The 56,348-nt window shown below is 67.0% G+C and carries 51 protein-coding genes and 1 pseudogene (1 of these 52 running past the window's edge); 24 read left to right on the forward strand and 28 right to left on the reverse strand.

Features of this window, described 5'->3' with window-relative positions; translation table 11 throughout:
- Positions 1-387: pseudogene (locus tag QPK29_RS24040) on the forward strand (hypothetical protein); the annotation flags it as partial.
- Between the two features lie 5 nt (positions 388-392).
- On the opposite strand, the gene QPK29_RS24045 reads toward QPK29_RS24040, so the two are convergent.
- Both QPK29_RS24045 and QPK29_RS24050 read right to left on the reverse strand, forming a co-directional pair.
- On the reverse strand, positions 393-656 hold the full coding sequence (locus QPK29_RS24045) for a hypothetical protein (protein WP_371768440.1): 264 nt from the start codon (positions 654-656) through the stop codon (positions 393-395).
- A gap of 147 nt (positions 657-803) precedes the next feature.
- Positions 804-1,685, reverse strand: a complete 882-nt coding sequence (locus tag QPK29_RS24050; RefSeq protein WP_371768441.1) for an NAD-dependent epimerase/dehydratase family protein — start codon at positions 1,683-1,685, stop codon at positions 804-806.
- A gap of 11 nt (positions 1,686-1,696) precedes the next feature.
- Here QPK29_RS24050 and QPK29_RS24055 point away from each other — a divergent pair, with 11 nt between their 5' ends.
- From QPK29_RS24055 to QPK29_RS24080, 6 genes are all read left to right on the forward strand, one after another.
- On the forward strand, positions 1,697-2,725 hold the full coding sequence (locus QPK29_RS24055) for a CDP-6-deoxy-delta-3,4-glucoseen reductase (protein WP_371768442.1): 1,029 nt from the start codon (positions 1,697-1,699) through the stop codon (positions 2,723-2,725).
- A gap of 120 nt (positions 2,726-2,845) precedes the next feature.
- On the forward strand, positions 2,846-3,604 hold the full coding sequence (locus QPK29_RS24060; protein ID WP_056126445.1) for a class I SAM-dependent methyltransferase: 759 nt from the start codon (positions 2,846-2,848) through the stop codon (positions 3,602-3,604).
- A gap of 78 nt (positions 3,605-3,682) precedes the next feature.
- The gene (locus QPK29_RS24065; protein ID WP_371768443.1) at positions 3,683-4,945 is read left to right on the forward strand and encodes an MFS transporter; all 1,263 of its coding nucleotides are present in this window, start codon (positions 3,683-3,685) and stop codon (positions 4,943-4,945) included.
- The gene (locus QPK29_RS24070) at positions 4,945-5,613 is read left to right on the forward strand and encodes a DUF1345 domain-containing protein (protein ID WP_056126441.1); all 669 of its coding nucleotides are present in this window, start codon (positions 4,945-4,947) and stop codon (positions 5,611-5,613) included. The genes QPK29_RS24065 and QPK29_RS24070 overlap by 1 nt, the downstream gene beginning before the upstream one ends.
- Positions 5,614-5,688: 75 nt before the next feature.
- A complete protein-coding gene (locus QPK29_RS24075; RefSeq protein ID WP_371768444.1) occupies positions 5,689-6,063 on the forward strand; it encodes an HPF/RaiA family ribosome-associated protein in 375 nt (124 codons plus the stop codon).
- 120 nt (positions 6,064-6,183) lie between these two features.
- Positions 6,184-7,278, forward strand: a complete 1,095-nt coding sequence (locus tag QPK29_RS24080) for an acyltransferase family protein (protein ID WP_371768445.1) — start codon at positions 6,184-6,186, stop codon at positions 7,276-7,278.
- Here QPK29_RS24080 and QPK29_RS24085 read toward each other — a convergent pair.
- Positions 7,271-8,059, reverse strand: coding sequence for a helical backbone metal receptor (locus tag QPK29_RS24085; RefSeq protein WP_371768446.1), 789 nt, complete (start codon positions 8,057-8,059; stop codon positions 7,271-7,273). The two genes, QPK29_RS24080 and QPK29_RS24085, sit on opposite strands and share 8 nt — an antisense overlap.
- A gap of 108 nt (positions 8,060-8,167) precedes the next feature.
- Here QPK29_RS24085 and QPK29_RS24090 point away from each other — a divergent pair, with 108 nt between their 5' ends.
- The 3 genes from QPK29_RS24090 to QPK29_RS24100 all read left to right on the forward strand — a co-directional run bounded on the left by QPK29_RS24090 (position 8,168) and on the right by QPK29_RS24100 (position 11,901).
- Positions 8,168-9,121, forward strand: coding sequence for a GGDEF domain-containing protein (locus tag QPK29_RS24090; RefSeq protein WP_371768447.1), 954 nt, complete (start codon positions 8,168-8,170; stop codon positions 9,119-9,121).
- A gap of 66 nt (positions 9,122-9,187) precedes the next feature.
- A complete protein-coding gene (sbcB, locus tag QPK29_RS24095) occupies positions 9,188-10,636 on the forward strand; it encodes an exodeoxyribonuclease I (RefSeq protein WP_160410566.1) in 1,449 nt (482 codons plus the stop codon).
- A 41-nt stretch (positions 10,637-10,677) separates the two neighbouring features.
- Entirely contained in the window at positions 10,678-11,901 is a 1,224-nt protein-coding gene (locus QPK29_RS24100) for an MFS transporter (protein ID WP_371768448.1), read from the forward strand.
- An 84-nt stretch (positions 11,902-11,985) separates the two neighbouring features.
- On the opposite strand, the gene pyrF is transcribed toward QPK29_RS24100, so the two are convergent.
- Positions 11,986-12,807: an orotidine-5'-phosphate decarboxylase gene (gene pyrF / locus QPK29_RS24105; protein WP_371768449.1), complete on the reverse strand. Its 822-nt coding sequence runs from the start codon at positions 12,805-12,807 to the stop codon at positions 11,986-11,988.
- A 153-nt stretch (positions 12,808-12,960) separates the two neighbouring features.
- On the opposite strand from pyrF, the gene QPK29_RS24110 reads away from it, so the two are divergent.
- The 7 genes from QPK29_RS24110 to QPK29_RS24140 all read left to right on the forward strand — a co-directional run bounded on the left by QPK29_RS24110 (position 12,961) and on the right by QPK29_RS24140 (position 17,898).
- Positions 12,961-13,539, forward strand: a complete 579-nt coding sequence (locus tag QPK29_RS24110; protein ID WP_056126473.1) for a LemA family protein — start codon at positions 12,961-12,963, stop codon at positions 13,537-13,539.
- Between the two features lie 9 nt (positions 13,540-13,548).
- The gene (locus tag QPK29_RS24115) at positions 13,549-14,403 is read left to right on the forward strand and encodes a TPM domain-containing protein (RefSeq protein WP_371768450.1); all 855 of its coding nucleotides are present in this window, start codon (positions 13,549-13,551) and stop codon (positions 14,401-14,403) included.
- Positions 14,403-14,912 (forward strand): TPM domain-containing protein, encoded by a 510-nt coding sequence (locus tag QPK29_RS24120; RefSeq protein WP_371768451.1) that lies wholly within the window; start codon positions 14,403-14,405, stop codon positions 14,910-14,912. Before QPK29_RS24115 ends, QPK29_RS24120 begins: the two co-directional genes overlap by 1 nt.
- A 72-nt stretch (positions 14,913-14,984) precedes the next feature.
- Positions 14,985-15,752 (forward strand): SDR family NAD(P)-dependent oxidoreductase, encoded by a 768-nt coding sequence (locus QPK29_RS24125; RefSeq protein WP_371768452.1) that lies wholly within the window; start codon positions 14,985-14,987, stop codon positions 15,750-15,752.
- Between the two features lie 533 nt (positions 15,753-16,285).
- A complete protein-coding gene (locus QPK29_RS24130) occupies positions 16,286-16,609 on the forward strand; it encodes a hypothetical protein (protein WP_082577584.1) in 324 nt (107 codons plus the stop codon).
- A 74-nt stretch (positions 16,610-16,683) separates the two neighbouring features.
- Entirely contained in the window at positions 16,684-17,085 is a 402-nt protein-coding gene (locus tag QPK29_RS24135; RefSeq protein ID WP_229412275.1) for a VanZ family protein, read from the forward strand.
- Positions 17,086-17,226: 141 nt separating this feature from the next.
- Positions 17,227-17,898 (forward strand): hypothetical protein, encoded by a 672-nt coding sequence (locus QPK29_RS24140; RefSeq protein ID WP_371768453.1) that lies wholly within the window; start codon positions 17,227-17,229, stop codon positions 17,896-17,898.
- Between the two features lie 22 nt (positions 17,899-17,920).
- Here QPK29_RS24140 and QPK29_RS24145 read toward each other — a convergent pair whose 3' ends face one another.
- The 6 genes from QPK29_RS24145 to QPK29_RS24170 form a co-directional block, all read right to left on the reverse strand.
- A complete protein-coding gene (locus tag QPK29_RS24145) occupies positions 17,921-20,524 on the reverse strand; it encodes an NAD(P)-binding protein (protein ID WP_371768454.1) in 2,604 nt (867 codons plus the stop codon).
- A gap of 222 nt (positions 20,525-20,746) precedes the next feature.
- A complete protein-coding gene (locus QPK29_RS24150; protein WP_371768455.1) occupies positions 20,747-22,549 on the reverse strand; it encodes a glycoside hydrolase family 2 protein in 1,803 nt (600 codons plus the stop codon).
- On the reverse strand, positions 22,536-23,636 hold the full coding sequence (galK, locus tag QPK29_RS24155; RefSeq protein WP_371768456.1) for a galactokinase: 1,101 nt from the start codon (positions 23,634-23,636) through the stop codon (positions 22,536-22,538). Before galK ends, QPK29_RS24150 begins: the two co-directional genes overlap by 14 nt.
- Before the next feature lies 1 nt (position 23,637).
- Positions 23,638-24,753 (reverse strand): M24 family metallopeptidase, encoded by a 1,116-nt coding sequence (locus QPK29_RS24160; RefSeq protein WP_371768457.1) that lies wholly within the window; start codon positions 24,751-24,753, stop codon positions 23,638-23,640.
- A complete protein-coding gene (gene galT, locus QPK29_RS24165) occupies positions 24,750-25,844 on the reverse strand; it encodes a galactose-1-phosphate uridylyltransferase (protein WP_371768458.1) in 1,095 nt (364 codons plus the stop codon). The genes QPK29_RS24160 and galT overlap by 4 nt, the downstream gene beginning before the upstream one ends.
- A 322-nt stretch (positions 25,845-26,166) precedes the next feature.
- Entirely contained in the window at positions 26,167-27,696 is a 1,530-nt protein-coding gene (locus tag QPK29_RS24170) for a dipeptidase (RefSeq protein WP_371768459.1), read from the reverse strand.
- 120 nt (positions 27,697-27,816) lie between these two features.
- Here QPK29_RS24170 and QPK29_RS24175 point away from each other — a divergent pair, with 120 nt between their 5' ends.
- Positions 27,817-28,671, forward strand: a complete 855-nt coding sequence (locus QPK29_RS24175) for a pirin family protein (protein ID WP_371768460.1) — start codon at positions 27,817-27,819, stop codon at positions 28,669-28,671.
- Between the two features lie 64 nt (positions 28,672-28,735).
- Here QPK29_RS24175 and QPK29_RS24180 read toward each other — a convergent pair whose 3' ends face one another.
- Positions 28,736-29,104 (reverse strand): hypothetical protein, encoded by a 369-nt coding sequence (locus QPK29_RS24180; RefSeq protein WP_056126400.1) that lies wholly within the window; start codon positions 29,102-29,104, stop codon positions 28,736-28,738.
- A 332-nt stretch (positions 29,105-29,436) separates the two neighbouring features.
- Between QPK29_RS24180 and QPK29_RS24185 the strand changes: the two genes are divergently transcribed.
- The 5 genes from QPK29_RS24185 to QPK29_RS24205 all read left to right on the forward strand — a co-directional run bounded on the left by QPK29_RS24185 (position 29,437) and on the right by QPK29_RS24205 (position 35,161).
- Positions 29,437-30,516 carry an asparaginase gene (locus tag QPK29_RS24185; protein ID WP_371768461.1) on the forward strand — a complete coding sequence of 360 codons (1,080 nt, stop codon included), beginning with the start codon at positions 29,437-29,439 and terminating at the stop codon, positions 30,514-30,516.
- 75 nt (positions 30,517-30,591) lie between these two features.
- The gene (locus QPK29_RS24190; protein WP_056126467.1) at positions 30,592-31,038 is read left to right on the forward strand and encodes a MarR family winged helix-turn-helix transcriptional regulator; all 447 of its coding nucleotides are present in this window, start codon (positions 30,592-30,594) and stop codon (positions 31,036-31,038) included.
- A gap of 26 nt (positions 31,039-31,064) precedes the next feature.
- Positions 31,065-32,567 carry an MDR family MFS transporter gene (locus tag QPK29_RS24195; RefSeq protein WP_160410626.1) on the forward strand — a complete coding sequence of 501 codons (1,503 nt, stop codon included), beginning with the start codon at positions 31,065-31,067 and terminating at the stop codon, positions 32,565-32,567.
- Positions 32,551-34,008 carry an efflux transporter outer membrane subunit gene (locus QPK29_RS24200; protein WP_400189845.1) on the forward strand — a complete coding sequence of 486 codons (1,458 nt, stop codon included), beginning with the start codon at positions 32,551-32,553 and terminating at the stop codon, positions 34,006-34,008. Before QPK29_RS24195 ends, QPK29_RS24200 begins: the two co-directional genes overlap by 17 nt.
- Positions 34,009-34,012: 4 nt before the next feature.
- Positions 34,013-35,161 carry an HlyD family secretion protein gene (locus QPK29_RS24205; protein WP_371768463.1) on the forward strand — a complete coding sequence of 383 codons (1,149 nt, stop codon included), beginning with the start codon at positions 34,013-34,015 and terminating at the stop codon, positions 35,159-35,161.
- 1 nt (position 35,162) lies between these two features.
- On the opposite strand, the gene QPK29_RS24210 is transcribed toward QPK29_RS24205, so the two are convergent.
- The 11 genes from QPK29_RS24210 to QPK29_RS24260 all read right to left on the reverse strand — a co-directional run bounded on the left by QPK29_RS24210 (position 35,163) and on the right by QPK29_RS24260 (position 46,686).
- Positions 35,163-35,453 (reverse strand): protealysin inhibitor emfourin, encoded by a 291-nt coding sequence (locus QPK29_RS24210; RefSeq protein ID WP_371768464.1) that lies wholly within the window; start codon positions 35,451-35,453, stop codon positions 35,163-35,165.
- Positions 35,453-36,481 (reverse strand): M4 family metallopeptidase, encoded by a 1,029-nt coding sequence (locus tag QPK29_RS24215; protein WP_371768465.1) that lies wholly within the window; start codon positions 36,479-36,481, stop codon positions 35,453-35,455. Before QPK29_RS24215 ends, QPK29_RS24210 begins: the two co-directional genes overlap by 1 nt.
- A gap of 79 nt (positions 36,482-36,560) precedes the next feature.
- Entirely contained in the window at positions 36,561-37,490 is a 930-nt protein-coding gene (locus QPK29_RS24220; protein WP_371768466.1) for a 2-hydroxyacid dehydrogenase, read from the reverse strand.
- Positions 37,491-37,495: 5 nt separating this feature from the next.
- Positions 37,496-38,194: a fumarylacetoacetate hydrolase family protein gene (locus QPK29_RS24225; protein WP_160410574.1), complete on the reverse strand. Its 699-nt coding sequence runs from the start codon at positions 38,192-38,194 to the stop codon at positions 37,496-37,498.
- A gap of 97 nt (positions 38,195-38,291) precedes the next feature.
- On the reverse strand, positions 38,292-39,977 hold the full coding sequence (locus tag QPK29_RS24230; protein WP_371768467.1) for a methyl-accepting chemotaxis protein: 1,686 nt from the start codon (positions 39,975-39,977) through the stop codon (positions 38,292-38,294).
- Between the two features lie 151 nt (positions 39,978-40,128).
- Positions 40,129-41,070, reverse strand: a complete 942-nt coding sequence (locus tag QPK29_RS24235) for a LysR family transcriptional regulator (RefSeq protein ID WP_036238599.1) — start codon at positions 41,068-41,070, stop codon at positions 40,129-40,131.
- Between the two features lie 53 nt (positions 41,071-41,123).
- Positions 41,124-42,077: a glycoside hydrolase family 43 protein gene (locus QPK29_RS24240; RefSeq protein WP_056126384.1), complete on the reverse strand. Its 954-nt coding sequence runs from the start codon at positions 42,075-42,077 to the stop codon at positions 41,124-41,126.
- Positions 42,078-42,174: 97 nt separating this feature from the next.
- Positions 42,175-43,167: a galactofuranose ABC transporter, permease protein YjfF gene (yjfF, locus tag QPK29_RS24245; RefSeq protein ID WP_371768468.1), complete on the reverse strand. Its 993-nt coding sequence runs from the start codon at positions 43,165-43,167 to the stop codon at positions 42,175-42,177.
- Positions 43,164-44,198 (reverse strand): ABC transporter permease, encoded by a 1,035-nt coding sequence (locus QPK29_RS24250; protein ID WP_056126380.1) that lies wholly within the window; start codon positions 44,196-44,198, stop codon positions 43,164-43,166. The genes yjfF and QPK29_RS24250 overlap by 4 nt, the downstream gene beginning before the upstream one ends.
- A complete protein-coding gene (locus tag QPK29_RS24255; protein ID WP_056126378.1) occupies positions 44,195-45,712 on the reverse strand; it encodes a sugar ABC transporter ATP-binding protein in 1,518 nt (505 codons plus the stop codon). Before QPK29_RS24255 ends, QPK29_RS24250 begins: the two co-directional genes overlap by 4 nt.
- A gap of 11 nt (positions 45,713-45,723) precedes the next feature.
- Positions 45,724-46,686 (reverse strand): ABC transporter substrate-binding protein, encoded by a 963-nt coding sequence (locus QPK29_RS24260; RefSeq protein ID WP_056126376.1) that lies wholly within the window; start codon positions 46,684-46,686, stop codon positions 45,724-45,726.
- Between the two features lie 371 nt (positions 46,687-47,057).
- On the opposite strand from QPK29_RS24260, the gene rsgA reads away from it, so the two are divergent.
- Complete coding sequence (gene rsgA, locus QPK29_RS24265) at positions 47,058-48,086, forward strand: ribosome small subunit-dependent GTPase A (protein ID WP_371768469.1); 1,029 nt, start codon at positions 47,058-47,060, stop codon at positions 48,084-48,086.
- Positions 48,087-48,219: 133 nt separating this feature from the next.
- On the opposite strand, the gene QPK29_RS24270 is transcribed toward rsgA, so the two are convergent.
- The 6 genes from QPK29_RS24270 to araD1 all read right to left on the reverse strand — a co-directional run.
- A complete protein-coding gene (locus QPK29_RS24270; protein ID WP_371768470.1) occupies positions 48,220-50,598 on the reverse strand; it encodes a beta-L-arabinofuranosidase domain-containing protein in 2,379 nt (792 codons plus the stop codon).
- Positions 50,595-51,599 carry an arabinan endo-1,5-alpha-L-arabinosidase gene (locus QPK29_RS24275; protein WP_371768471.1) on the reverse strand — a complete coding sequence of 335 codons (1,005 nt, stop codon included), beginning with the start codon at positions 51,597-51,599 and terminating at the stop codon, positions 50,595-50,597. Before QPK29_RS24275 ends, QPK29_RS24270 begins: the two co-directional genes overlap by 4 nt.
- 3 nt (positions 51,600-51,602) lie before the next feature.
- Complete coding sequence (locus QPK29_RS24280) at positions 51,603-53,156, reverse strand: alpha-N-arabinofuranosidase (protein ID WP_056126370.1); 1,554 nt, start codon at positions 53,154-53,156, stop codon at positions 51,603-51,605.
- Between the two features lie 170 nt (positions 53,157-53,326).
- The gene (locus QPK29_RS24285; protein WP_371768472.1) at positions 53,327-54,094 is read right to left on the reverse strand and encodes an SDR family NAD(P)-dependent oxidoreductase; all 768 of its coding nucleotides are present in this window, start codon (positions 54,092-54,094) and stop codon (positions 53,327-53,329) included.
- A 65-nt stretch (positions 54,095-54,159) separates the two neighbouring features.
- Entirely contained in the window at positions 54,160-55,740 is a 1,581-nt protein-coding gene (locus QPK29_RS24290; protein WP_056126365.1) for an aldehyde dehydrogenase (NADP(+)), read from the reverse strand.
- Positions 55,737-56,348, reverse strand: partial view of an AraD1 family protein gene (gene araD1 / locus QPK29_RS24295; RefSeq protein ID WP_056126363.1) — the 3' portion only. It continues 381 nt past the right edge of the window; the window shows 612 of its 993 coding nt (coding positions 382-993); its start codon lies beyond the right edge, outside the window — the gene reads right to left on this strand; it ends in the stop codon at positions 55,737-55,739. The genes QPK29_RS24290 and araD1 overlap by 4 nt, the downstream gene beginning before the upstream one ends.

Consider the following 56,348-nt stretch of genomic DNA (forward strand, 5'->3'; position numbering starts at 1 on the left):
GACCGCATGAAAGAGCTGTACGAAGCCACGTTCGGCGACACCTACCCGGGCGCCGTCGCCCAGGCCGCGGACGGCGCGGCCGCATGGTGCGCAAGCCCGCACATCGAGCCGGGCCAGGCGACGGACAGCGCGACCGCATGGTGCGCGAGCCCGCATACCGCGGGCAAGCGCGCTGCCGCCACCGCGTGGTGCGCGAGCCCGCACATCGACAAGCTGACCCGGCGCGCGATCGACACCGCCTGGTGCGCCAGCCCGCACATCGGCAAGCTGACCCACGACGGCGGCGCCACCGCCTGGTGCGCGAGCCCGCACATCGGCAAGCTGACCCAGGGCGGCGGCGCCACCGCCTGGTGCGCCAGCCCGCACACCGCCAACAAGGCCGCCTGAGCGGGTCAGGCCGCGCTGGCCTCCGCGTGGGGCCGCACCATCAGCGCGCGCAACTCGCGGATGCTGTAGTCGGACACCTCGTGCATACGCAGCAGGAGGGTGGCGCCGATCGGCAGGGTGTTGTGGCGGATCTTGCTGATCACGGGAGGCGCCACTTCCAGCAGCCGCGACAGCGCGGCGTCGTTCTTGAGCTTGAGTTTATTGATGATGGCGTCGAGGACCCGGTTCGGGTCATACTCGGCGCCGTCAGGTATGCGTCTGATGGGCATGTTCGTCTTTCGCTTTGTGACATCCATGGGAAATTTTCCACAACCCATAGCGGGTTATGGAAAATCAGCCAGTTTCGGGAAATATAAGTTCTTTGTGTGGTCGCTCTACGGCGTACCCGAATGATACATGGATTAGTTGCGAAATGCTTAAGACGCCCTTATGCCGTCGCCGACATGGGGATAGCGCAGGCGGGCCCGCAGCTCCGTGCCGAGGCGGCGGTTGTCCAGCCGGCGCGATTCCGACATGAAGGACAGCAGCATCGGCGACACCGCCTTCTCCAGCTCGGCGCGCGCGAGACGCGGCGGCCGCGCCAGGCCGAATGCATCGGCCACGAGATCGAAATAATCCCCCATCTTCATGCGCGTGTCGTCGGACGCGTTGTAGACACGCCCCGGCCATGCGCGGAACAGCGCCAGCGCGCACAGCCGCGCCAGGTCGTCGGCGTGGATGTGGTTCGTGTACACGTCGTCCGCGCTCGCCAGCGCCGGCGTGCCCCGCTGCAGCCGTTCGATGGGCAGCCGGTCCGCCGCATAGATGCCGGGCGCGCGCAGGATCCCCACCTTGCCCCCGCTCGCCACGGCCCATGCGCGCAGCACGCGTTCGGCGTCCACGCGGCGCCGCGCCCTGGCGTTGCGCGGGGCGACGGGCGTCGTCTCGGGGGTCGCCGCGCCGCTACGGTCGCCGTAGACGCCCGAGGTGCTGACATAAACCACCCGCGCGCCCTCGGGTAGAATGGCGATCAAATTGCGCGTGCGCAAATCGAGCGCGCCGTCCTGCTGTGGCGGCGCAAGATGAACGACCCGCTGCGCCAGTCCTGCCAATCGCTTCAGCGTCGCTGGCCGGTCGAGGTCGGCCACGACGGGGACGGCGCCCGCCGCACGCAGTGCCGCGCACCGGGCCGGCTGGCTCGTCACGGCGAACACGCGAAAACGCTCGCGCACCAGCGGCAGCAAACGCATGCCGACGTCGCCGCAGCCCACGATCAGGAGGCGCGGCTTGTTGAACCTGACTTTGTTTTTTGTATCCATTCGAGGATTGTATGACGTTTCAGATCACTGTCCAGCCCAGCGGCCACCACTACGACTGCGACGCGGACGAAACCGTGCTCGCGGCCGCGATCCGCTCCGGCATCGGCCTGCCGTACGGCTGCAAGAACGGCGCCTGCGGTTCCTGCAAGGGCAAGGTCGTCGAAGGCACGATCCATCACAAGCCGCACCAGGCACGCGCGCTGACCGACCAGGAAAAGCTGCAGGGTCTCGCCCTGATGTGCTGCGCCGTGCCCGAGAGCGACGTCGTGATCGAAGCGCGCGAAGTGGGCGGCAGCAGCGAGTACCCGGTGCGCAAGATGCCGACCCGCGTCACCGCCATCCGCCGCGCCGCGCCGGACGTCGCCATCCTCACCTTGCAGCTGCCGGCCAACGAAGCCCTCGCCTACCGCGCCGGCCAGTACATCGAATTCATGCTCAAGGACGGCAAGCGCCGCGCCTACAGCATCGCCAGCGCGCCGTCGCTGGGCGGCCCGGTCGAACTGCACATCCGCCACCTCCCCGGCGGCGTGTTCACGGACCATGTCTTCGGGGCGATGAAGGAACGCGACATCCTGCGCTTCGAGGGTCCGTTGGGCACGTTCTTCCTGCGCGAAGACTCGGACAAGCCGATCGTGCTGCTGGCCTCCGGCACCGGCTTCGCGCCGGTCAAGGCGCTCGTCGAGCACATGATCCACCTGAAGTCGGAACGTCCCGTCGCCCTGTACTGGGGCGGACGCCGGCCGCAGGACCTGTACATGCACGCGTTGTGCGAGCAGTGGGCGCGCGAGCTGCCCCACTTCACGTACGTGCCCGTCATCTCGGACGCGCTGCCGGAAGACGGCTGGACGGGCCGCACGGGCTTCGTGCACGCGGCGGTGATGCAGGACATCCCCGACCTGTCGAACCACCAGGTGTATGCGTGCGGCGCGCCGGTCATGGTCGATTCCGCACGGCGCGACTACGTCGAGCAATGCGGCCTGCCGGCCGACGAGTTCTACGCCGACGCCTTCACGACGGAAGCGGACCTGGCCCAGCCCTGACGTGCCCGGCGGGGCGCACATGCAGACACGATTCCTGTATATCTCGACAAGAATTTGGAGTATGTTCCCGTTTGCCCCGGCCGCACCGGCCGGTTACCAAACAAGAAAGGGTCCATTAACATGCACAAGACGCTCCGCCGTGCCCCTGTCCTGCTCGCCCTGTCGGCCGCCCTCGTGTCGACAGCCCTCCTTTCGGGCGCCCTCCCCGCCCACGCCGCCGACCAGGCGAGCAACAGCTGGCAAACCGTCCTCGCCAGCCCGCTCCGCACGGACGACGACCGCAAGGGCGACGCACACCGCAAATCCGCCGAATTCCTCACGTTCGCCCAGGTGAAGCCGGGCATGAAGGTGCTCGACGTGGCGTCCGGCGGCGGCGCCACCGCGGCCCTGCTGACGGCGGCCGTGGGGCCCAAGGGCGAAGTCTGGGCCCAGAACGCCAAGCCGAACGCCAAGCTGGACGCGCGCCTGGGCCAGGCCACGCTGCCGAACCTGCACGCCGTCGTGGCGGACTTCAACGATCCGGTCCCGAAAGGCACGCCGCCGCTGGACCTCGTCACGATCAACATGTCGTACCATGACATCGTCAACACGCCGGCCGACCGCGCCGCGCTGAACAAGCGCCTGTACGACGCCCTCAAGCCGGGCGGCCACCTCGTCATCATCGACAACGCGGCCAAGAAGGGCAGCGGCCTCACGGCCACGAAGACCCTGCACCGCATCGACGAGGACACGGTCGTCGACGAGGTGACGAAGGCCGGCTTCAAGGTCGACGCGAAGAGCGACTACCTGCGCGCGCCGTCCGACCCGCGCGATCTGCCGTTCTTCGAAATGAAGGGCGCGCCGGACGACAAGTTCGCGATCCGGTTCGTCAAGAAGTAAAGCCGCTGTCAAGACAGCACATCGCGCGGACATCAGGCACAATGAGGGTTGCATTCCCGCCATTCCCTCTCCCAACCTATGTCCGTGCTTTCTCCGACAGGGCGCCTTGCCGTCCTGCGCAACCGTAACGTTTCGTTCTACCTGTCCTCGCGCTTCCTCGGCACGCTCGCCGTCCAGATGCAGAGCGTGGCCGTCGGCTGGCAGGTCTACCAGATCACGCACAGCCTGTTCGACCTCGGCCTCATCGGCCTCGCCCAGTTCGCGCCATTCCTTGTCCTGATCCTGTGGGCCGGCCACGTGGCCGACACGCACAACCGCCGCAACATCGTCCTCGCCTGCATGGCCACGCAGTTGCTGTGCAGCCTGCTGCTCGTCGCGTTCACGCTGTCCGGCAGCCAGACCGTGTGGCCCGTGTACGCCGTGCTCGTGCTGTTCGGCAGCGCGCGCGCCTTCATGCAGCCGGCGTCGCAAGCGGTGCTGCGCAACCTCGTCGCCACGAAGGATTTCTCGCAGGCCGTCGCGCTGAGCTCCTCGACGTTCCAGGTGGCCGTGATCGTCGGCCCGGTGCTGGGCGGCCTGCTGTACGTGTTCGGGCCGAACGTCGTGTATGGCGTGTCGAGCACGCTGCTCGTCATCGCGGTGCTGCTGATGTCCGGCACGAAAAGCGCACCGCAGGCGATGAACAAAGCGCCCGTCAGCTGGCACACCCTGCTGGAAGGCCTGCGCTTCGTGTGGTCGCGGCCAATCGTGCTGGGCGCCATTTCGCTCGACCTGTTCGCCGTGCTGTTCGGCGGCGCCACCGCCCTGCTGCCCGCGTATGCGCACGACGTGCTGCACGCCGGCCCCACGAGCCTGGGCCTGTTGCGGACCGCGCCCGGCGCTGGCGCCACCTTGTGCTCGATCGCGCTCGCGTTCTGGCCGATCACGCGCAAGGTCGGCCCGTGGATGTTCGGCGGCGTCGCCCTGTTCGGCGCGGCCACCGTGACGATGGGCCTCACGCACAGTTTTTATGTGGCCCTCGTCGCGCTGTTCCTGCTGGGCGCGGGCGACATGGTCAGCGTCTACATCCGCCACCTGCTCGTGCAGTACGAGACGCCGGACGAGATCCGCGGCCGTGTCAGCGCCGTGAACGCCGTGTTCATCGGCGCCTCCAATGAACTGGGCGAATTCGAATCGGGCCTCACCGCGAGCTGGTTCGGCCTCGTGCGCGCGATTGTGTTCGGCGGCGTCGCCACGCTCGTCGTCACGGGCACGTGGATGAAGCTGTTCCCCGTGCTGTCGCGCATGGACCGCTTCCCGCACCACGAGGCGGAACAGGCCGCCAAGGCCGGGGCCGCGTGATGGAACGGCAGCCAGGCTTCCTGTTGCGCTTCATCCGCAGCCGCCCGTACCTGCTCGGCGCGCTGATGCTCGGCGTGGCGGTCGCAATGCTCGTGCCGGCGCACTACAGCGACCTGCGGCGCGCCCTGATCGGCTGGAACAGCGGCGTCTGGTCCTATCTGCTGATCATGGCGTGGACGATGTTCCGCGCCGATCACAGCCGCGTGCGCGCGATCGCCGAAAGGCAGGACGAAAGCGGGGGCGCCGTGCTGGGCGCCGTCGTCGTCGGCGCGATCCTGAGCGTGTACGCGATCGTGACGGAACTGGCGAACATGAAGGAGGCGACGGAGCACGTCAAGGCGCTGCACTACGGCTTCACGGCGCTGACCGTGATCGGTTCCTGGCTGCTGGTCGGCGTCATGTACTGTTTCCATTACGCGCACATCTACTACACGGCCAGCAAGCACGCGCTGCCGCTGGAATTCCCCGACCGGCACACGCAGCCGAATTACTGGGACTTCCTGTACTTCTCGTTCACGCTGTCGGTCGCCGTGCAGACGTCGGACGTGACCGTCAAGACGCGCGCCATGCGCAAGCTCGTGCTGGGCCATTGCGTGCTCGCGTTCTTCTTCAACCTCGTCATCCTCGGCCTGTCCGTGAACATCGCGGCAAGCCTCGTGAACACCTGAGTGCGCGTGCGGAACGGCGGGTTTTCTCCGGAGCGGGTAATATCGATGCAAATGTGACCACTTTTGGAGGAGTTTATGGAAGTTAATGTCAACACCGATAACACCATCCAGCGCCATTCCGGCCTCGACGAACGCGTCCGCACCATGGTCGAAGAAGCGATCGGCCGCTTCGGTGACCACGTGCGCCGCGTGGACGTGCACCTCTCCAACGAGAACAAGGAAAAGCACGAAGACGGCAGCAACTACTGCATGATGGAAGCGCTCGTCTCGGGTTATGCGCCCGTCGTCGTGCATGCGCATGCGGAAAACCTGCAACAGTCGATCACGAGCGCCGTCGGCAAGCTCAAGCGCGCCCTGGACAGCGCCATCGGCCGCCTGAACGACAAGAACAAGCGCGAACCGCTGCCCGTGGACGCCGAGTCCGATAAAGACCCGGCCAGCAATTCCTGATCGCGGTCGCGGCAACGGACTGCCGCCAGTCCGTTGTCCGCCAAAAGTGTTGCAAAAATTAAAATATGCTTGCGTCATCCGGAGCGTCCATATACGCTTGTACGGACAACAGCAAGCACCATGACCACGACTGCACAACCCACACCCGCCGCCCGGACCGACAAGCTCCTGACCATCGAAGCGGCCCGCGGCATCGCCGCCCTGCTCGTCGCCTTCTTCCACGGATCGCACGTCGTCGAACTGGCCCAGCCGGAACGCGGCGCGCCGTTCGGCGGCTTGTTCACCTTCGGCCATGCGGGCGTGCCCTTCTTCTTCGTCCTGTCCGGCTACATCATCTATTACATCCACCATGCCGACCTCGACCGTCCCGGCAGGCTGGGTTCGTTCGCGTGGAAGCGCGCGACGCGCATCTATCCGCTGTACCTGGTCGTGATGGTCCTGATCACCGCGAAATACGGGTTCGCGGGGAATTTTGCGTGGGATTACTGGATAAAATCCGTGCTGCTGCTGCCGCAGAGCCAGTTGCCGATGCTGATCCAGTCCTGGACCCTGGTCCACGAAGTCCTGTTCTACGCCCTGTTCGGCCTGGCCATCTGGCGCGTGCGCGTGAGCCGCTGGGTGCTGCTTTCCTGGGCGATCCTGTTCTGCACGGCGCGCGTGGCCGATCTCCAGCTGCCGGCCGGGCTGTTCGGCGACACCGTCCGGACGCTCGCCTCCCCGTACAACCTGCTGTTCCTCCTCGGCATGGGCGTCGCGTGGGTGCTGCGCCACCGCACGATCGCCTTCCCGCGGCTGCTCGCGCTGGCGGGCACCCTCGCCTTCCTGGCCACGGGCCTCGTGGAAAACACCGGTCTCTACAAGAGCATGGCCGAGCACGGCCTGTTGCCGGTCGTGCTGTACGGCGTGAGTTCCGCCTGCATCATCATTGGCCTCGTCGCAGCCGAGACCGCCGGCAATCTGCGCGTGGGCCGCATCGGCGGCCTGCTGGGCGCGCTGTCCTATCCGCTGTACCTCACGCACGGCATCGCGATCAGCATCGCCGTCGAGGCCGCGCGCAAGCTGCACTACGCCGGATCGGGCGCCCTGCTGCTGACCGGTGCCGTGGCCGTGGCCTGCGTGGCGGCGCTGGTCGTGCACCGCTGCGTGGAAAAGCCGGTGGCCAGGTGGCTGCGCAACGTGTGGGCCCGCCGCGGCGCGGCGCCGGCCTTTACTTGAGCGTCTGCAGATAGCGCAGCCCGGCCAGCGCCCGGCTGCCGTACCACGACATCATCTCGCCGTCGACGAGATAAACGGGAATCCCCAGCTGCTTTTCCAGTGCGTCCGCATGGTCTTCCGTGAAGCGGTAGGGCTCGGTCGACAGCAGCACGGCATCGAGCCCGTCGACGAGCGCCTGCGACCAGGCGAAGCGCGGATACCGGTCCGTGCCCAGGTCCGGCACGCGCCAGCCCAGTTCGGCCAGCATGTTCGCGATATACGTGTCCTTCGACACCGTCATCCACGGATCCTGCCAGATGCAGTAGAGCACCGTGCGCGCCGGTCCCTTCGGCGCCGCGTGCAGCGCCGCGTACTCGGCCTCGAATGCAAGGCACCAGCGCGCGGCGGCCTCTTCCGCGCCGAAGATCCCGCCCATCAGCCGCGCCAGGGGCACATTGTCGCGCGGCGTGTTCGGATGCGTGACGACGACGTGCGGCACGAACCCGGCGAGTTTCTCGACGGTCGGCTTGGCGTTCTCGTCGATGTTGACGACGACGTGCGTGGGCGCGAGCTTGCGGATCTTCTCGATGTTGACGTCCTTCGTGCCGCCCACCTTGGGGATGGCCGCGACCACGTCGCGCGGATGGATGCAGAAACCGGTGCGGCCGACGAGCTTGCCCGCGAGGCCAAGGTCGCACAGCAGCTCGGTGATCGAGGGCACGAGGCAGACGATGCGCGCATCGGGCGCGGGTGCGTGGTGGTGGCCGAGGGCGTCGGCCAGAAAATCGGGGGCGGTAGTCATGCCGCCATTGAAACACTGTTGTTTATCGGCGCCAAGCATCGGCGCTGGTGTTTCGTTAAGGTATCATGCGAGGTTGTCAATATAAGTTGTCGCCTGGCAGTCAATCCGATGATCGTGACCGGCACTTTCGGTGCATCCCCCTACCGCATTCGCGACTTGCAGCTCTTTCGCGACATCGACGATCCCGCCGTCGCGCAAGCGCTCGCCGATTCCCGGCTCGTGCGGCTGCCGCGGGGCGAAGCGCTCGAGGACGGCCTGCGCGCCCGCCTTTACATCCTGCTCGCGGGCAGCCTCGCCGTGGAGGGCGCGCTGGGCGAAGGCAATGTCGAGCGCATCCTCCCGGGTGAAAGCGTGGGCGAGCAGTCCGTGCTGGACGATGCCGCCAACCTCGACGCCATCGTCGCGCTGGAAGACAGCGAGCTGCTCGTCATCGAACCCGACCGCGTGTGGCAATTGATCGACGGGCACAATGGCGTGGCGCGCAACCTGCTGCGGCTGCTGTCGTTCCGCATCCGCGCGACCAACGCCCGCCTGCGCCGGCGCCAGAAGCTGGGCGAGTTCTACCGCCAGCTGTCGTTCAACGACGGCCTCACGGGCCTGTACAACCGCGCCTGGCTGAACGACGCGCTGCCCAAGCTCGTCACGCGCGCGCGCCAGGACGGCGGGCCGCTGTCGCTCGTGATGATCGACCTCGACCACTTCAAGCGCTTCAACGACACGCATGGCCACATCGCGGGCGACGCCGCCCTGTGCGCGGCCGCGGGCGTGATCCGCGCGGGCCTGCGTCCGACCGATTTCGCCGTGCGCTACGGCGGCGAAGAAATGATGGCGATCCTGCCCGCCACCCCGCGGGCGCAGGCGCTGACGGTCGCCGAGCGCCTGTGCGTGCGCATGCGCGAGGCCGTCGTGTTCGACGACATGCGCCTGCCGCTGCCGCACGTCACCGGGTCGTTCGGCGTCGCCACGCTGCTGCCCGGCCAGGACGAACGGGGCCTGATCGAGGCCGCCGACGCCGCGCTGTACCGCGCCAAGGAAGCAGGCCGCGACCGCATCGGCACGTGAAGTTCCCAAAACCGGATTGAGCCGGTGCTAGGCCGTGCGAATCATGCACGTTAGAATGGCGCCACGATGAGCAACCACACCTTCCTCTGGCACGACTACGAGACCTTCGGCGCGGAACCGCGGCGCGATCGTCCCGCACAGTTCGCCGCGATCCGCACCGACGCCGACCTCAACGAGATCGGCGAACCGATCATGCTGTATTGCCAGCCGGCGCCCGACTACCTGCCCGACCCGCAAGCCTGCCTGATCACCGGCATCACGCCGCAGCACTGCCTGGAACACGGCGTGCCCGAACACGAATTCGCGGCCCGCATCTGCGCCGCGTTTTCCGAGCCGGGCACGATCGGCGTCGGCTACAACACCATCCGCTTCGACGACGAGGTCACGCGCTTCCTGCTGTGGCGCAACCTGATGGACCCGTATGCGCGCGAATGGCAGAACGGCTGCGGCCGCTGGGACATGCTCGACGTCGTGCGCATGGCCTATGCGCTCCGTCCCGACGGCATTACCTGGCCGCGCCATGACGACGGCCGTCCCAGCTTCAAGCTCGAACACCTCACGCGCGACAACGGCCTCGTGCACGACGCCGCGCACGACGCGCTGTCCGACGTGCGCGCCACCATCGCGCTCGCGCGCCTGCTGCGCAGCAAGCAGCCGAAGCTGTTCGACTTCTGCCTCGAACTGCGCCGCAAGGACAAGGTCGCGGAACAGATGGGCCTGCACCTGGACCGCGCACTGCGCCAGCCGTTCCTGCACGTCTCCGGCATGTTCCCGGCCGAGCGCGGCTGCCTGGGTGTCGTCTGGCCGCTCGCGACGCATCCCACGAACAAGAACGAAGTCCTCGTGTGGGACTGCCGCCACGACCCGTCCGAGCTGTTCAACCTGAACGTCGAGACGATCCGCCAGCGGATGTTCACCCGCGCCGCCGAGATGCCCGAGGGCATGACGCGCCTCCCGATCAAGAGCGTGCACCTGAACAAGTCGCCGATGCTGGTCGGGAACCTGAAAACGCTCAGCACACAGATGGCGGCGCGTTGGGAACTGGACGTCGAGCAATGCCTCGCCCACGCCCGCAGCGCCGCGGCCGGGCCGGACATGACGGCGATCTGGCAGAAGGTGTACCAGCGCGATGCGGTCACCGCGAGCGTCGACGTCGACGAAGACCTGTACGGCGGCTTCGTCTCGAACGGCGACCGGCGCCGGCTGGAATCGTTGCGGGCGGAAGCCGCGCCGAAGCTGGCGACCTTGCGCCCGTCGTTCGAGGACGAGCGCCTGTCGCACCTGCTGTTCCGCTACCGCGCCCGCAACTTCCCGCACACGCTGGGCGAGGACGAGCAGCAGGCCTGGGAAGACCACCGCGCCGCGCGCCTGTTCGACGGCGCGGGCGCTGCGCGCACGATTGATCAATTGTTTGCCGAGATAGACGCGCTGTCCGAGACGGCGGACGAGCGCGCTGAGGAAATCCTCGGGGCCCTGTATGATTACGCGGAGATGATCGCCCCCAGCCGGTATTGACCGGCGCGACGGTGGGCACCCTGTGTCCACGATTCACACCGATGTCCCGTGCATTCCGTTCGCTAAGCAATTTTAATTACCGCCTCTGGGCCGCCGGCGCCCTGGTCTCGAACATTGGCACGTGGATGCAACGCACGGCCCAGGACTGGCTCGTGCTGACGGAACTGACGCACCACAACGCGTCGGCCGTCGGCACCGTGATGGCCCTGCAGTTCGGCCCGCAATTGCTTCTGCTGCCGTGGACGGGCTGGGCCGCCGACCACGTCGACCAGCGCAAGCTGATGATGATCACCCAGACCGCGATGGGCACGCTCGCCCTCGCGCTCGGTGCGATGACGCTGACCGGCGTCGTCGCGCTGTGGCACGTGTACGTGTTCGCCTTCCTGTTCGGCTGCGCATCGGCCTTCGACGCGCCCGTGCGCCAGACGTTCGTCGCGCACCTCGTCGGGGATGCCGACTTGCCCAACGCGGTCGCGCTGAACTCGACGTCGTTCAACGCCGCGCGAATGATCGGCCCCGCGGCCGCCGGCCTCCTGATCGCCGGCGTCGGCACCGGCTGGGCATTCGTCGTCAACGGGCTGTCGTACGTCGGGATCCTGTGCTCGCTGGCCTGGCTGCGCAAGGACGAGCTGCACCCGCGCGCGCCCGGGAGCGCAGGCGGGCGCGGCATGCTGGACGGCGTGCGCTACGTATGGAAGCGGCCGGACCTGATGGCGCTGCTGGGCATGCTGTTCCTGATCGCCACGTTCGGCCTGAACTTCCCGATCTTCATCGGCACGATGGCCGTCTCGGTGTTCCACACGGATGCGCGGGGCTACAGCCTGCTGTCGTCGACGATGGCCGTCGGCAGCGTCGTCGGCGCGCTCCTGGCCGCGCGCCGCGAGCATACCCGGTTCCGCGCACTCGTCGTCGGTGCCGGCGTGTTCGGCGCCGGCTGCGCGCTGGCGGCCGTGTCACCCGGCTACCTGTGGTTCGCGGCCGCGCTGGCGCTGACGGGCGTGGCCGCCCTCACCTTCACGAATACCTCGAACAGCCTGCTGCAACTGTCCACGGAACCCGCGATGCGCGGCCGCGTGATGGCCTTACGGCTCGGCATCGCATTGGGCACGACGCCGATCGGCGCGCCCATCGTCGGCTGGGTGGCCGACCATGCGGGGCCGCGCTGGGCGCTGGGCGTCGCCGCCGCATCGGGCTTCGCGGCGCTGGCGGTCGGGATGCGCTACCTGGCTGTCGCCCGGCAGCGCGGGGACGGCCTGATACGGTAGGGTGGGCGGCCCTCCGCCCACCAAACGTATGCGTCGCGCTAACGCATGGTGGGCACAGGGGTGCCACCCTGCTGGGACGGATTCTTAACCGCGGTGCGCGTTGATGGCGTCACGCGTTTCGGTCGCCACGCGGCGCGCGGCCGCGGCGAAGTCCTCGCCGCCCTGCGGCTGCGCGTAGATGATGGCGCGCGAGGAATTGATCATCATGCCCGCGCCGGCGGCCGTGCGGCCCGACTTGACGGTCGCCTCGATGTCGCCGCCCTGCGCGCCGATGCCGGGCACGAGCAGCGGCATGTCGCCGACGATGGCGCGCACCTGCGCCAGTTCTTCCGGGAACGTGGCGCCCACGACGAGGGCGCACTGGCCGTTCCTGTTCCACTTTTCCGCGACGAGACGCGCCACGTGCTGGTACAGCGGCTGGCCGCCCACGTCGAGGAATTGCAGGTCGGAACCGCCCGCGTTCGACGTGCGGCACAGGACAATCACGCCGCGGTCCTTCCACGCCATGTACGGTTCGACCGAGTCGAAGCCCATGTACGGGTTCACGGTGACGGCATCGGCGCCATAGCGGTCGAACGCTTCGCGCGCGTACTGGTGCGCGGTCGCGCCGATGTCGCCGCGCTTGGCGTCCAGGATCAGCGGGATATGGGGGTAGGTCTCGCGCAGATAGTTGCAGATGGCTTCCAGCTGGTCTTCCGCGCCGAGCGCGGCGAAATAGGCGATCTGCGGCTTGAAGGAGCAGGCCAGGTCGGCGGTCGCGTCGATGATGGCCTTGCAGAACTCCACGATGCCGTCCGGGCGATCGCGCAGGTGTGCGGGGAAGCGGGCCGTGTCCGGGTCGAGTCCCACGCACAGCAGGGAATCGTTGCGCTTCCAGGCGGCGTTCAGTTTGTCGATGAAGTTCATGGGCGGCCTCTCTGATCTGATTGCAAACCCTCTATTGTAGCCTTGCGCCCGTTTGTCTCGCCATCACTGTGGCATTTCGGTTATATTTTGGCCATTCGACAACTAGTTACGGGACGTCAGATGAAACCTTCCCTGTTCACGCGCTGGGCCGGCATGGTGCTGGCCGCCGTACTGGCCGCCACGCTGCTGTCGGGCTGCGGCTACAACCAGTTCCAGGCCAAGGACGAGGCCACCAAGGCTGCCTGGGCCGAGGTCGTCAACCAGTATCAGCGCCGCGCCGACCTGATCCCCAACCTGGTGAACACGGTCAAGGGCTATGCGACGCACGAGAAGGATACGCTGGAAGCCGTCACGCGCGCGCGCGCGGCCGCGACCAGTTTCCAGATCACGCCGGAAGTCTTGAACAACCCGGAAGCCTTCCAGAAATTCCAGCAGGTGCAGGGTGAGCTGTCGAGCGCGCTGTCGCGCCTGATGGCCGTGTCCGAGAACTATCCGCAGCTCAAGGCCGACGCCAGCTTCCGCGACTTGCAATCGCAGCTGGAAGGCACCGAGAACCGCATCACGGTGGCCCGCCAGCGCTATATCGCAGCCGTGCAGGACTATAACGTCACCGTCCGCAGCTTCCCGACCAACCTGACCGCCATGATGTTCGGCTACCAGGCCAAGCCGTCGTTCACGGTCGAGAACGAGAAGGCCATTTCGACGGCGCCGACCGTCAACTTCGGCAAATAAGGCCATGCCATGAACGCCCTGCCGCGGTTGCTGTGGGCCTGGATGCTGACCTTGCTGCTGGCTTCCCAGGCGCACGCCCAGCAGTTCAAGCCGGTGCCGGCGCTGCGCGCGCGCGTCACCGACGAGATCGGCATGTTGACGCCGGACCAGCGCCAGAAACTGGAAGGCGTACTGGCCGACTACGAGGCCAAGACGGGCAGCCAGATCGCCGTGCTGCTGATCTCCTCGACGGAACCGGAAGCCATCGAGCAGTACAGCATCCGCGTGGCCGACGAATGGAAGCTCGGACGCAAGGGCGTCGACGACGGCGTGCTGCTGGTCGTCGCGAAAGACAATCCGAAGGCGCTGCGCCGCCTGCGCATCGAGGCCGGGCGCGGCGTGCAGGGCGTCCTCACGGATGCGCAATCGAAGCGCATTCTGGAAGACACGATCGCCCCGCACTTCCGCCAGCAGGACTGGTACGGCGGCCTCGTCGCGGGCGCGGGCGCCATCGCCACCCTGCTGAACCAGGAAAAGTTCCCGGCACCGCAGGCGCAGCCGACCGCGCAACAACAGGAGGATGACGGCCCCAACGTCGTCGTCAGCATCTTCCTGATCCTCGTCGGCATCACCGTCCTGCGCTCGGTGTTCCGCCCGCGCCGCACGCGCCTCGCGCAGCCGGGCCGCTATGGCGCCGGCTGGGGCAGCGGCACCACCGGCTTCATCCTCGGCAACATCCTCGCCAACGCGGCCAACCAGCACGACAACGACCGCTGGCGCGGCGGCGGCGGTTTTTCTGGCGGCTTTTCGGATGGCGGCGGCGGCGGCTTTTCGGGCGGTGGTGGCGGCAGCTTCGACGGCGGCGGCGCCTCGGGAGACTGGTGATGGAAGAACCGAACCGCCTGCGGCGCGCCCTGCGCCACCTGCTCAGCACGCGCAACGAAGCCGAGCGCGCGTTCCCGCCGGAAGCGCTCACGGCGATGACGGAAGCCATCACGGCGGGCGAACAGACGCACCGCGGCGAAGTGCGGCTGATCGTCGAAAAAGGCATGCCGCTGTCGCTCGCGTGGGCCGGCGTGACGACCCGCCAGCGCGCCATCGCCCTCTTCGCCGACTACGGCATCTGGGATACCGAAGACAACTGCGGAGTGTTGATCTACGTAAATCTTGCGGACCGGAAGGTCGATATCATTGCCGACCGGGGCATCGACCGCAAGATCGACGCGGCCACGTGGCAAGGCGTGTGCGACACGATGACGCGCGGCTTTGCCCGCGGCGAGTTCCACGCGGCGACCCTGGCCGCGATCGCCCAGGTGAACCAGCTGCTGCGCCAGCATTTCCCGTCCGGGGGTGCGCGGCCGAATGAATTGCCGGATCGGCCCGTGATGCTTTGATCGACTGCATAGTTCAACAGAGGGCCGCTACAATGGCGGCCTTTTCTTTTTATTGCAGCAGCGAGGACATCCATGAAACTCACCCGGAAAACCGCCATCGTCACCGGCGCCAGCCAGGGCATCGGCCTGGCGTGCGCCGAACGCCTCGTGCGCGAGGGCGCGCGCGTGATGCTCGTCGACGTGCGGCCCGAAGGCACGGCCGCGGCCGCGGCGCTGGGCGACACTGCCCGCTTCTTCCAGGCGGACGTGAGCATCAAATCCGAAGTCGACGCGATGGTCGCCGCCACGCTGGCCGCGTTCGGCCACGTCGACATCCTCGTCAACAATGCCGGCGTCACGCATGCCGCCGATTTCCTCGACCTCGACGAGGAGGATTTCGACCGCGTCCTGCGCATCAACCTGAAGTCCATGTTCCTGTGCAGCCAGGCCGTCGCGCGCGACATGGTCAAACGGCAGTCGGGTTGCATCATCAACATGTCGAGCGTGAACGCGGAACTGACGATTCCCAACCAGATCCCGTACGTCGTGTCCAAGGGCGGCGTCAACCAGCTCACGCGCGTGATGGCCATCAGCCTGGCCCAGCACGGCATCCGGGTCAATGCGATCGGCCCGGGCACGATCCTGACGGAACTGGCGAAGCAGGCCGTGCTGGGCAGCCCGGAGGCGCGCCACACGATCCTGTCGCGCACGCCGCTGGGCCGCTGTGGCGAGCCGGAAGAAATCGCCGCCATCGCCGCGTTCCTCGCCAGCGACGATGCGTCGTACATGACGGGCCAGACGCTGTATGCGGACGGCGGCCGCATGGCGCTGAATTACACGGTGCCCGTCAAGAATGAATAGCGAGATGAACCATTATCACCCGGGGTAATGACAGGTATCCGAATTCATCATTGGACACATATATCGCACCGCAACATAATGGCACCTGTCTCCACTATTCTCCTCCAAGAAAATAGTTTGAAGCCCGCTAACAGCGGGCTTTTTTTTTTAGCGTCACGCGACGTGACCAGCCCCATCCGAAAACGTTCCGGCACAAACCGGCGCACTCTTGAGATGTGTCATGGTCCTTTCACATTGTGTCTTTATACTGAGTTCATCTGCATACACGCAACCGATATGCGTGATCGCAGAAGGTGTGCCGCTCGCGGCACACCGCACCGGATTCTGCGTCTCTTGGCCCGATCTTGGGTTGTGCCCGTCCTTCGTTGGCGGGCATTTTTTTTGTTCCGTATCCTTGTTGTTGTGTTCGCCACGCACTGCACAATTCTTTTGTTGTCGTACTTGAACCATCTCAGGTTTCCGCTATGATGAAATTCGCGCCTCGCGATTTTTCCAGTCGCGTGGGGACAAGACTATTCCAAGGAGCCGGTCCAATGACTTTACCTGTACCTGAGACGATGTCGCCACCCCAGCAGGACCCCGAACCATCGCGCCGCCGCCATGCGGAACCGGAAGACTGTCTGGTTCTCAGCGAGCTCAATCCGCGCATGGTCATCGACCACCTCGACGATGAAGGGCAACCTCTTGACGTACTGACTTTCGGCAGCGTCCGGGAGATTTGTCCGAAATGCCAGAGCGGCCACCTGAAACTGGTCCTGCGCCAATCCTCGGTGCGCGTGGCCCACCTGTTCTGCGCCGACTGCGCCAGCTGTTTCGACGCCCACTACCCGAACGGCGCGCCCGCCCTCACGATCTGAGGCCTGCACACGTGTCATGTGCACGTGCACAACGAGCATGGTAAGGTGAGCGTTTTTTTTCGAGCTGCCTTGCCATGACGATGCCTCTATTCACCTTCCTGCAGAATCCGCGCGTGCGCCTGCTGTGCCTTGCAGGAGCCGTCCTGGTGTACGTGACCATCATTACGGTCGGTAACGTTCCAGGCGCCCGCGCCGACATCGCTGCCTACGCACCGGGAGCGGTCCTGCACTCGATCGCCTATGCCGTGCTGGCCGCGCTGTGGTTCAGCGGCAGCCGCGGCACGCCGCTCGCACGCGCCTGCAAGGCCGTGCTGGCGGTCGCGGCGATGGGCGCGGGCGACGAGTACGTGCAGAGTTTCTTTCCCTACCGCGGCGCCAGCGTGCGCGACTGGGCCGTCGACGTCAGCGCCGCCATCGTGGCGGGCAGCGTGATGGCCCTGCTGGCAGCGCGCGCCACGGTCGACGCCGGACGCTGAGCCGGCACGCCACGACTTTGACGTGGCTCATGTTCAACGACAGGCAGTTTGAACGCCGATACCGAACACGCCTCTTACCAAAGTGGCACGCGGCATCGTCACTCATCTAACCTGACACTATCCCATCAGAAGGAGTTGATCATGAAGCAAAAACACCAGAGCGTCTTCCTGGCGGGCTTGCTGGCGCTGGCAGTCGGGCTGTCCGCGTGCAGTTCCTGGCGCGGCGGCATGGGCAGCAGCGGCAGCAGCGGCGGCGCCGGCGAGACAGGCAGCAGCGGCACGGCCACAGGCACGTCGACCAGCGGCGGCATGTCGGGCACCGGCGGCGGCACCGGATCGCAAGGATCGGGCAGCTGGGGTGGCGGCAGCGGTTCCTCCGGTTCGTCCGGTTCCTCCGGCAGCGCCGGCGCCGCGGGCAGCTCGAGCGGGTACGACACGTCCGGCTCGCAAGGCACTTCCGGCATGATGCAGGACCAGGGCGCCACCACCGGCAGCGGCATGACCGGCGGCAGCCAGAGCAGCTACGGCGCGTCGGGCGGCGGCACGTCCGCGTCCAGCATGAGCCCGAACGCCACCGTCGCCGCCATCGAAGTCATGCCCCGGTCGAGCAGCGCCGCCACCGAAGGCGATACCAGCGCCAGCGCCGCCATGGGCAGCAGCTCCGGCGGCACGACGGGTTCCTCGCCCGACCGCGTCTACCGCGTCACCCTTCGCATGGACGATGGCAGCACGCAGGTCGTGACCCAGCAGACGACGCCGGATTTCCGCACCGGCGACCGGGTCAGCCTGTCCGGCGGCGCCATACAGCACTAAGCAGCACCAGGCGGGCGGGCGCCTATTCCGAACTGGCTTTCTGCGCCCGCGCGCGCTTGGCATGCACGATGTCGGCGCCGCGCTTGCCGGCCAGCAGGGCGTGGTCGGAATTGTAGTATTCCCACTCGCTGTAGCGGCCGACGAGCGTGATGTCGTACTGCTTCAGCCATGCCTTGCACGTCTCGACGTTGCGGGCACGCGCGTGGTCGTACAGCACGTAGGCATATGGCATGTCGACCTGGTTCGCGGCGAGGATCGTGTCGCCGTCCCGGATCATGCCGACCTTGCGGCAATCCTCGATGGCACGCGCGACCAGCGCCTCGCCGTCGACTGGCAGCGGTTTATACGGTGAGTACGATATCTCGCAGGTGAAACCGAAGCCGCCCGGCGGATTGCAGCCGGGGCTCGCATTGCCTTGCACGAAGATGCGGTGGAAGACCGTGTCTTCCGGATAGTAGATCCAGTGCTTGTCGGTGGCGACGCGGTCGATGCCGATGTTCACGCAGCGGATCGACACATGGCGCAGCCCCTTCGCCGCCGCCCTCACCTCTTCCGGCGCCTCGTTGCCGATCGCCTTGACCAGCTCCGGCAGCGGCATCGTGGAAATCAGGTCGTCGTAGCGGAAGCGGCGCCCGTCGCGCAGGGCGACGATGTGCTCGCGCGGCAGCACTTGCACGACGTCGGCATTCAGTTCGATCTTGCCCTTGATATGCGGCAGGAAGCCATTCATCAATGCCTGGAAGCCGCCCTTCAGCGGATAGCCGAAACGGGCGTTCGGGCCCAGCGGCTTCGGCGACGGTTCCAGCGCGCCCTGGATGATCTCTTCCAGGTTCGGCAGCGGCACGCGGCCGCCCAGCCACGACGTCTCCATCTCGGACAGCGGCACGGTCCAGATCTTGCGGTTGTACGGGATCGCGAAGTGTTTCGCGATGCCCTTGCCCCACACCTTGTAGATGAACTGTTCGAAGTTCTTCACTTCGCCTTTCACCGAGCGATCGGTGTTGCACACATCCGTCGTGCCGTCGGCGCAGCAGTCGTCGACGGCTTGCGCGGCCGCCGTCCTGCTCTCCGCGCTTTCGTAGCGGGCGTCGATGGCGCCCATGATGCACTCCGTGACGACCTTCGGCGGCAAGCCGTACAGCGCGCCCTGGAACGGGTAGCGGGTGTAGACGCCCTTGCTGTAGATCCAGGCTTCGCGGTTCTGCCAGTGCACGTTATCGCCCAGCAGCACCTCGTACATCTTGAGGACGTAGGGGTCGTTCGAGAACATGATGTGGCCCGCGTGATCGAACGTGAAGCCGTTGTCCTCGATGGAGCGGCACCAGCCGCCGACGGATTCGTTGCGGTCCAGCAGCAAGGTATCGGCGCCGAGGTGGTACGCGGCCGACAGGCCCGTCGGCCCGCCGCCGATGACGACCGTACCCACGTGCGGCTCGTGCGCGCGCAGCGGGTTCACTTTCGATCCGCGCAAGGACGCGGCGGCCGGATCGTTGGCCGCATCCGGGCTGCGCGGCGTGGCACGCCGGTCCGTGTGCGGCGGGGCCGTGTCGATCAGCTCGCGCATGCGCGCGGCCGTGTTGTCCCACGACGTGGCGGCGACGACGGTCTGCATCGCGTCGACCATGTGGCGGCGCTGTTCCGGTGTCTGCGCGAGCGCCGCTTCGCAGGCCGCGACGAATTCGTCGGCGGTGGACGCAATGGCGACCACGTGGCCGTACGGATTGGCCACGTCGGCGATCGGCGTGCTGACGATCGGCAGTTGGGCCGCCATGTATTCGAGCACCTTGGTGGGGCTGATGAACCTGGTCGCCTCGTTGATGGCGAACGGCATCAGGCACACGTCCCAGCCGGCCAGCAGGTCGGGTAACGCCGCGTACGGCTGCTGGCCGAGGTAGTGGATGTTGGGGCGGCGTGGAAGACGCTCCGGATCGATCTTGACGACCGGTCCGGCCAGCACAATCTGCCACTCGGGGTGCGCGTCGGCGACGACGCCGGCGAGGCCCGGGTCGAAGCGCTCGTCCAGCACGCCGTAGAAGCCGAGGCGCGGGTGCGGGATGGCATCCTGCTGAGCATGCGCGCGCGTGCGGTCCAGCGCCTGCTGGAAGTGCACGACGTCGACGCTGCTGGAAAAGCAGTGCACGTTCGGGTGGCGGTGGCGCTTGGCCTCGTACAGGCTGGGGCCGCCGGCGAACACGAGGTCGGCGATGGAGAGCAGCGCGCTTTCACGCTGCAGCAATTGTTTGGGAGGATTGCGAAACGAGGCCAGTTCATCCATGCAGTCGTACACGACGAGCGCGGGCCGCAGCGATTGCAGCAGCGGCAGGGCCATCGGCGTGTAGAACCATGCGACGACCTCCTCACCTGGCGGTGCCAGCTGCGCGACCATGGGCTGGAGCAGCCGCAGCTGGTCGTCGTGGAAACCGTTGGCGTGGATCGGGGTGTGGGCGCGGCACACCGTCACGTTCGGCGCGGGGCTGGTTCGCTCCATGAACGGGGCGCCGTCATCGTACACCGGTTCCTCGACGAACAGGACCGGGTAATGCTGTGCCAGGCGCGACAGCAAATGCTGCGGCCGCTGGAACACGAAATCCCAGCGCAGGTGGCTGAAAACGACGATCGTGGACATGATGGCTCCTTCTCGCCCGCGCGGGGCGTTCAATTGATCGGTGGCGTGGGCCGACCGACCGCGCCGCGGCGGCGAACGCTCTGCACGCGGCACGGACGAGCGAACCCGTCCACAGCGCGGTCAAGGGTGAGCTAGTCAACCGTGGCCGCGCTGCGATGGGGCGGGCGCCCAAAGGGTGCCGTGCTCGCGTCGGGGTTCGGAGCGCGCCGGGCGGCGCTTGCGTCAGCCCGGCTTGTCCCCCTCCTCTTCCACGTCCTTGGGTTCGAGGGTAATGTTGCGCGTCGCCGCGCTGATCAACTCGAACGGCAGCTTGGGTGTACGGTCCGCATTGAGCAGGCCGTTCGCTTCCTGGAACGTGTCGGCGAACTGGGTATAGCAGAAACCGCTGAACATGAAGGTCTCGTTGACCACCTTCAGCAGATCTCGGTACAGCGCGTGATAACTCTCGGCCGTGTGGGCACGGGTATAGCCCCACGTGCCGTCCTCGGGCGTCGCGTTCGGATCGAATGCGATGCCGCCGAATTCGGTAAGCACGATGGGCTGGCCGCGGTGCGGGAAGCCGTCCAAAGTAAGGATGCGTCCGCCGGGGCGGCGCTGGTCGAACAGCGTACGCACGGGGTCGGAGACCTCGTAGCGCGCCTTCACCTTGTCCGGATTGCAGTCGTAGTCATGAATGCCCAGGATGTCGGTGGCCGAGGCTTCCCAGCCGTCGTTACCGATCACCGGGCGGGTCGCGTCGAGGGTGCGCGTCAGGTGGTACAGCGCCTCGACCGCATTGCGGTGCGCCTGGGTCAGCGTCAGGTTCGGCACGCCCCAGGATTCGTTGAACGGCACCCACACGATGATGCACGGGTGGCTGTAGTCGCGCTCGATCGCTTCCGTCCATTCCTTGACGATGCGCGTGATCGCGCGCGGCGAGAACCGGTAGGCCGATGGCATCTCTTCCCACACGAGCAGGCCCAGCCTGTCGGCCCAGTACAGGTAGCGCGGGTCTTCGATCTTCTGGTGCTTGCGCACGCCGTTGAAGCCCATCAGCTTGGCCAGTTCGACGTCGCGTTTCAAATGCTCGTCGGACGGCGCCGTCAGGAAGGACTCGGTCCAGTAGCCCTGGTCCAGCACGAGGCGCAGCGGATACGGGCGGCCGTTCAGCAGCAGGCGGTCGCGGTTGATGTGGAACGCGCGCAGCGCCGTGTACGACCTGACCGTGTCGACCACCTTGTCGCCGCAGCGCAGGATCACCTCCGCGTCCAGCAACGTGGGCCGCTCGGGGCTCCACAGCAGCTCGTTGCGGGAATCGTCGATGCCGGGGTCGGACAGCGCGATCTTGCGGTTCGCCTCGCCCTGGAGCAGCTTGTAGTTGTCGTCCGCGAGCAGCTGTTCGCCGTGCCAGATCTTGACCTCGACGAACATGTCTTCCTGGATGTCGCCACCGGCAAATACTTCGCAACCGATCTCGAACGTTTCGAAGATCGGCGTCCAGCGCAGCGAACGGATGAAGGTGCGCGCCACCTTCTCGATCCACACGGTCTGCCAGATGCCGGTCGTGCGCGGATACCAGATCGAGTGCGGTTCCAGCAGCCAGTCCTGCTTGCCGCGCGGCTTGGCGAGGTCGGCCGGATCATCCTCGACGAACACGGTCACGATCTGCCTGCCGTTGCCGTTCAGCGCGGACGTGATGTCGGCACTGAACGGCGTGTGGCCGCCTTCGTGCTCGGCCACGAGCTGGCCGTTGACCCACACGCGGGCAAAATAATCGACGGCGCCGAAGTGCAGGATGACGCGCTCCTCGGACGGCATCAGCTCGAAGTCGCGCTCGTACCAGCAGAAGCGGTGGAAGCCGGTGTCCTGGATGCCGGACATCTCCGTCTCGGGCGCGAACGGCACGTTGATCTCGTGGGTCCAGCCGGTGACGCCGGCCGGCATCTTGTTGACCAGCTCATCGTCGAAACGGAAGCGCCATTTACCGTTCAGGTTGATCCAATTGTCGCGGACCAGCTGCGGGCGGGGATACTCAAACTGGCTCATTGTTTTCCTTTCCTTGGGTCGGGACCGGGATCAGGATACGACCCCGACGTCCTGCTTTGTTGTAGGTGGAGAGTGCAGTTTCCGCTGCCTGTCGTGCTTGGCCTGCCCGGCACAACGCGACGGTCGCGCCGCCGAATCCCGCGCCGGTCAGGCGTGCTCCGAGCACGCCCGGGGCGGCGCGCAACGCGGCCACCAGCTGGTCGAGCTCGGGAATCGAAACTTCGTAGTCGGCGCGCAGGCTCTCGTGCGACGCGTTCATCAGTTCGCCGAAGCGTTCGGCCGACACGCCCTTCGCCGCTTCGAGCACGCGCAGGTCTTCCAGCACGACGTGGCGCGCGCGCCGGCGCAGCGGCTCGGGCAGCGACTCCACGGCCGCCGGATCGGTCACGTCGCGCAGCGCCTTCACGCCCAGCTTGCGCGACGCCTCTTCGCATTCGGCACGGCGTTCGTTGTACTTGCTGGCCGCGAGCGTGCGCGGCACGCCGGAGTCGACGACGATCAGCTCCGCGCCTTCCGGCAGCGGCACGAGGTGATGTTCCAGCGTGCGCGCATCGATGAACAGCATGCTCCGTTCGTCGCACAGGCTGGCCGCCATCTGGTCCATGATGCCGCAGTTGACGCGGGCGAATTCGATCTCCGCGCGCTGCGCTGTTCTAGCAAGGTTCACGTCGTCGAGGTCGAACCCGAGCAGGTTGCGCATGGCGCGCAGCATCGCCACTTCGAGCGCCGCCGACGACGACAGGCCCGAGCCGACGGGCAGGGTCGTGGTCACGAACACGCGCAGCGGCGGCACGGTGACGCCCGTCGCTTCCACGAGGCGGATGCAGCCTTCGATATAGCTGCCGAAGCCCTGCGGCGCACTGCCCCCTTGCGCCGCGAACGTGACGTTGCCGTCCAGCGTGCCGGAGTACAGGTGGTGCTGGTCGTCGTGGCTGCGCGCGAGGGCGATCTCGGTACGCTGCGGCGTCGCCACGGGCAGCATGTAGCCGTCGTTGTAGTCCGTGTGCTCGCCCAGCAGGTTGACGCGACCGGGGGCCGACGCGAACGCTTCCGGAGCGCCGCCGAAGAAGGTCTCGGGATTGTTCATGTCATGTCACCTCCAGCCAGACGGGCCGCGTGCGGCCCTGGATTGTCGTCGCCGGCCAGTCCGGATCCAGCGTCAGGTTGTCCAGCCCATGCGCGCCGAGCAGGAACGTGTCTTCCACCAAGGCATAGCCAAAGCGGCCGGCGAAGCTGGGGTTGAACGCGAACGCCATGCCCGTCTCGATACCGGTCGCGGTGCTCGGGCTCGCGACGATCTCGCGCGCCTGGTAGCCCGTGATGCCGCCCTGGTGATGCTCGCGGATGGCCTCGTGCCGGTTCACGTGGCGGTACGCGGCCTCCAGCGCGTGATAGACGGCCGCCAGAGACTGGCCCGGACGCACGGCGTCGAGCCCCGTCGCCTCGACCTGCAGCAGGTCGGCCTGCGCATTGCGCTCGTCGTCCGAGAGCGGAGTGAATGCGACGCCGCGCGACAGGTTCGCCACGAGGCCATGACGGCGCGCGCAGAACGCGAGCATCGCGCGTGCGCCCAGCGGCTCGTCCGTCGGCACGGGATGGCGGAACAACGGCAACCGGCGCGCACCCGCGGCCAGGACGAGCGCGGGCTGGATCCCGCGCCGCCACAACGCTTGTGCGCCAGCCGCCGCGAGTTCGAGTTCGGTCCATGCGGGCCGCGCGGCACGGAGTGTCTCCGCCATCGCACGCGCGGCGTCGCGCCCGAGCGCGCGGTAGCGTTCCTGTTCGGCCGGCAGCAGCACCATGCGGCGCAGGCGCAGGCTCGCGGGCAACGGCTGTTCGGCATGACCGTTGCCATGGCGAGGATGGTCGGACAGCACGACGCCGCCATTCGCCACGCCCAGCACATAGGTGTCGCGCAGCTCCGTCTCGGCCCACGGCGCGATGTGGAACGTAAAGCCCGGCGGCACCTGTTCCACGCGCAGGCGCTCGGCGTCGATGGCGTCCGTCAGGATCACGGCGTCGTCGCGCGTGACGAGCACCTCGGCCACGCCGCATTCGGCGGCCAGCAGCACGGACGAATCTCCGCCCGCCGTCGCCCACGCGAACCAGTCGGTGCCGCGCAGCCGGATCGCCTGCGCGCCCGCCTCCGCCAGCGCGGCACGCAGCAGCGCCAGTTTGTCGGCCACTTCCGCCGCGCGGCTCATGCTTCAGCCTCCAGCCGCACCTCGACCTGCTGCAATTCGTACGCCGTGGTCTCGGGCAGCACGTCCATCGCGAACATGCCGGCGCCGATCTCGGTGCCGGCCAGGTATTTCAACCGGTCGCGCGTGCGGTACGGCGGATAGAACTGGCAGTGCAGCTGCGTCTCGGGGTGATCCGCGCCATCCGTCGGCGCCTGGTACCACGTCATCAGGTACGGGAACGGGCGCTCCCACAGCGTGTCGAACTTGAGCAGCACCGTCTTCAGCGCGCGCGCCAGGCTCGTACGCTGCGCGGGGCTCAAGGCCGCGAAATCCTTGCATGGCGCGGTCGGCATCACCCACACCTCGTACGGATAGCGCGCGCAGGCCGGCACGAAGGCGATCGCCTCGTCGTCGCGGTACACGACGCGCTTCTCGTCCGCCGCCTCGTCGCGCGCCATGTCGCACAACAGGCTGGTGCCGTGCTGCAGGTAGTACTCGCGTTCCTGCGCGAGCTGGCGCGCGGGCACGGGCGGGATGAACGGGTACGCGTAGATCTGGCCGTGCGGGTGGTGCAAGGTCACGCCCACTTCGGCGCCGCGGTTCTCGAACGGCAGCACGTACTGGATGTGGTGCTGGCCCTTGAGGCGTTGCGTGCGGTCGCCCCACACTTCCAGCAGCAGTTCGATGCGCGCCAGCGGCAGCCGGCCCAGCGCTGCTTGTGGATCCTGCGTGAATACGACGACCTCGCATTTGCCGTTGGCGGGCGCGGTCGGCACGGTGAGCGTCGGCGGCTCGTGCGCGTCCAGCGCGAGCGACGGGAAGCGGTTGTCGAACACGGCGATCTCGTAGTCGCCCGCCGGCATCTCGGTCGGGTGTTCGGGATCGCGCGTGGGGGCCAGCGGGTTGTACTGCGGGGGCGGTTGATACGTGCGGTTCTGGCGGAACGCGGCATACGTGACCCATTCGCCGCGCAGCGGATGCCAGCGCAGGTGCGGGTTGGCGTGTTGCGGCTCGGCGAAGGGACTGGTCGCGACGATGCCGTCCGGAATGGGCCGGCTGCTGTACAACGTCAGTTGTCTTCCGTCAGGTTTGATCAGTTCTTGGCTGTGCATGGCATCGGCAGGTCAGGCATTGCTAGGTCAGGTCCGATCCTATCATGGCGTTTTCACCACATTTTCTCGGGGCCACCTCTAGCTTTTCCGACAATCAACTGGGCGTAGAAGGGCCGATCGGGCGGCCGTGGCCCTGCCTGCTGTCTCTCCTAGGGAAACGGGTAGGTAGTCCCTATGAAGACCATGCTCATGTAGGCCTAAACCTACAAAATTTTTGGAAGGATTTACACATTTTGGCGAGAAACCGGCCTACATGACTGCCGGGCGCCCAACATCGTGAAGCGCCCCCGGAAGCGAGCCCGGCGGCGCTGGATCGTGACGTTTATTGCGCGAGCTCGGCAAGCACGGCCGTGTACATCTGCAGGTTCAGCAGAAGCTGCTTCGTGGTAATGAACTCATGCTCCGAATGGCCCGTGTAGACCGTGCCCGGCATCGCCGGGCCGAAGCTGACGGCGTGCGGGAACAGGCGCGAATTCGTGCCGCCGCCGATCGCGACCGGCTTCGGCTCCTTGGTGCCCGTGAAGTATGCGAACGTCTTCATCAGCACCGGCAGTTGCGGCGCATCCTTCTGCACCCACGGGTCGCCGATCTGCATGTTCACCTTCGCCAGCTGCACGTGCGCGCCCTGCCACTGCGCGAGCGCGGCATTGATCTCGTTGGTCAGCTGTCCCGCGGTCTTGCCTTGCGGGCGGCGGATGTTGATCGCCATTTCGATGGCGCCGCCGTCCTGCTGGCGGATCACGGTCGGCGCGAACGTCATCGGGCCCATGAAGGCGTCGCGGTAGGCGATGCTGCCGAACTTCTCGCCGTAATAACCCGTGCCCACCATCTCGTTGAGGAAGTTCACCAGGCTGCCTGCCGTCGTGTCCGGCCACGCCTGCACGGCGAGCGCGTCGGCCAGCATGCTGATGGCGTTGACGCCGTCTTCCGGTTTCGACGAGTGCGCCGACAGGCCCTTCGCGACGACGAGCAGGTCGCCGTCCTGGCGCTCGAACTGGTAGTGCATGCCCGTCTGCTTGCCGGCGCGCGCGCGGACCTGCGCTTCCAGTGCCGGCGTCGCGTTGGCGATCGTGGCCTGCGCATCTTCCGGAATCTGGCTGCCGAAGAAGCCGCCCTTGAAGGCCTTTACGAACGGGCTACCTGCCGGCGGTGCGGCCGTGGTGGCCGGCATCGTCACGGCCAGCGTGCCGTAGCCCTTCTCCGCCGTCACGGCCGGATACTCCGCGTCGAGCGTGATGTTCATCTGCGGCAGCGTGTGCGTCTTGATGAAGGCTTCCAGCGGCGCCCAATCCGATTCCTCGGCCATGTAGACGTACAGTTCGATGCGCCTGGACAGCGGCACCTGCAGGTCCTTCAGCGATTTCATCGCATACAGCGCGGTGGCGATCGGGCCCTTGTCGTCCTCGGCGCCGCGCGCCAGCAGGCGGCCCGGTTCGCTCGTGCGGTCCAGCTCGAACGGCGACTTCTTCCACTTGCTCGCGTCGACGGGCTGCACGTCGCCATGCGCGACGAGACCCACACGCTCATCGCCCTTGCCCAGGCCGACGATGGCCACGCAGCCGTAGTCCGCGTAGTCCAGGCCGAGGCGCGTCGCTTCCTGTTTCAGGGTGTCCTTGAACGCCTGGTGGCGCGGGTTGCGGTCGCACGGGATGTCCTTGTCCGCCACCGTGTTGTAGCTGACCAGTTTGGCCAGCGTGTCGACGACGTCGTCGCGGTATGCCGTGACGGCATGTTTGGCCGCCTTGATCGCCATGTCGCCCGGCACGGCCTGGGCGGGTGCGCCCGTCGCGCTTGCTGCCCAGGCGAGGCTGATGGCCACGGCCAGGTTGCGTGCGCTGGTCTTCGTATGCATTGTCTCCATCTCCAGATTGAAAGGGGGAAACGAGCATAGCAGGGATGCGTAAAGATTGCTGGCGACTCCTCCCAGCGCGATCGGTTATCGTAGGCGCTGCACATTCCAACGAAGACGAATATGACGCACAAGATCATCCGGCGCGTGCACCCCGCGCTGCGCGACGACATCGGCGACCTCATCACCCAGCGCCCCGTGCCGGGTCCGCATCTCGACCAGGTCGATCCCTTCCTGTTCCTCAACCATCACGGCCCGCAGGTCTATCCGCCGCATAACCGCGGCCTGCCGTTCGGCCCGCATCCGCACCGCGGCTTCGAGACGGTGACATTCATCCTCGACGGCCTGCTCGCGCACCGCGACAGCGCCGGCCATGAAAGCGTGATCGGGCCCGGCGGCGTGCAATGGATGACGGCCGGCCGCGGCATCGTGCATGCGGAAGTGTCGCCGCGCGACTTCATGGAACGCGGCGGGCCGCTCGAGATCCTGCAATTGTGGGTCAACCTGCCGCCCGCGCTGAAGATGACGGCGCCCCGCTACATCGGGCTGCAGCGCGACGAGATACCCGTCGTGGACAGGGGCGATGGCGTGCGCGTGCACGTCGTGTCGGGCACGTATGGCGGCGTGACCGGGCCGATCGCATCGCTGACGGACGTGTCGCTGTGCACGGTGGAGATGAAGGCGGGTGCGCGCCTGCACGTGGATGGACTACTCGACCGCAACGTGTTCCTGTACGTCGTGCGCGGCGTGATCCAGGGGGTGCCGGAAACGGTCAGCGCGATGCACCTTGCGGAGTTCGATGCGGAGGGCGATGAACTGGACATCCTGGCCGACCACGACAGCGTGCTGCTGCTCGGTCACGCCTTTCCGATCGGCGAACCCGTCGTGGCGCACGGGCCGTTCGTGATGAACACGCGCGCAGAAATCCAGCAGGCGATCATCGATTACCAGGCCGGGCGCTTCGGCACGCCGATCTGAGCCGCTGTCGACCTGCGCCGGCCCGGTCCGCATCGGCCAGGCCGGCCGTGTTCGACGCCGCGCATCAGCGCGCGGCCTGGTTGACGACGACCTCGTCGGCGAACGGCACCTGGTTGAAGGCGATCTCGGCACCCGTGTCGCGCGTGACGAATTTCTTCGGAGCGACCGGCACCATTTCCTCGCGCTTGCCGTCCAGGTCGACGAACAGCTTGTTCATCCGGTTGGTGACCGTGATCGTGCGGCCGTCGGTGAGGCGGAACGAACCGCGCATGTGTTCGGCTTCATCCTGGGTCAGGCGGTAGGCGGTGTGCGTCGACGACGACATCATGACGGCGCTGGCGGTGGCCGAGGACGGCGCGACGGACGGGTCGGCGAACGCGCCCAGGGACAGGGTGGCGGCGGCGGTGAAGACCAGGGCTTGTACGATACGCATGATTGCTCCGAGATTAATTTTCGATATGTATTACGGACCATGAGCACGATTTCAAAAGAATCGTCGGATACTCCAGCGGTCCACCGTTTTTCATATCGCCGCGTCGTTAATGTGCGGCGAGTGATGACAGTGTAGGAACGGCGGCTCGAGGCGTCATCGGGGAGACGCCAAAGCGTCGAAATGGAGGGATGAACTGTCGAAAAACCGGCCCGAAATGCTGTGGATGCATATAGTTTCCGGCATCGTTCCGGGCCGCTTTTGCGCTCCCTGGGCGGCCGGAATCCGTTACAGTGTCGGCTTCGAACAGCCCATCCGGACGAAGGAGCGAACCGATGCATCCAGTGCCTTTGGTCGCCACCACGCGTGGCTATCCGCCCGACGGCGCGCTTGCCGGCGGCTACGCGGTCGAGAACATCCATTACGGTTCGATCGCCGTCGTCGACGTGGCCGGCCGCCTGCTGTGGTCGGCGGGCGATCCCGACTTCATGACCTTCACCCGTTCCGCGCTGAAGCCGTTCCAGGCCCTGCCTTTCGTGCTCGACGACGGCCCCGCGCGCTTCGGCCTCACGCGTGCCGAGCTGGCCCTGCTGTGCGCCAGCCACTCGGGCGAAGAAAAGCACCTGGTGGGCGTGACGTCCATCCTCGACAAGATCGGCCTGGACGAAAGCCACCTCGCCTGCGGCTGCGCGGCGCCGCTCTACTACGACGCCGCCGGCCTGCCCGTGCCGGCCGAACGGCGCTGGCGCACGGTCCACCACAATTGCTCGGGCAAGCACAGCGGCTTTCTCGCCTGGTGCCGCCTGCACGGCGCGCCGACCGAAGGCTACGTCGATCCCGCGCACCCGCTGCAGCGCGCGATCCGCGCCACGCTCGCCGACTGCGTGCAGATGACGGAAGACACGCTCCCGATGGGCATCGACGGCTGCTCGGCACCGAACTACGCGATGCCGCTGGCGCGCCTCGCGCACCTGTACGCGCGCCTCGCGCAAGGCAGCGCGGACGCACGCCTCGGCGCCGCGCTGGGTGACCTGTTCGACGCGATGACGGCGCATCCGGACATGGTGTCGGGCGACGCGCGCACCGACCTCGCGTGGATGCAGGCCGGCGGCGGCGACTGGGTCGCGAAGATCGGCGCGGACGCCGTGCAGGCCATCGGCATCCGCTCGGCCGGCATCGGCATCGCGATCAAGGTGGCGGATGGCGCCGTGCGCGCGCTGCATCCCGCCACGTTCGCCGTGCTCGATCAACTGGGCCTGCTGGACGCCACGCGCCGCAAGCATCTCGATCAGTACCGCGCACCGCCCATCAAGAACGCGCGCGGCGTCGTGGCGGGCGACATCCACGCCGTCTTCACTTTGGACAAACCGGGGTCAGAGCCCGATTTTGGGCAATTGATTAAAAACGGGCTCTGACCCCGGTGTTGTCACTTGCGCAGTTCGGTTGCGCAGCATAAAATCGATAGGTTTCTATCTATTTTGTGGCTAATGATGAGCAAACTACCTGAGTCGGTCGAGGAGCGCTTCTCGGCGGCCCTGCACACGAGCGCGCGCCTGTGGCGGCTCGCGCTGGACAAGCGCCTCAAGCACCTTGGGATCGGCCAGTCCGGCTGGATGACGATCGCGATGATCGCCAAGTCGGGCGCGCCGATGTCGCAGCGGGCACTCGCCGACCTGGTCGGCGTCGAGGGGCCGTCGATGGTGTCGATGCTGGACCGCCTGGAGCGCGACGGCTTCGTCACGCGCGCCCCCTCGCCCACCGACCGTCGCGTCAAACTCGTGCACTTGACCGACACCGGCAAGACCGTCTACGCCGAAGTGCTCGCGGAAGCCTCGCCGTTCCGCGCCGACCTGCTGGCCGGCCTCGACCCGCAGGCGCTGGCCGCCGCGACCGTCCTGCTGGAAACCCTCAGGAAGCGCCTCGAGGACGGCCTGTGACGACAGCGGCACCCATCAACCGCACCATGATCACGATCTCGATCATGCTGGCGACGATCATCCAGGCGCTGGACGGCACCATCGCCAACGTGGCGCTGCCGCACATGCAGGGATCGCTGTCGGCGTCGCAGGACCAGATCACCTGGGTGCTGACGTCGTTCATCGTAGCCGCCGCCATCGCGACGCCGCTGAACGGCTGGCTCGTCGACCGTTTCGGCCTGAAGAAGGTGTTCCTCGTCTCCGTCGCCGGGTTCACGCTCGCCTCGGTGCTGTGCGGGATCTCGGCGACGCTGACGGAAATCGTCATCGCACGCATGCTGCAGGGCGTGTTCGGCGCCGCGCTCGTGCCGTTGTCGCAATCCGTCCTCCTCGACATCAACCCACGCGAAAAGCATGGCTCCGCGATGGCCGTGTGGGGCATGGGCGTGATGATCGGGCCGATCCTCGGGCCGACGCTGGGGGGCTGGCTGACGGACAGCTACAGCTGGCGCTGGGTCTTCTTCATCAACGTGCCGATCGGCGCGCTGGCCTTCTGGGGCATCTGGCGCTACATCCACGCGGCCGATCCGGCCCGGCGCGTCCGCTTCGACACGTTCGGCTTCGTCACCTTGTCCATCGCCATCGGCGCGCTGCAGATGCTGCTGGACCGCGGCGAACAGAACGACTGGTTCGCGTCGACCGAGACATGGGTCGAACTGATTTTGACGACGCTCGCGTTTTCCTATTTCATCGGCCACACGCTGACGCGCCCCGCCGGCCAGTCGTTCGTCGATTTCCGCCTGCTGAAGAACGCGAACTACGTCACCGGCCTGCTGCTGATCTTCATCGTCGGCATGGTGCTGTTCGCGACGCGCGCGCTGATGCCGACGATGCTGCAAGGCCTGATGGGCTATCCGGCCAAGCTCGCGGGCCTCGTGACGGCGCCGTCGGGCCTCGGCACGATGGCCGCGATGATGATCGTCGGACGCCTCACGGGCAAGGTCGATTTCCGGCTGCTGCTGGGCGTCGGCTTCGCCATCACCGCGTTCTCGCTGTGGCAGATGACACATTACACGCTCGTGCTGTCGCAGTCCGACATCGTGTGGCCCGGCGTGATCCAGGGCGTCGGGCTGGGCCTCGTGTTCGTGCCGCTGTCGGCCGCCACGTTCGCGACCCTCTCGCCGCAGATGCGCGCGGAAGGCACGGCGCTGTACAGCCTCGTACGCAACATCGGCTCGTCGATCGGCATCGCCCTCGTGCAGGCGCTCCTCGTGCGCAACACGCAGATCGCGCACGCATCGCTGGCCACGCAGGTCACCGCCGCGAATCCCGCCGTGCACGATCCGACGAGCCTCTACGACATGGCCACGCAAGCCGGCCCTGCCCTCATCAACAACGAGATCACGCGCCAGGCGTCGATGATCGCCTACGTCGACGACTACTGGCTGATGATGCTGCTGACCATGGCCGTGATCCCGATGCTGCTGCTGATCCGTCCACCGAAGGCGGCCGCCGCGCCGGCGCAGGTGGACCATGCTGCCCTCGAATAACCAACAAGACGACACCGTGCGACATTTCAAACTCATCCCCATCGCGGCCGCCGCGCTGGCCCTGCTGTCCGGCTGCATCAGCGTCCCGCCGGACACGAACAAGGCACCGGGCCCGGACTTCGCCAAGGCGCAGCATGCGCCGGCGATCCAGCTGCCCGCCGCCGCCTGGCCCGCCGAGCAATGGTGGCTCGACTACCACGACCCGCAGCTGAACGCGCTCGTGGCCCGCGCCCTGCGCGACAGCCCGACGCTCGCCGTCGCCGCCGCGCGCGTGGCCAGCGCCCGCGCCGCGTTCGGCGCGGAAGTGGCCAACGAAGGCGGCAAGGTGGACCTGGCGTCTGGCCTGAACCGCCAGCGCTATTCGTCCAACGGCTTCTTCCCGCCGCCGATCGGCGGGGCGTGGTTCAACGACGCCAGCGTGTCCGTGCGCGCCAGCTACGACGTCGACTGGTGGGGCAAGCACCGCGCCCTCATCGCCGCCGCGCTGGGCGAGACGAATGCGGCCGCCGCGGAAAGCGCGCAGGCGCGCCAGGTGCTGGCGGCGTCGGTCGTGCAAAGCTATCTGCGCCTGCAGATGCTGTGGGCGCGCCAGGACAATACGAACGCCCTCATCGCCGTGCAGCGCGACGTCATCGCCGGCCGCAAGGCGCGCATGGCCCACGGGCTCGTGAGTCTCGACAGCCTGCAAAGCGCGGAGCAGGACCTCGCCGGCCTGCAGGAACAGGCCGCGCGCTACGACACGGACGCCGCGCGCGAACGCGAAGGCCTGCGCGCGCTGATCGGCGGTGACGCCGCCGCCTTGACCGATCTCGCCCGCTTCCAGCCGGCACCGGCAATCGACGCCGTCCCGCGCGAGCTGGGCATGGAGCTGCTGGCGCGCCGGCCCGATTTGCAGGCCGCGCGCTGGCGCGTCGAGGCGCAGCTGGGCCGCGTGGCCGCCAGCGAAGCCGCGTTCCGGCCCGACATCAATCTCGCCGCGGCCATCGGCCTCGATGCGACGTCGCTCGGCAAGCTGCTGCGCTACCCGAGCCGCACGCCGCTGATCGGCGCGACGCTGGACCTCCCGCTATTCGACAGCGGCCGCCTGCACGCCCGGCTGGGCCAGGCGCGCGGCAGCCGCGACGAATTGCTGGCCGAGTACAACGAGGCCGTGCTGAACGCGGTGCGCGACGTCGCGCGCGAAGCGGCCACCCTGCAAGGCATCGCGAAGGAGACGGCAGCACACGCCGCGACCATCGACGCGAGCCGCAAGCTGGCCGCGAACGCCGAGGCGCGCATGCAGCGCGGCCTCGCCGACCGTGCCGCCGTGCTGCAGGCGCGGCTGGCCGTGCTGCGCCAGCGCGACGTCGACCTGCAGCTGACGGATGCCCGCCTGCAGACGCAGGTCGCCCTCGTGAAGGCGCTCGGCGGCGGTTATCACACCCTCTCGAATACCAGATAAAACCATGAGTACCCAAGCACCCACCAACAACAAGCGCCGCGTCGTCCTGGCCGGCATCACCGCCGCCTTCCTCGTCGCCGGCGCGGCCTATGCGGCCTATTACGCCCTGGTCCTGTCGAAACGCGTCGAGACGGACAACGCCTACGTCGGCGGCAACCTCGTGAACGTGTCGTCGCAGGTGACGGGCAGCGTCGTCGAGATCCGCGCCGACGAGACCCAGCTCGTGCAGGCGGGCACGGAGATCGTGCGCCTCGATCCGTCCGACGCCGAGGTCGCGCTGGCCCAGGCCGAGGCGCGGCTGGGCACCGCCGTGCGCCAGCAGCGCGAGCGCTACACGAACGTGGCGCAGTACGAGGCCCTCGTCGACCAGCGCCGCGTGGAACTGAAGGCGAAGCAGGAAGACCTGGCACGGCGCGCGCCGCTCGCAGCGGACAACATCGTCTCCGGCGAAGACGTGGCGCACGCCCGCCGCGCCGTCGACGATGCGCAAGCGGCACTGATGGTCGCGCAGAAGCAGCTGGCGGCCGCGCGCGTGACGGTGGCGGGCGTCTCGCCGGCCGAGCACCCGAACGTGCTGGCCGCGAAGGCGGATTACCTGTCCGCCTGGCTCGCCGCCCGCCGCAACGCGATCGTCGCGCCGGTGTCGGGCTATGTCGCCAAGCGCAGCGTGCAGGTCGGCAGCCGCATCGCGCCGGGCGCGCCGCTGCTGTCGATCGTGCCGCTGGACCAGCTGTGGGTCGACGCCAATTTCAAGGAATCGGAATTGCGCGATATCCGCGTGGGCCAGGCGGCCACCATCGAGGCCGACATCTACGGCAGCAAAGTCGTCTACCACGGCAAGGTCGTGGGCCTCGGTGCGGGCACGGGCAGCGCGTTCTCGCTGCTGCCGGCGCAGAACGCGACGGGCAACTGGATCAAGGTCGTGCAGCGGGTGCCGGTGCGCATCTCGCTCGATCCGAAGGAACTCGCGGCGCACCCGCTGCGCGTGGGCCTGTCGGCCACGGTCGACGTGGACATCAGCCAGAAAGGCGGCAGCGCGCTCGGCACGGTGGCCGCGCCGGCGCCCGCGTATGCAACCACGGTATTGAACCAGCCGTTGCAGCAGGCGCAGGTAGCGACGGACGCGATCGTCGCAAAAAACATGGCGAACTGATTCAGTCCGGCGGCCGCGCCTCGAGGATCCCGACGAGTTCGCGCAACGCCGCCGGCGCCGCGTCGAGGTGGAAGCGCACCTGCCTGCCGTCGACCGTCAGCGTGTACGTGAAATCCCACGGTTGCGGCCGCGGTTTCAGCAGGGTCGCCGGCAGCGGCGCCGCATCCAGCCCCTGCACGAGCGCGCGCACGCGCGCGCCCTCCGCCGCGGGGAGGCTGTCGACGTCGACGCTGCGCGTCTGCGCGCCCGCCGGTCCCGTGAACCCGCCCACGGAATGCAGCGACAAGCGCATCACACGACGCCCACTTCGTGCCAGGCGCCCTGCACGGCCGTGGCCTCGCCCGATCCCGCACCGTGGCGCAGTTCGGCCGCCTTGACGGTGGCCTGGGCGGCGTCCGCGAACGTCGCGTCGGGATGCAGGAGCGACAGCGCCTGGTACCAGATCGGCGCGGCCTTGTCCCAGCCATGCCCGCCCAGCTTCATCGCCGCCAGGTAGAACGCGTGATTCGGGATGCCGGAATTCGTGTGCACGTCCCCGCCTTCGACATACCCCCTCATCGTGCCCGGCTGGTCGTCGCCCGACCACGTCAGCTTCGCATTCCCCGGATCGGCCATCAAGCGCAACGCCTTGCCGACGGCGGGTGTCATGATGCCCGCGCCGATCAGCCAGTCGGCCTTCCTGACCGTCTGCTTCGCATGCCATTGCTTGACGACGGAACCGAACACGTCGGACATCGATTCGTTCAGCGCACCGCTCTGCCCATCGTAGACAAGACCTCCGCCCGGCACGGTGTATTGCGTGACGCCGTGCGTCAGCTCGTGCGCGATCACGTCGAGCGCGTGCGTGAAGCCGGTGAACAGCTTGCCGTCGCCATCGCCGTACACCATCTGGCGGCCGTTCCAGAACGCGTTATTGAAGCGCTTGCTGTAATGGACGCTCGAATCGATGCCCATGCCGCGGCCGTCGATGGAATTGCGTTTCAGGATCTGCTGGTAGAAGTCGTAGGTGGTGCCGGCGCCGTCGAACGCCTCGTTGACGGCGGTGTCGGTCACGGGCGCCGCCGTCTCCGTGCGTACGAGCTTGCCGGGGAGGCGGGTGCCGTGGTGCGCGTCGTACACGGTGCGATGCCTGACGCCGGGCGCCACCAGCAGGCCCGGCGCGGCGAGGCCGCTGGCGGCGCGCTGGCCGCGCAGGAAAGCCGAGCGTTCCAGTTGGTCCAGCAGCCGCTGGCGTTCCGCTGCGTCCGCCTGGATGGCCAGCTTGCGCAACATGGACGACGGGATGATGAAACAGGGGCACGCGGGCGTGTGGATGTGCATATTGCCTCCATGCGGATTGCGCTTGCCTGAAGAGCGTAATCCACACGGCCGCGCTGCGGCGCACAGTACCCGCGGTGCGTCAGCCGGGTTCGACCGGCGTCAGCGCGCGCCCGCTGCGGAACCAGCTGCGCACGTTGTCGAGCATGAGCTGCGCCATCGCCGCGCGCGTCTCGTGCGTGGCGCTGCCCAGGTGCGGCGTCAGCAGCACGTTGTCCAGCTTGAAGAAGCGCGGGTCGATGTCCGGCTCGTTGTCGAACACGTCCAGCGCCGCGCCGGCGATGGTGCCCTGCTCCAGCGCCGCCAGCAACGCCGCCTCGTCGACGAGCGTGCCGCGCGCCACGTTCACGAGGTAGCCGTTCGGTCCGAGCGCGTGCAGCACCCGCGCATCGATCAGGTGCTGCGTGTCGGCCCCGCCGGGCGCCACGACGATGAGGATGTCGGAATCGCGCGCGAGCGCGGCCAGGTCGGGCTCGTAGCGCCACGCCAGTTGCTGGTCCGTGCGGCCGTGGTAGGCGAGCGCCACCCCGAACGTCTCCAGCCGGCGCGCGATCTCCTTGCCGATGCGCCCCATGCCGACGATCCCCACGCGCTTGCCCGCGAGGCTCGTCGCCAGCGCGAAGTTCGCGTTCTTCCAGGCGCCTGCGCGCACGTAGCGGTCGGCCTGCGGCAGGCGGCGCAGCAATGCCAGCAGGGAGCCGATGCACAGCTCCGTCACGGCCGCGTTCAGCACGTCCGGCGTGTTGGCGACGACGATGCCCCGTTCGGCCGCGAGCGTGCGCGGAATCAGGTCGTAGCCGACGCCGCACGTGGCGATGATTTCCAGCGCCGGCAGGCGCCGCACCACGTCTTCCGGCACCTCCTGGTTGCTGCGCGTGAGGATGGCGCCGACCTCGATCGCCAGGCCGGGCTCGCGTTCGAGATCCGCCAGGCCGACGCAGCGGAATTCGGCGTCGATCCGGGCCTGGATCTCGGGCGCGAAGCCTCCGATCTGCAGGACCGTCTTCCGCATTACTCTCATTCTGCCGCGCCGATCTCGAGTTCGAACGAAGTCACGCCGTCGACGCCGCCGCGCACCTTGTCGCCCGGGTTCAGCGCGTCCACGCCGGCCGGCGTGCCCGTGTAGATCAGGTCACCCGGCGCCAGCGCGACGAGGCGCGACAGGGCCGCGATCACGTCGGGGATCGGCCAGATCATTTCGTTCAGGTTGCCCTCCTGCTTCAGCTGGCCGTTCACTTCGAGCCAGATGCGCGCCGCCGAGGGGTGGCCGGTGCGCTCGACGGGGATCAGCGGGCTGCACGGCGCAGAGGCGTCGAAGCCTTTCGCCATGTCCCACGGGCGGCCGTCCTTCTTGGCGACGGCCTGCAGGTCGCGCCGCGTCAGGTCCAGGCCCACGCCATAGCCCCACACGAGGTCCAGCGCCTGTTCCGGCGCGATGTTCGTGCCGCCGCCTTTCAGTGCGACGACCAGTTCGACTTCGTGATGCAGCTCGCGCGTGGAGGACGGGTACGGGACGGTGCCGCTGGCCGGCACGACGGCATCCGCCGGCTTGGTGAAGAAGAACGGCGGTTCGCGGTTCGGATCGGAACCCATCTCGCGCGCGTGGGCCGCGTAGTTGCGGCCCACGCAGAACACGCGGCGCAGCGGGAAAACCTGGTCGGAGCCGGCCACGGCGAGGGCCGGGACGGCGGGAGGCGTAATGACGAAGCCAGTCATGCGTATCCTTGTAAAGACAATGTCGGCGCATCGGCCCAAGGCCTGATGCACCGGACAGCCTATCACAATCGCAAGCTGGACGAAGAAGCAATAACGGTCAGAACTCTTCCCAGTCGCTCTCGGCGCCCACCTTCGCGGCAGTGGACTGCGGACGGGCCGGCGCCTTCGCAACCGGCTTGCTCAACCGCGGTGCGGGCGCGGGAGTCATCGCATGCGTCGGCGCTGCCGCCGGCGCGCCGCCGTCGAGCCGGAACACGGCCACGGCCTCCGCCAGGCGCGCGGCCTGGTCCTGCATCGCCTGCGACGCGGCCGCCGCCTGCTCGACGAGGGCCGCGTTCTGCTGGGTCACGTCGTCCATCTGCGTGATGGCCTGGTTGATCTGCTCGATGCCGGCGCTCTGCTCCTGGCTCGCGGCCGTGATCTCCGTGAGGATGTCGGCCACGCGGCGCACGCTGTCGACGATCTCGCCCATCGTGCTGCCCGCCTCGCGCACGAGCGAGCTGCCCGTGTCGACCTTGCTGGTGGAGTCGTCGATCAGCGCCTTGATCTCCCTGGCGGCGGCGGCCGAGCGCTGCGCCAGGTTGCGCACCTCGCCCGCCACGACGGCGAAGCCGCGGCCCTGCTCGCCGGCGCGCGCCGCTTCCACGGCCGCGTTCAGCGCGAGGATGTTGGTCTGGAACGCGATGCCGTCGATGACGCCGATGATGTCGACGATGCGGCTGGACGACGCGTGGATCTGCGTCATCGTGTCGACGACCTGCTCGATCACGTCACCGCCCTTGGCCGCGACCGTCGACGCCGTCGCGGCCAGCGTGTTGGCCTGGCGCGCGTTGTCGGCGTTCTGCTTCACGGTCGACGTCAGCTCTTCCATCGACGACGCCGTCTCTTCCAGCGCGCTGGCCTGCTGCTCGGTGCGCGCCGACAGGTCGCGGTTGCCGGCCGCCACTTCGCCGGACGCGAGCGCGATGGCGTCGGTGCCGCCGCGCACGGTGCCGACGGTGGCCACCAGGTTCTCGTTCATGCGCCTCAGGGTGCCCAGCAACTGGCCCACTTCGCAGGTGCTGTCGACGTCCACGCGCGTCGTCAGGTCGCCGCCGGCGACGGCGGTCGCCACGTCCAGCGCACGGCGCAGCGGCCGCGTGATCGAGGCGCTGATCCACCAGGCCAGCGCGCAGGCGATGGCCAGCATGACGGCGCCCAGCACGATCATCAGGGTGCGCGTGTTCGCGTACATGGATTGCGCTTCCTTGGCCGTGTCGTGGGCGAGGCCGGCCTGGACCTGGATCTGCTCGCCGATCACGGCCTTGTAGTCCGCCAGGATGGGACGCAGCTTCGTCTTCAGGTAGGCGCGCGCGCCCGCGTCGTCGCCGCTCTCGATCAGGCGGATCAGGTCGATCTGCCCCTGCGTGTACTTCGCATTGAGTTCGACTTCCTGCGCCAGCAAGGTGCGGGACCTGGGCGCGCGCAGCAGGCCGTCGAGCTGCACGAGCAGGCTGTCGAGGTCCTTGCGCATGGCGGTGATGCTGGCAACCTGCTTCGCGCGGTCGTCGGCGCTGTCGTCCAGCATCATGTTGCGCAGCGCGATGGCGATGTCGTTCACGTCGCTGAGCATACGCGCCGTCAGTTCCATGCGCGGCAGCCGCTTGTTGACGATCTCATCGGTGCCGTCATTGACCCGGCCCAGCATGATCGTGCCCTGCCCGACCATGAAGACCAGCGCCACGCACAGGAAGCCGAAGCCCAGCGCGAGGCGCGTACCAATTTTTAAATTTCGAATGTTCATCGTTCTCTCTTTCCGCACGGATGTCCCGTTTTGCTGGTTTCCCACATCCGAGAAATGTTACGGTGCAGAAAGAGTCGAGTCGATGTCGAGATGTTAAATCAAGGCAATATATTTAAATGATGAAGTTTGCACGCAACACTTTAGTGCAAGCTCAATAAATTTCCTTGGCCGCGGCCCGCACGGCACGCAGCAGCAGGTCGGCGCCCGGCGACAGCAAATGGTCCTGGTGGCGGATGATGCCGAACGCATCCATCTTGCACGGAATCTCGATGGGCAGGATGCGCATCACGTTCAGCGACGCATAGTATTGCGCCACCTCGATCGGCATCACGTGCAGCGAATCCGTCTGCTGCAGCAGCGCCGTGATCATCAGCATCGCCGTCGTGTCGACGACGTTCGCGGGCGGTTCCAGGCCGGCGCGGCGGAACATCATGTCGAAGCGGTAGCGCAGGATACTGCCGTGCGGCGGCACGATCCACGGCAGCGGCGCGATGTCCTGCAAGGTGAGGTTCTTGCGCTCCAGCAGCGGATGGCCGGGGCGCACGACCGCGCAGGCCGGTTCCTCCGTCAGCTCTTCGTAGATCAGGCCGGAGGTGTCGCCGGTGTCGAAGATGCGGCCGATCATGAAGTCCAGCGTGCCATGCTGCAGCTTGTCCAGCAGCAGGTTACTGGTTTCCAGCTGCACGCCGATGCGCAGCAGCGGGGCCTCTTCCTTGACGCGGGCGATGGCGCGCGGCAGGAGCGCCATCGCGGGCGTCATGATCACGCCAACCTCGACCTGGCCCGTGAGGCCGGCCTTCAGCGTGACGATGTCGTCGTGCGCCAGAGCCAGGCTCGTCAGGGCCATGCGGGCGTGGCGGATCATCGTTTCGCCGTAGATCGTCGGCTCCATCCCGCGCGGCAGGCGTTCGAACAGCTTGACGTCCAGCATCTCCTCCAGATCCTTGATCTGCTTGGAGGCGGCCGGCTGCGTCATGTGCAGTTCGTCGGCCGCGCGGTGGATGTTGCGGTAGTCGTCCAGCGCGATCAACAGCAGCAGTTGACGCGTCTTGAGGCGGGCCTTGAGAAACCAGTTCGGATTGGTCGTGTCCATCAGACAATCATATCATTATCGATATCGGTTTTACGCAGATTGGTGCGCAACTTTTATCGCTTGCACGCTGCCGACGGATTGGCGGCAGGACCTTGCTCAGTCTGCGGTACGGGCAGGATCTTGCCGTTCGGACCGTAGTGCAATTCCTCGATGGCGACCGAGCGTCGGTAATCGCCACCGGTCGGCAGCTTGCCGTTGTGATAAATGATGTAGGACTTGCCGTTGAAGTCGATGATCGCGTGGTGGATCGTGCCGACGTTCGTGTTCTTTTCCATGATCACGCCGCCATACGACCATGGCCCGGTGGCCGTCGGCCCCGTCATGTACACGGTCTCTTCCGGCCACTTGCGCGAATACGACAGGTAGTACTTGCCGGCGTGCTTGTGCAGGTAGGACGCTTCCGTGAACTGGTCCAGGCCCACCGTGTGGATCGGGCCGTCCAGTTCCGTCATGTTGGCTTTCAGCTTCGCGTACTTCATGACCGTATTGCCCCAGTACAGATAGGCCTGGCCATCGTCGTCGACGAAGATCGCCGGGTCGATGTCGTCCCAGCTGATTTCCGTCTCGTGCGTCATGTCGTTCGTGATCAGGGCCGTGCCGCGCGCGTCGACGAACGGGCCCGTCGGGCTGTCCGACACGGCCACGCCGATCGCCTTGCCGGGGATCGTCTTGTGCTCGACCGTCACGTACAAGTAGTACTTGCCGTTGCGCTTGGTGACGTCGCTGGCCCAGGCGTCCCTGGCGGCCCATTTGAACGTGGAAAACGGCACGCCGGCCGGGTGCTCGGTCCAGTGCTGCATGTCGCAGCTGGAGAACACCTTCCACTCGTTCATCACGTAATCCTTGCCGCCGACGGGGGCTTCGTCGTGGCCCACGTACAGGTAGACGCGGCCGTTGTCGACGAGGGCCGCGGGGTCCGCGGTGAAGATCCTGCTGGTGAGGGGGTTGGCGGCACCGGCGAGTGCCGTCGTCGCGAGCAGCGTCGCGGCGATCAGGGGCTTGAGCATGTAGTCTCCAGTTTTTATGTTTATTCGGTGGGCAATAAGCCCCCGTCGCCCCCGCGGAGGCGGGGGCGCAAGTTCAGCGCCGTGGCAACGTGACTTGTTATTGCTTGGCGCGGCCGCCCATCACCCTCTGCACGACGCAGAAGACGAACAGCAGCGCGCCGATGACGATCTTGGTCCACCACGAGCTGAGCGTGCCGTCGAAGGCGATCAGCGTCTGGATGGCACCCAGCACCAGCACGCCCGACAATGCGCCGGCGATGTAGCCGTAGCCGCCGGTGAGGAGCGTCCCGCCGATGACGACGGCGGCGATGGCATCGAGCTCCGTGCCCTGGCCGTGCAGGCCGTAGCCGGACAGCATGTAGAAGGCGAACAGTACACCGCCCAGCGCCGCGCAGAAGCCCGACAGCGCGTACACGAGGACCTTGGTGCGGCCCACGTTCAGGCCCATCATCGCGGCCGATTGCTCGTTGCCGCCGACGGCGTACACGGCACGGCCGAACGCGGTGAAGTGCGCGAGCCAGATGGCGACCAGCAGCACGACCAGCGCGATGATGGCGCCCGGCGACAGGAAGGCGTCGAGGATGGGCACCTGCGTCTGCGACATCGCCGTGAACAGCGGGTCATCGATCGTGATCGACTCGACGCTGATCAGGTAGCACAGGCCGCGCGCCAGGAACATGCCGGCCAGGGTGACGATGAACGGCTGCAGCTTGAACAGGTGGATGATCGCGCCCATCGCGCCGCCGAAGCACGCGCCCAGCAGCAGCACGAGCGCGATGACGGCGGCCGGCGGCCAGTGCGCGTGCTGCAGCAGCCAGGCCGAGATCATCGTCGACAGCGCGAGCACGGAACCGACGGACAGGTCGATGCCGCCCGCCAGGATCACGAAGCCCATGCCCACCGCGATCACGAGCAGGAACGCGTTGTCGATCAGGAGGTTGAAGATCACCTGCAGCGACAGGAAGCCCGGGTACACCGATCCGCCGATGCCCAGCATCGCCACCAGCAGGACCACGGTGACTAAGGACGTGAACCACGGCGCGCTCGTAAACGAAGTGCGGCCGCGGGTACCGGTTGCGACCGCGCTCATGCGGACCTCCGCAGGATGTTCTTGAATTCGCTCGACTGCGAAATGCAGACGACGAAGACGACGATGGATTTGACGACCATGTTCACTTCGGGCGGCACGCCCAGCGAGTAGATCGTGTAGGTCAGGGTCTGGATGATCAGCGCGCCGATCATGCTGCCCACCAGGCTGAATTTGCCGCCGGCCAGCGACGTGCCGCCCAGCGTGACGGCGAGGATCGCGTCCAGCTCCAGCAGCAGGCCCGCGTTGTTCGCGTCCGCGCTCTTGATGTTCGACGTGATCAGCATGCCGGCCAGGCCCGCGCAGGCGCTGCAGAACACGTACACGAAGGTGATCAGGGTCGCCGTGCGCAGGCCCGCGAGGCGTGCCGCCACCGGATTGATGCCGACCGCCTGGATGAACAGGCCGAGGGCCGTCTTCTTCACCAGCAGCAGCGTGGCCGCGAAGACGGCAGCGACGACGAACAGCGAGAACGGCAGGCCGGCGAGGTAGCCGCTGCCCAGGAAGAAGAACGGCTCGTAGTACACGGTGACGATCTGGCCGTCCGTCAGCAGCTGCGCGAGGCCGCGGCCCGCCACCATCAGGATCAGCGTGGCGACGATCGGCTGCAGCTTGATGCCGGCGACGAGGACGCCGTTCCACAGGCCGCACAGCAGCGCGACACCCAGCGAGGCCGCCAGTGCGAGCGCCATCGGCGTCGTGGGCTCGCTGCCGCCGATCAGCATCGCGGACACGGTGCCAGACAGCGCGACGACGGCGCCCACGGAGATGTCGATACCGCGCGTGGCGATGACCAGGGTCATGCCGAGCGCCGCCAGCATCAGCGGTGCGGCGCGGTTGAGGATGTCGATGATCGCGCCGTACAGGTGGCCTTCCTTGACCTGCAGGTGGAAGAAGCCGGGCACGAGGAACGCGTCGACGAGCAGCAGCGCGACGAGCGCGCCCAGCGGCCGCACGAGCGGGTGCTGCAGCCAGGCGGTGCGCGATGCCGCTGCCTGCGCGGACGGTTTGACGGTAGCGCCGGTCGTGCTCATGCCGTCTCCCCTGCGATCACGTGCAGCACTGACGTCTCGTCCAGTTCACCGCGCTGGTATTCGCCGCACGCCTTGCGGTCGCGCATGACGATCATGCGGTCGGACACGCGCAGCACTTCCGGCAGTTCGGACGAGATGAAGAGAATGGACATGCCCTTGCGGCACAGGTTACTGACGTAATCCATGATTTCCTGCTTGGCGCGCACGTCGATGCCGCGCGTCGGTTCGTCGAGGATCATCAGGCGCGGATCGGTCGCGAGCCAGCGCGCCAGCAAGACCTTCTGCTGGTTGCCGCCGGAGAGCGTGCCGATCGGCGTCTCGATGCTGGCCGTCTTGATGCCCAGCCACTTGACGTAGTCGGTCGCCAGCTGCTGCTGGCGCTTGAAAGGAATGGCGCGGAAGATGCCCTGCCGCGCCTGCAGCGCGAGGATCAGGTTTTCGCGCACGGACAGCGCGAGGATCGCGCCTTCGTGCTTGCGGTCTTCCGAGCAGAAGCCGATGCCCTCGCGAATCGCGTCGCGCGGGTTCGAGAAGCTCACCTGCCTGCCGTCGATGTCGAAACTGCCGGCATCGAGCTTGTCGGCGCCGAACAGCAGCCGCGCCGTTTCCGTGCGGCCGGAGCCGAGCAGGCCGGCAAGGCCCAGCAATTCGCCGCGGCGGATTTCCAGGTCGACCGGCGACAGCACGCCCTTGCGCGCGATGCCGCGGGCGCGCAGGAAGACCTCGCCGTGCTCGTTGGCTGCGCCCTGCTCTGCTGTCTCCGACGCGTGCTCCGCGTCGGCCGGTGCACCGATCATCTTGTTGACGAGCGCGAGGCGCGACAGGTCCGCGCAGGCATATTCGCCTTCGCGCTCGCCGTTGCGCATCACGGTGATGCGGTCCGAGATCGCGTAGGTCTGGTCGAGGAAGTGCGTGACGAACAGGATCGCCATGCCCTCTTCGCGCAGGCGGCGCAGCACCGAGAACAGCATCTGCACTTCCGCCTCGTCCAGGCTGGACGTGGGCTCGTCGAGGATCAGCACGCGCGATTCCGTGTTCAGCGCACGGGCGATGGCGACCATCTGCTGGATCGCGAGCGGGTAATCGGCGAGCGGTTTGCTGACGTCGACGTGGATCTCGAGGCGCGCGAGCAGCGCCATGGCCTGCGACCGCATCGAGCGCCAGTCGACCATGCCGAAGCGGCGCGGATAGCGGCCGATGAAGATGTTTTCCGCGACCGACAAATTCGGGCACAGATTGACTTCCTGGTAGACGGTGCTGATGCCGAGGTTCTGCGCATCCTGCGTGGAGCGCGGCTGGATGGCCCGGCCCTCCAGCACGATGCTGCCGGCGTCCGGCTGGTAGACGCCGGTGAGAACCTTGATCAGCGTGGACTTGCCCGCGCCGTTCTGGCCCATCAGCGTGTGGACTTCGCCGGGGAACAGGCGCAGTCCGGCATCGGACAGCGCCTTCACACCCGGGAAGGCTTTATGGATGCCGGTGACTTCCAGCACCGGCTTCTTCGAATCGATCATGCCCCGCCCGATCAGTACTTGCGGTTCGGGAGTTCCTTCGCCGCCACCTCAGCCGGGAACACGCCCTCGTTGACGACGATGCGTTTCGGGACCGGCTTGCCGGCCACGACGTCCTGCGCCGTCTGGATCAGCGTCGGACCGAGCAGCGGATTGCACTCGACCGTCACGTTCAGCTTGCCGGCCTTCATGGCTTCGAACGCGCCCTTCACGCCATCGATCGAGATGATGATGATGTCCTTGCCCGGCTTCAGGCCCGCTTCCTCGATGGCCTGGATCGCGCCGATGGCCATGTCGTCATTGTGCGCGTACAGCACGTTGATCTTCTTGCCTTCCGACTTCAGGAAGGCTTCCATGACTTCCTTGCCCTTGGCGCGGGTGAAGTCGGCGGTCTGCGAGCGGATGACCTTCAGTTTCGGATTCGTGCCGATGACTTCGGCAAAACCGTTCCTGCGGTCGATCGCGGGCGCGGCACCGGTCGTGCCCTGCAGCTCGACGATGTTCAGCGGCTTGTCGCCATTCTTCTTGGCGTAATCCAGCAGCCAGCGGCCGGCGCGGCGGCCCTCTTCCACGAAGTCGGAACCGATGAAGCTGACGTACAGCGACGGATCGGTGACCTTGACAGCGCGGTCGGTCAGGATCACGGGGATCTTGGCGTTCTTCGCTTCGCGCAGCACGGTCTCCCAACCGGTTTCCACGACCGGCGAGAACGCGATCACGTCGACGCGCTGGGCGATGAACGAGCGGATGGCCTTGACCTGGTTCTGCTGCTGTTGCTGGGCGTCGGCGAATTTCAGGTTGACGCCGGCCTTCTTGGCGGCGTCCTTGATCGAGGCGGTATTCGCGGTGCGCCATTCGCTTTCGGCACCGACCTGCGAGAAGCCGATCGTGAGGGGTTTGGCGGCGAATGCCGGGATGGCGGCGGCGCACGCGATGGCGGCAGCTGCGCCCAGGAGGGTCCTGCGGGTGATGATCATCACTTAGTCTCCGGAATTGTTGTGCATGGATACTATGACAGAACTGACATATCTATCCAATCATTTTTTTGACGGTAGACATATCCATTTCGACATCAATACAAATGTCGGTTGCATGGCCGAGCCGCCGCGCTATACTTGCCTTTTCATTCACTGACGAGGAGCGCCCCATGAACCAGCCGGATATTGCCCTCCCGTCGGCCGCCTGACCGCCTTTCTCCGCCGATCACCGTCGTCGCTCATCGTCGTTGCGAATGGGCGCGCCAGCCGCGCCGACCTTCCCTGACCGAATCCACCGTTGCCGCCGCAGCTTATTGCGTGCGGCAGCGTGCCCGCGCGTCCGCGCGCTTCGCAACAGGAACACAACGACCATGATAGCCTTCGATATCGCGGCACTGCGCCGCATCGGACTCACCAACCCCATCGCCGCACGCCTCGCCCTGCACGACCGCGGACGACCCGCGCGCGTGGCGAGCGTGCACCGCACGTCGCTCGTCCTGCACGACGGCCTGCGCGAATTCCCCGCCCGGCCGCATCCATCCCTCGACGCCTCGCTTGCCGTCGGCGACTGGGTGCTGTTCGACCTCAACGAGCAAGACGAAGCGTGGGTCCACACGCTCGTCGACCCGCTGAATGAACTGGTCCGGCGCGATGCCCACGGCACGCGCCAGCGGCTCGCGGCCAACGTCGACACTGCCTTGCTGGTGATGGGCCTCGACGGCGATTTCAATCTGCGCCGGCTGGAGCGCTACCTGATGGTGGCCAGCTCCTGCGACGTGGCGCCCGTGATCGTGCTGACGAAGGGCGATCTCGTGCCCGACGCGGATACGAAAGCGGCGCAAGTGGGCGCGCGCCTGCCGGCGACGGTGCCCGTGGTGCGCGCGCATCCGCAGGAAGCCGGCGCGGCCGACACGCTGGCGCCATGGACGGGAGAAGGCCAGACGCTCGTCCTGCTCGGCACGTCCGGCGTGGGCAAGTCGACGCTCACGAACACGCTGACCGGCGCGCAGCAGCAGACGGGCGGCGTACGCAAGGGCGACGACCGCGGCCGCCACACGACGACGTCACGCTCGCTGCACCTGTGCGCGGGCGGCGCCTGCGTGATCGACACGCCGGGCCTGCGCAGCTGGCAGCCGGACGCCGACGAGGACGACGTCAACGCGGCGTTCGACGACATCGAGACGCTGGCGGCGCACTGCCGCTTTCACGACTGCTCGCACGTGGAGGAACCGGGATGCGCGGTGCGCGGCGCCGTGGATGCGGACCGGCTGCGCAACTACCACAAGCTGTTGCGCGAGGTGCGGCATGCGGCGGCGACGCCGCTGGACCGCATTGCGGAGCGGTCGAGGTGGAAGGTGCTCAACAAGATGGCTCGGGCGCGGGCGCAGGCGAAGCGCTAAACAACGTCGTCCCCGGACTAGGCGTCCCCCTTGGCGGGGACCCAAGTTGCACGCGTCAACGTGGCGCGTGCAGAGCTTGGATTCCCGCCTGCGCGGGAATGACGGTTTTTAGGTCAACGTAGTGTTTTTTGGGTCAGCGCATCAATCGCAGCCCGTACAACCCACCCGCCATCGAGCCTTCCTTCGCGACGAACTTGACTTCCAGCTTGCCGTTCGCGCCCTGCACCAGCGCGGGCGGCAGCGCGAAGTCGCGCGTATAGAATTCCTGCGCCTCGCCGGCCGCCAGTTCCACTTCGGCGATCCGCTGCCCATCGACGACGATGTCGAACCTGCGGCCCGCGTCCCCGCGCGCGAACGTGAGGCGCAGCGCCTTCGCTTCGTGCCTGGGATCGTTCAACTGGTAGCTGAACCACTTGGTGGCATGGCGCCAGTGGCGGCCGTTGTTGAGGCCCGCGTCCGCGCCCTCGCCCTTGAAGCCGTGGTCCGATTCCGGCTGTTGCTCACCCGGCGCCACCTGGTCGATGGTCTGCGCGTCCAGCGCCAGGCGCTCCGCTTCGTTCGCCGCGTTCTCTTCTTTCATGCGGGCGAATTCGGCCGGGGTGCTCTGCTGCCAGTAGATCATGTAGCGCGAGTCGTGCAGGCGGAAGAACGGGATGAATTCCGTCGACGACCCCGCCCCGCCCTGCACGACGCCGGGTGCCGTGAACGTCAGCGGCTTGCCTTTTACCGGCTTGAAGCGCCGGGTGAAATCCTTGCTGTCCGAGACGAAGGTCGGCGCCGCCTCCAGCGGGCATACCTGGCCGGACGGGCTGTGGCCCATGCGCGAATCGTCCGCGAGGAAGTTCAGGTGCTCGGTCGGGAATGGATTCGTCTTCGCGGCCAGCACGACGGGACCGTACAGCACCGCGTAGTAATTCGACTTGTCCGGCATCTGCTCGAGGCGCATCGTCATCGGCAGGCTGACGTCGACGCGGTCGCCCTTCTTCCACGCACGATCGATGCTGACGTAGCTGCCCGGTGCCGCATCGACCTTGACGGCCTTGCCGTTCACCTTCACGGCCAGCTTGCCCGGCGCGACCCAGGCCGGATAGCGGATCTTCAGCGCGAACCTGGCATCGCCGTCGACAGTGATGCGCGTGCTGGCCTGGTCGGGGAAGTTGTTCGCCTGCGTGACCTTGACGTTCTTCTCGCGCCAGTCGAGCGTCGACGGGATGAACAGGTTCACGAACAGCGCCGCCTTTCCATCCTTCTCTTCGTGCGCGTAGATGAATTCGCCGTACTTCGCATGGCTCTCGATGCCGGAGCCCACGCAGCACCACATCGCCTGGTCCACCTGCGAATACACGCGGTAGTGGTTCGGACGCATCGGCGTGAAGTACACGAAGCCGCCCGTGCCCGGATGTTCGGACGCGAGGATGTGGTTGTACAGCGCGCGCTCGTAGTAGTCCGCGTAGGAGGCCTTGTCCGAGGTCTCGAACAGCATCTCCGTCAGCTTCAGCATGTTGTACGTGTTGCAGGTCTCCGGCCCCTCGACCTCGTTGATCATGGGGCTGAAATCCTTGTCGTCATGGAAGTGCTCCCTGACGCTGTTGCCGCCGATGGCCACCGTGCGGTGGTCGACGACGGTCTGCCAGAAGAACGCGGCTGCATCCGCCATGTCCTTGCGGCCCGTGAGTTCGCCGATGCGCTTGAAGCCGATGACTTTCGGGATCTGCGTGTTCGCGTGCAGACCCGTCAGCTTGTCCTCGTGCTGTTCCAGCGGCTGCAGGATGGCCTGGTGCGAGAACCTCAGCGCCAGGTCCATGTAGCGCGAATCGCCCGTCATCTGGGCGACGTCGGCCAGCACCTCGTTCATGCCGCCGTGTTCGGCCTTCAGCATCTGCTGCATCTGCTCGTCCGTCAGGCGGCTAGTGAGGCGCAGCGCCCAGTCGGCCATCGCGATCAGCATCGCCTTCGCATCTTCGTTGCCGGCATAGCGGTACGCGTCGCGCAGCCCCGCGTAGACCTTGTGCAGGTTGTACCACGGGACCCACTTGCCGTTGACGGAGAAGTTGTCCGCATGGAGCTTGCCCGCGGCGACGTCGCGCCACGCGGCGCGGCCACCGGGCACGCCGCCCACGTAGCCGTCGCCGTTGGCCGTCTGCGCGCGCTTCAGCTCCGCGACAAAATAATCGAGGCGCTTCTTGACTTCGGCATCGCCGGTCGACGCGTACATCAACGCCAGGGCCGACAGGTAGTGCCCGCCCATGTGGCCGTCCAGGCCCGACGATTCCCAGTTGCCGTAGCTGGGCTGCTTCGGCGTGAGCCCCGCTTCGCGCAGGAACGGCGCCAGCAGGCGGTCCGGCTCCATCGCCATCAGGTAGTTCAGGTCCGTCGTCTGGGCATCGAGGAAGGGGCTGGGCCCCAGGCGCACGGCCTGCAGCGGGAACAGGTCGGCGGCCTGGGCGCACGTCGCGCCCAGGGTGAACAACAGCGCGGCGATGCGGCGGTTCGCCGCCCGAGTCAGCTTCATTTCAGTTCTTCGCTCACATACTTGTTGAGGTCTTTGGCGTCCACCGTGGGCCAGCCATCCTTGTCCCAGCGGATGTCCATCACTTTCAGCTTCTGCTTGTACTTGTCGGCCGTCTCGTAGGCGTGCAGCACGAGGTAGTCCTTGCCGTCGAACGTGTAGGCGCTGTTGTGGCCGAGGCCCTTCCAGTCCTTGTCGCCCTTGACGACGAGCGAGCCGCCGCCTTTCGCCATATCCTTGCCCTGGCGGTCGAGGTACGGCCCCTTGACGTCCTGTGCGCGTCCCACGACGACGTGGTACGTGCTCTTCGGCCCGCGGCAGCACAGGCCCCACGAGACGAACAGGTAATAGTAACCGTTCTTCTTGAAGATGAACGGTCCTTCGATCTCGGCCGGTGCCGCGTCCTCGTCCGGCGTGAACGCGGGACGCTCGCGGCGCGCGATCGTGTGCCATTCCTGCGGTTCGGCGAGCTTCGTCCAGCTGTCGTCCAGCTTCACGAGCTTGATGCCGCCCCAGAACGAGCCGAAGCTCATCCAGCCCTGCCCCTTGTCGTCCTCGACGACGTTCGGGTCGATGGCGTTCCACAGGTCGCGGCCCGGCACCGACTGCACCATCATGCCCTGGTCTTCCCAGCGGTAGTTCGGCGCGCGCGGGTCGAGCGTCGCATTGGTCGTCACGCCGATGCCCGACGTGTTCTTGCCGAAGCCGGACACCGAATAGTACAGCAGCCAGCGGCCGTTGTGCTTGTGAACGTCCGGCGCCCAGATATGGTCGTTGAACGTAGGTGCCGCACGCTTCGCCCACGTGGGTTCGCCCGCGAACACGCGGCCTTCCGGCTTCCAGTGCAGCATGTCGGGCGACGAGTAGAACGTGATGCCGGGGCCGGTGCTGTACAGGTAGTACGTGTTGCCGTCCTTCGCCATCACGGGGTCGTGCACGCCGACCTGGGCGGCGTGGACCGCCCCGGCCAGCAGCATCGTTGCCGCGATTGCGTGCACCTTCACGCGTCAGCCTTCCACAGCCACGACCAGCACCGACTTGGCCGGCACCTTGATCGTCAGCTTGCCGCCGCTGGCGGTGGCGCTGAACGGCACCGGCTTCACGGCGTCCTTGTGCTCGAAGGTGTTGTGGGCGTCCATCGCATCGGCCGTCAGCAGCTGGCCGCGCACGGCACCGACGTTCTGGCCGGCGACGTTCAGGACCACGTCGGTTGCTTCATGCGGGTTCGTGTTGACGAGGGCGACGTAGGTCTTGCCATCCTTCGCCTTCGCGGCGGACGCGCTGATGCCCGGCACGCCCTGGCCGTTCGAGCCGTAGGTCGTGTTGTTCGACAGCGAAACCGGCAGCGACGTCGCGCCCTGGAACGGCACGTACATCTTGAAGGCGTGGTAGGTCGGCGTCAGCAGCATCTTCTCGTTGTCGGTGATGATCATCGCCTGCAGCACGTTGACCATCTGCGCGATGTTCGTCATGCGCACGCGGTCGGCGTGGGCATGGAAGATGTTGAAGTTGAGCGCGGCCACGACGGCGTCGCGGATCGTGTTACGCTGGAACAGGAAGCCCGGGTTGGTGCCCTTCTCGACGTCGTACCAGGTGCCCCACTCGTCCACGTCGAAGCCGATCTTCTTCTCCGGGTCGTTCTTGTCGAGGATCGCGACGTTCTTGCGGACGAAGTCTTCCATGCGCAGAGTCTGCGACATCGTCGAGAACCATTCCGATTCCGGGAAACCGGTGGCGGCGCCCTTCACTTCCCATTTACCGGTCGGCAGCGTGTAGTAGTGGAAGCTGATGCCGTCCGTGCGGCCCTTCAGGTCGCGCGACAGGATGTCGGTCCATGCCGTGTCGTCGCCGGTGCCGCCGCTGGCGATCATCTTCGGACGCAGGTGCTGCGGCGCCTTCAGGAACGTGTTCCACTGGCGGTACAGGTCGGCGTAGTACTCGGGACGCATGTTGCCGCCGCAGCCCCACGACTCGTTGCCGATGGCGAAATAGGCGACCTTGAACGGCGCCGGATGGCCGTTCTTCGCGCGCAGTTCAGCCAGCGTCGACTTGCCTTCCGACGTCATGTACTCGATCCACTCGGCCGCTTCCTGCGGCGTGCCGGTGCCCAGGTTGCCGTTGACGTAGGCGTCCGCGCCCAGCATCTCGACGAGGTCGAAGAATTCATGCGTACCGACCGCATTGTTTTCCGGCACACCGCCCCAGTTCGTGTTGACCTTCACCGGACGCTTGTTGCGCGGGCCGATGCCTTCGCGCCAGTGGTATTCGTCGGCGAAGCAGCCGCCCGGCCAGCGGACCAGCGGCACGTGCATGTCCTTCAGCGCGCCGACGACGTCGTTGCGCCACCCTTTGGTGTTCGGGATCTTCGAATCCGGGCCAACCCACAGGCCGCCGTAGATGCCGGTGCCGAGGTGCTCGGCGAACTGGCCGTAGACGTCCTTGTCGATCACCGCGCCCGGCTTGGACGCGTCGACGGTGACGTTCACCTGGGCGAACGCGGCGCCGGCGCAGAATGCGGCGGCAAGGCCGAGGGCGAGAACTTTGGGTTGGAATGCCTTCATGTGGTCTCCGTTTGTTTTGGTCGTTAAGGTGATTGCATTAACAGCCGTCATTCCCGCGGAAACGGGAATCCATAGGACACGTGCCGGAGAGGCTCAGTATGGATTCCCGCGTGCGCGGGAATGACGGTCTTGAAGATAGTGGCGGGATCGGAAATGCGACGGTATATCCGTCACACCCACCCAGCGTCGACGATGAATTCCTGCCCCGTGCACATCTTGCTGTCGTCGGCGGACAGGAACAGCACCATCGCGGCGATATCCTCGGGCATCAGCTTGCCCGGCAGGCATTGCGAACGCGCGATCTCGGCCTCGCCCGCCTCGTCCAGCCACAGGTCGATCTGGCGCTGGGTCATCACCCAGCCCGGCGTCACGGTGTTGACGCGGATGTTGAATTGTCCCAGGTCGCGCGCGAGGCAGCGCGTCAGGCCGATCACGGATGCCTTCGTGGTCGCATAAATCGGGTAGTTCGGGTTCTTGGCGTGCCACGACATCGAACTGAAGTTGATGACGGAGCCGCCGCCGCGGCGCTTCATGCCTTCCAGCGCGGCCTGCACGGTGAAGAACATCGGACGCTGGTTGATGGCGATGCGCTCGTCCCAGTATTCGACCGACACGTCGCCGATCTGGTGGCGCTGGTCGTTGGCGGCGTTGTTGACGATGACGTCGAAGTCGCCCAGCTTGGCGGCCATCTCGGCCATCACGGCCTGCAGGCTCGGGATGTCGGTGATGTCGCAGTAGCGGTAGATCGGGGCCGTGTGGCCAGCCGCTGTCAGCCGCGCCACCAATGCCTCGCTGGCATCGCGCATGATGTCGACGAAGCCGACCAGCGCGCCCTGCTCCACCAGCGCGGCGACGATCGCTTCACCGATCCCGCTGCCGCCGCCCGTCACGAATACCCGTTTGCCTTCGAGGCTACCGTACTTGGCTAAAGGTCCCATCGTCGTCTCCTAAATCTTATTGTAAGCGGCACCAGGATACCCCCCGGCGCCGCCATCTTTCGTACTTATTCCTTGCCCAGCGCGCCGTCGCGGCGGCGCCAGATGCCGCGCGGGTTCTCGTCGCGCAGCACCGCCGGCAGCAGGGCCTGCGGCAGGTTCTGGTACGCCACGGGGCGCAGGAAGCGGAAGATCGCGCCCGTGCCCACCGAGGTGCTGCGGCCGTCCGCCGTGGCCGGGAACGGACCGCCGTGCACCATCGCGTGCGCCACTTCCACGCCGGTGCCGAAGCCGTTGGCCAGGATGCGGCCGACCTTGCGCTCCAGCGTCGGCAGCAGGACCTGCGCCGCTGCGATGTCGCCCTCTTCCAGGTGGATCGCGGCCGTCAGCTGGCCTTCCAGGTGCTCTACGATGGCGCGCATCTGCTCGACGTCCTTGCACACGACCAGCAGCGAGGCCGGGCCGAACACTTCTTCGTGCAGCTCCTTGCGGGCCAGGAAGGCATCGCCTTCCACGCGGAACAGCGCGGCGTGGCCCTGGTTCTCTTCGTGCTCCAGGCGCAGCAGCGTGGTCACCGCTTCGTTGCTGCCCAGCGCGGCGACGCCGCGGCGGAAGCTCGACGCGATACCGGCGGACAGCATCGTGGCTGGCTGCGTGTCGTTCAGCGCGGCCGTGGCGGCGGCGCAGAACGTGGACAGGCCCGGGCCGTCGATCGCCAGCACGAGGCCGGGGTTGGTGCAGAACTGGCCGACGCCCAAGGTCAGCGACGCGGCGAATTCGCGGCCGATGCGCTCGGCGTGCTGTTCCAGCGCCTGCGGCAGCAGGAACACCGGGTTAATGCTGCTCATCTCGGCGTAGACCGGGATCGGCTGCTGGCGGCCCGCGGCGACGGCCATCAGTGCGGTGCCGCCAGAACGCGAACCGGTGAAGCCGACGGCCTGGATGGCCGGATGCGCGACGAGCGCCTGGCCGATGCCGTTGCCCGTGCCGGTCAGCAGCGCGAACGTGCCGGCCGGCAGGCCGCACAGTTCGACGGCTTTCACGACGGCGCGCGCCACCAGTTCCGACGTGCCCGGATGGGCCGAGTGGGCCTTCAGGACGACCGGGCAGCCAGCCGCGAAGGCGGATGCCGTGTCGCCGCCGGCGACGGAGAACGCGAGCGGGAAGTTCGATGCGGCAAACACGGCGACAGGGCCGACGCCGATCAGGCGGCTGCGCAGGTCCGGACGCGGCGGCGTGCGCTGCGGCAGGGCCGGGTCGATGCGCGGATCCTGCCACGACCCTTCGCGCAGCAGGCTGGCGAACAGTTTCAGCTGGGTGCAGGTGCGGCCACGCTCGCCTTCGATACGGCCGCGCGGCAGGCCGGTTTCCGCCATCGCGCGCTCGACCAGGGCATCGCCCAGGGCCATGATCTGCTCGGCGACCGTGTCGAGGAACGCGGCGCGCTCGTCGTCGGTCGTGTTGCGGAAGACGTCGAACGCCTTGCCGGCCAGGCTGCAGGCCTGGTCGATCTGGCCGATGTCGACCATGTTGAAGGCGGGTTCGATGTGCGTGCGCGCGCCCGGGTTCCAGGCCTTGAACGAGCCGCCGGCGCCGCGCTGGGCGACGCCGCCGATGAGGGCTTCGCCCGTGATTTGTGCGATGGTCATAACGTGTTAACTTTTGCGAATTGGGTGGACTGGACGGCGAGCTTGTTGCGCAGCGCGGGGCCGAATTGCGGCGATTCGACTTCGAACGTCTCGCCGGCCTGCACGCTGATATTGTCGGCGAAGCTCAGGGTCGCGGTGCCGAAGAAGTGGATGTGCACGTCGCCCGGGCGGTTGAACAGGCCGTACTTGAAGTGGTGGTATTCCAGGTTGCCGATGGTGTGCGACATGTTCTGCTCACCCGACACGAACGCTTTTTCCCAGCGCACGGCACCGTCGGCTGCGCGGATGCGCGACACGCCTTCGACGTGGGCCGGCAGTTCGCCGACCAGCAGCGCCGGGCCGACGCCGCAGTTGCGCAGCTTGGAGTGCGCGAGGTACAGGTAGTTCTGGCGTTCCGTCACGTGGTCCGAGAACTCGTTGCCGATCGCGAAACCGACGCGGTACGGCTGGCCGTCGTCGCCGATCACGTACAGGCCGGCGATCTCCGGCTCTTCGCCGCCGTCCAGCGAGAAGTCCGGCATTTCCATGTCCTGGCCGCTGGCGCGCACGATCGAGCCGTCGCCTTTGTAGAACCATTCCGGCTGCACGCCGGCCTTGCCCGCTTCCGG

The sequence above is a fragment of the Massilia orientalis genome, assembly GCF_030411975.2.
In the GTDB taxonomy this organism is placed as follows: domain Bacteria; phylum Pseudomonadota; class Gammaproteobacteria; order Burkholderiales; family Burkholderiaceae_D; genus Telluria; species Telluria orientalis.

Excerpts from the sequence above, each read along its gene's own strand:
- QPK29_RS24045 (WP_371768440.1), bottom strand. The coding sequence starts at position 656 with ATGCCCATCAGACGCATACCTGACGGCGCCGAGTATGACCCGAACCGG.
- QPK29_RS24050 (WP_371768441.1), bottom strand. The coding sequence starts at position 1,685 with ATGGATACAAAAAACAAAGTCAGGTTCAACAAGCCGCGCCTCCTGATC.
- QPK29_RS24055 (WP_371768442.1), top strand. The coding sequence starts at position 1,697 with ATGACGTTTCAGATCACTGTCCAGCCCAGCGGCCACCACTACGACTGC.
- QPK29_RS24060 (WP_056126445.1), top strand. The coding sequence starts at position 2,846 with ATGCACAAGACGCTCCGCCGTGCCCCTGTCCTGCTCGCCCTGTCGGCC.
- QPK29_RS24065 (WP_371768443.1), top strand. The coding sequence starts at position 3,683 with ATGTCCGTGCTTTCTCCGACAGGGCGCCTTGCCGTCCTGCGCAACCGT.
- QPK29_RS24070 (WP_056126441.1), top strand. The coding sequence starts at position 4,945 with ATGGAACGGCAGCCAGGCTTCCTGTTGCGCTTCATCCGCAGCCGCCCG.
- QPK29_RS24075 (WP_371768444.1), top strand. The coding sequence starts at position 5,689 with ATGGAAGTTAATGTCAACACCGATAACACCATCCAGCGCCATTCCGGC.
- QPK29_RS24080 (WP_371768445.1), top strand. The coding sequence starts at position 6,184 with ATGACCACGACTGCACAACCCACACCCGCCGCCCGGACCGACAAGCTC.
- QPK29_RS24085 (WP_371768446.1), bottom strand. The coding sequence starts at position 8,059 with ATGACTACCGCCCCCGATTTTCTGGCCGACGCCCTCGGCCACCACCAC.
- QPK29_RS24090 (WP_371768447.1), top strand. The coding sequence starts at position 8,168 with ATGATCGTGACCGGCACTTTCGGTGCATCCCCCTACCGCATTCGCGAC.
- sbcB (WP_160410566.1), top strand. The coding sequence starts at position 9,188 with ATGAGCAACCACACCTTCCTCTGGCACGACTACGAGACCTTCGGCGCG.
- QPK29_RS24100 (WP_371768448.1), top strand. The coding sequence starts at position 10,678 with ATGTCCCGTGCATTCCGTTCGCTAAGCAATTTTAATTACCGCCTCTGG.
- pyrF (WP_371768449.1), bottom strand. The coding sequence starts at position 12,807 with ATGAACTTCATCGACAAACTGAACGCCGCCTGGAAGCGCAACGATTCC.
- QPK29_RS24110 (WP_056126473.1), top strand. The coding sequence starts at position 12,961 with ATGGTGCTGGCCGCCGTACTGGCCGCCACGCTGCTGTCGGGCTGCGGC.
- QPK29_RS24115 (WP_371768450.1), top strand. The coding sequence starts at position 13,549 with ATGAACGCCCTGCCGCGGTTGCTGTGGGCCTGGATGCTGACCTTGCTG.
- QPK29_RS24120 (WP_371768451.1), top strand. The coding sequence starts at position 14,403 with ATGGAAGAACCGAACCGCCTGCGGCGCGCCCTGCGCCACCTGCTCAGC.
- QPK29_RS24125 (WP_371768452.1), top strand. The coding sequence starts at position 14,985 with ATGAAACTCACCCGGAAAACCGCCATCGTCACCGGCGCCAGCCAGGGC.
- QPK29_RS24130 (WP_082577584.1), top strand. The coding sequence starts at position 16,286 with ATGACTTTACCTGTACCTGAGACGATGTCGCCACCCCAGCAGGACCCC.
- QPK29_RS24135 (WP_229412275.1), top strand. The coding sequence starts at position 16,684 with ATGACGATGCCTCTATTCACCTTCCTGCAGAATCCGCGCGTGCGCCTG.
- QPK29_RS24140 (WP_371768453.1), top strand. The coding sequence starts at position 17,227 with ATGAAGCAAAAACACCAGAGCGTCTTCCTGGCGGGCTTGCTGGCGCTG.
- QPK29_RS24145 (WP_371768454.1), bottom strand. The coding sequence starts at position 20,524 with ATGTCCACGATCGTCGTTTTCAGCCACCTGCGCTGGGATTTCGTGTTC.
- QPK29_RS24150 (WP_371768455.1), bottom strand. The coding sequence starts at position 22,549 with ATGAGCCAGTTTGAGTATCCCCGCCCGCAGCTGGTCCGCGACAATTGG.
- galK (WP_371768456.1), bottom strand. The coding sequence starts at position 23,636 with ATGAACAATCCCGAGACCTTCTTCGGCGGCGCTCCGGAAGCGTTCGCG.
- QPK29_RS24160 (WP_371768457.1), bottom strand. The coding sequence starts at position 24,753 with ATGAGCCGCGCGGCGGAAGTGGCCGACAAACTGGCGCTGCTGCGTGCC.
- galT (WP_371768458.1), bottom strand. The coding sequence starts at position 25,844 with ATGCACAGCCAAGAACTGATCAAACCTGACGGAAGACAACTGACGTTG.
- QPK29_RS24170 (WP_371768459.1), bottom strand. The coding sequence starts at position 27,696 with ATGCATACGAAGACCAGCGCACGCAACCTGGCCGTGGCCATCAGCCTC.
- QPK29_RS24175 (WP_371768460.1), top strand. The coding sequence starts at position 27,817 with ATGACGCACAAGATCATCCGGCGCGTGCACCCCGCGCTGCGCGACGAC.
- QPK29_RS24180 (WP_056126400.1), bottom strand. The coding sequence starts at position 29,104 with ATGCGTATCGTACAAGCCCTGGTCTTCACCGCCGCCGCCACCCTGTCC.
- QPK29_RS24185 (WP_371768461.1), top strand. The coding sequence starts at position 29,437 with ATGCATCCAGTGCCTTTGGTCGCCACCACGCGTGGCTATCCGCCCGAC.
- QPK29_RS24190 (WP_056126467.1), top strand. The coding sequence starts at position 30,592 with ATGAGCAAACTACCTGAGTCGGTCGAGGAGCGCTTCTCGGCGGCCCTG.
- QPK29_RS24195 (WP_160410626.1), top strand. The coding sequence starts at position 31,065 with ATGATCACGATCTCGATCATGCTGGCGACGATCATCCAGGCGCTGGAC.
- QPK29_RS24200 (WP_400189845.1), top strand. The coding sequence starts at position 32,551 with ATGCTGCCCTCGAATAACCAACAAGACGACACCGTGCGACATTTCAAA.
- QPK29_RS24205 (WP_371768463.1), top strand. The coding sequence starts at position 34,013 with ATGAGTACCCAAGCACCCACCAACAACAAGCGCCGCGTCGTCCTGGCC.
- QPK29_RS24210 (WP_371768464.1), bottom strand. The coding sequence starts at position 35,453 with ATGCGCTTGTCGCTGCATTCCGTGGGCGGGTTCACGGGACCGGCGGGC.
- QPK29_RS24215 (WP_371768465.1), bottom strand. The coding sequence starts at position 36,481 with ATGCACATCCACACGCCCGCGTGCCCCTGTTTCATCATCCCGTCGTCC.
- QPK29_RS24220 (WP_371768466.1), bottom strand. The coding sequence starts at position 37,490 with ATGCGGAAGACGGTCCTGCAGATCGGAGGCTTCGCGCCCGAGATCCAG.
- QPK29_RS24225 (WP_160410574.1), bottom strand. The coding sequence starts at position 38,194 with ATGACTGGCTTCGTCATTACGCCTCCCGCCGTCCCGGCCCTCGCCGTG.
- QPK29_RS24230 (WP_371768467.1), bottom strand. The coding sequence starts at position 39,977 with ATGAACATTCGAAATTTAAAAATTGGTACGCGCCTCGCGCTGGGCTTC.
- QPK29_RS24235 (WP_036238599.1), bottom strand. The coding sequence starts at position 41,070 with ATGGACACGACCAATCCGAACTGGTTTCTCAAGGCCCGCCTCAAGACG.
- QPK29_RS24240 (WP_056126384.1), bottom strand. The coding sequence starts at position 42,077 with ATGCTCAAGCCCCTGATCGCCGCGACGCTGCTCGCGACGACGGCACTC.
- yjfF (WP_371768468.1), bottom strand. The coding sequence starts at position 43,167 with ATGAGCGCGGTCGCAACCGGTACCCGCGGCCGCACTTCGTTTACGAGC.
- QPK29_RS24250 (WP_056126380.1), bottom strand. The coding sequence starts at position 44,198 with ATGAGCACGACCGGCGCTACCGTCAAACCGTCCGCGCAGGCAGCGGCA.
- QPK29_RS24255 (WP_056126378.1), bottom strand. The coding sequence starts at position 45,712 with ATGATCGATTCGAAGAAGCCGGTGCTGGAAGTCACCGGCATCCATAAA.
- QPK29_RS24260 (WP_056126376.1), bottom strand. The coding sequence starts at position 46,686 with ATGATCATCACCCGCAGGACCCTCCTGGGCGCAGCTGCCGCCATCGCG.
- rsgA (WP_371768469.1), top strand. The coding sequence starts at position 47,058 with ATGATAGCCTTCGATATCGCGGCACTGCGCCGCATCGGACTCACCAAC.
- QPK29_RS24270 (WP_371768470.1), bottom strand. The coding sequence starts at position 50,598 with ATGAAGCTGACTCGGGCGGCGAACCGCCGCATCGCCGCGCTGTTGTTC.
- QPK29_RS24280 (WP_056126370.1), bottom strand. The coding sequence starts at position 53,156 with ATGAAGGCATTCCAACCCAAAGTTCTCGCCCTCGGCCTTGCCGCCGCA.
- QPK29_RS24285 (WP_371768472.1), bottom strand. The coding sequence starts at position 54,094 with ATGGGACCTTTAGCCAAGTACGGTAGCCTCGAAGGCAAACGGGTATTC.
- QPK29_RS24290 (WP_056126365.1), bottom strand. The coding sequence starts at position 55,740 with ATGACCATCGCACAAATCACGGGCGAAGCCCTCATCGGCGGCGTCGCC.